The sequence below is a fragment of the Leptolyngbya sp. PCC 6406 genome (assembly GCF_000332095.2).
Taxonomy (GTDB): domain Bacteria; phylum Cyanobacteriota; class Cyanobacteriia; order Phormidesmidales; family Phormidesmidaceae; genus PCC-6406.
The window spans coordinates 1,372,854-1,421,000 of the sequence record NZ_KI913949.1 but is presented as its reverse complement, the minus strand read 5'-3'; the positions used below and the strand labels follow the sequence as shown (position 1 = coordinate 1,421,000).

Here is a 48,147-nt window from a genome sequence, read left to right as displayed (position 1 = left end):
TAATGGGGAATCCGGGATGGGAGGCTCAAAACCCGCCCTGCTGTCGCCGGGTGCCCCGGATTGGGGAGTGGGGGAGCGCGGTAGGGGCGAGCGGTGCTCGCCCTGCCAGGGAGTGGGGGTGGTGGAGTATTGCGACTATTTCCGTAGGGGCAATCCCTTGCCTTGCTGTGCTCAACAAATCTCCTCCTAACATCCCCTCTTGGGAGGGGTGCCCGAAGGGCGGGGTGGGTTCCTGGCTCTATGCCATGGCTTTTACGACCGCAGCCATGAGGTCATCGCGCAGGGCAGGGATGGGGATGGTGTGGATGATGTCCATGGCAAAGCCGTAGATCAGTAGCTTCTGGGCCTCCTCTGCGTTAATCCCCCGGCTCTGGAGGTAGAACAACTCGTCATCATCGAGTTGGCTGACGGTGGCTCCGTGGGCGCATTTGACATTGTCCGCCACGATGTCTAGCTCCGGCTTGGTATCTACCCGGGCTTTATCCGACAGCAGCAGATTGCGGTTGATCTGGCTGGCATTGGTGTGCTGGGCGGTGCGGGATACCTCTACCTTGCCGTTGAAGACAGCGTGGGCGCGGCCATCGATGATGCATTTGTGGCGTTGCTCTGCGGTGCCATGGGGATGGGTGAGGGCCAGCAGGCTGTGGGTGTCCGCCAGTTGGGTATCCGCGATCGCACTTAAGCCATGGAGTTCCGTATGGGTTTGTGGCCCCCGCTGGGTCACCTCCAGATTGTGGCGCGACAACCGGGCTCCAAGGCTAATGGCGGTCGTGACATAGCGACTGTCCCGCCCCTGGCTCACCGCTGTTTTACCGATGTGGAACGTCCCGGATCCCTCTCGCTGGAGACGGACATGGTTGACCTGGGCAGTGTCATCCACCCAGACTTCCGTCACGCTGGTATTGAGGTGATCCCCGGTGCCAGTGCCGTAGAAATCCTCGATCAGGGTCAGGGTACTGGCCGCCTCCGCCACCACCAGACAGCGGGGATAGCTGACGATCGGCTGATCCTGAGGGATGCTCAGATACAGGATCTGAATTGGGGCAGCCACAGTTTGAAATTGGGACACCCAGACCACAGCCCCATCCTGGAAGCCAGCGGTATTCAGCGCCGAAAACAGGTCTTGCTGTCCCCCAGCGTGACCCAAGCGAACGTCAATCTGGTCCCCCAGGGGGCTGTTGTGAAGTTGGGCTAAACTGCCCACCGCCACCCCATTCGGCAGGGTTTCAGTACTGGACAGGGCAGCGCTGAATTGACCATTGATAAATACCAGTCGCGCTGACACCTCCGGCAGTTGCACCGCTGCCAAGGCCGTTGCCTTAACGGTTGGCATCGTCGTAGGAGGCTGGAAAGGTACCGCTATCAGGGAACTGAGGTCGGTGAAGCGCCAGTCCTCATCACGGGTGGAGGGAAAGCCCTGCTCCTGCGCGATCGCGATCGCCTGAGTTCTCAACGCTGTCAGGGGCAAGCTCTCCGGTACCCCCGCCTGGGCCGTGGCCAGTAGCGCCTGAAGACAAGCTTCTCGCTGGGCCTGGGGGGTAAGCTGGGCCGCCTGGGAATTGGGGATCTGGGAATTGGAAACCTGGATTGCCATTACACCGCCACCTCCGTCTGATGGGCTGCCAGAATGTTCTCGTAGCCCTCTGCCTCCAAGCGTTTCGCCAATTCCTTGCCGCCCGTGGTGATAATGCGACCATCGGCCATGACATGAACATAGTCCGGCACGATGTAGTCCAGCAGCCGCTGGTAGTGGGTGATTAACACCACTGCATTGGTGGGGTTAGCCAACTGGGTCACGCCCCCCGCCACGGTTTTGAGGGCATCAATGTCCAGACCGGAATCCGTCTCGTCCAAGATGGCCAAGCCGGGTTCCAGTAGCGCCATTTGCAGGATCTCGTTGCGCTTCTTTTCTCCGCCGGAGAAGCCCTCATTCACACTGCGATCCAGGAAGGAGGCATCCATCTTCACCACCTCCAGCCTTTCCTCGATCAGGTCATCGAAGTCAAAAACATCGATTTCCTCTTCTCCCCGCGCTTTGCGGTGGGCGTTGTAGGCCACCCGCAGAAAGTCGCGGTTGCTAACGCCAGGAATCTCTAGGGGATATTGAAAGGCCAGAAAAATCCCGGCAGTGGCGCGATCGTGGGGCTCCAGATCGGCAATATCTTGCCCCTTGAAGATCATCGTTCCCCCGGTCACCTCGTAGTCGGGATGCCCTGCTAGGACTTTGGAAAAGGTACTTTTCCCGGAACCATTCAGGCCCATGATGGCGTGGATTTCCCCAGCTTTCACCTCCAGGTTGACCCCCTTGAGGATTTCTGTCCCCTCCACTGTGGCCCGTAGATCCCGCACTGATAAAATCACATTGCCCTGTTCGTTACCCATAACCCTCAACTGTCTCACCTGAACTGCGTCTGAATTCTGAACTCTGAATTCTGAACTTGATGCGGTGGGCAATGCCCACCCTACGACCTGAACATTTATGCGGTGGGCAATGCCCACCCTACGATCTACTTAAGCAGCATTCGAGCAGTATCTGGATTGCTAGGATTCACAATCAATTGCTCCCGTTTAGGATCTACCAAAACATCCATCCGTTGCATTGGAATTGCGCCCAACAGCACGTCAGTATCTGCGTTAACGACGATAGCTTCCACCAAAGCCTTACGATTCTGAAACCTGACTTCCAGTGGCCCAACCACTTCAGCTTCCATGATGGAACCATCTGCCAACTCAGCTTGAACCTGATCTAATTTCGATAAATTAAGTCGCTGGCTGAGGGACTTGGGTATGGTCAGCATCGATGCCCCACTATCGACTAATGCTAGGACGGTAATCCGACTGACTTGATCGGCAGAGAGATATCCGGCTCTTTCTAAAGCTAGATCGTCCCCTCGAATTAGTTCGATTTCAGCGTAGGTAATACCCATGGTGTCGCTGACCATTAACCCACGGAATTTTCCAGTTTCAGGGCCATGAGCTTGTCCGCCTCGGCGGCAAACTCCAGGGGCAACTCGTTGAACACCTGGCGACAAAAGCCGCTGATGATCATCGACACCGCATCTTCTGGGGAAATGCCCCGCTGGGCGAAGTAGAACAGTTGGTCTTCCCCAATCTTGGAAGTGGAAGCCTCGTGCTCCACCCGTGCCGTGGGGGTTTGCACCTGAATATAGGGGTAGGTGTTGGCGTTGCCAGTGTCGCCAATCAGCATGGAGTCGCACTGGGAATAGTTGCGGGCTCCGGTGGCTTTGGGGCCAATTTTCACTAAGCCCCGGTAGCTGTTTGTGGAGTGTCCGGCGGAAATGCCCTTGGAGACGATGGTGCTGCGGGTATTCTTGCCCACATGGATCATCTTGGTGCCGGTGTCGGCCTGTTGATAGTGATTGGTCAGGGCCACGGAGTAGAACTCGCCCACGGAGTTGTCCCCCACCAAGACGCAACTGGGGTACTTCCAGGTAATGGCGGAACCCGTTTCCACCTGGGTCCAGGAGATTTTGGAGTTCTTCCCGGCACAGAGGCCGCGCTTGGTGACGAAGTTGTAGATGCCCCCCTTGCCGTTTTCATCTCCGGCAAACCAGTTCTGTACGGTGGAATATTTGATGTTGGCATTGTCTAGGGCCACCAGTTCCACCACAGCAGCATGGAGTTGGTTGCTATCGTACATGGGGGCGGTGCAGCCCTCCAGGTAGGTGACGGAACTGCCCGCCTCCGCCACGATCAGGGTGCGTTCAAACTGGCCCGAATCGCTGGTATTGATGCGGAAGTAGGTGGACAGATCCATGGGACATTGGGTGTCCTTGGGGATATAGACGAAGGAGCCGTCACTGAACACCGCTGAGTTCAATGCGGCAAAGTAGTTGTCCCCCACGGGGACGACACTGCCCAGGTATTTCTCTACCAGTTCGGGGTGCTCGGCCAAGGCTTCGGAAATGGAGCAGAAGATCACGCCCTCTTCCGCCAGCTTTTCCTTAAAAGTGGTGCCGATGGAAACGCTGTCGAAGATGGCATCTACCGCCACATTGGCCAGACGTTTTTGCTCGGAGAGGGGGAGCCCCAGTTTCTCGAAGGTTTCTAACAGGGCTGGGTCGGCATCATCCAGGCTGGCCAGCTTTTTTTTGTCCCGCTTGGGGGCGGAGTAGTAAATGATGTCCTGGTAGTTGATGCGGGGATACTGGACGTTGGGCCAGGTGGGTTCCGCCATGGTCAGCCACTTGCGATAGGCTTTGAGGCGGAAGTTGAGCATGAACTCCGGCTCATTTTTCTTGGCGGAAATCAGGCGCACGGTGTCTTCGCTGAGGCCGCGAGGGATGGTATCCGCCTCAATGTCGGTCACGAACCCGTACTTGTAAGGCTGGCTCACCAGTGTCTGTACAGAAGATGTCATGGTGTGGGCGGTAGGGCTATGGTGAAGGGCAATGCTGGGGGGCGGGGGTGCGATCGCACCCCGGCGCTGGGAGCCTAATACTGGCTGGTTTCGGTGCGGATTTGATCAAAGGAAATGTCTTGATCCTTCCCGGCGAAGGCGTTGTCTTCAGTGAGGAACAACATGCAGTGACATTCCCGCCGCTCCTGCATGGGGACACAGGGACAGTTCCAGTAGGTGGACTTGACCTCCGCCTCCTTGTCTTCGTAGTGACGACAGGGACACAGGGGGGCACCGAGGTCGTCTTTGTGTTTCGCCAACCCCTCCAGCACGACCGCCGTCACGCCGAGGTCGGCGCAAAAATAGGTTCCGGTGCGCTTGGCGTAACTTTGGGCAAAGTTGCGCATCAGCTCCAGGTTTTTTTCGGTCGCTTGGGTAGTTTTGGTGTCGCTCATTAGACCTAGCTGGATAAAGTGGCGTGTCAGTCTGATAATTCTATAATTAAAGCAACATTCCTGTTGCTTAACTAGCTTAAGCTTACTTTAGCAACAGGAATGTTGTCAAAGTCGGTATCGGGTCTATCCTGATGGTGACACGTCGGTGTTAATCGAGTGACTCCCCATGACTTCCCTACAGCCCTCCGCTACACCTACGTCCACTAAGGACGATATTCTCCAATACCTGCTCAGGCAGGGGGAGGCGACAGCCTTGGCCCTAGCAGAACATTTGGACATGAGTCCCCAGGCGGTGCGCCGCCATCTCAAGGATCTGTCGGCGGAGGGCTTGATTGAGCACCGGACGGTGCAGGAGGGCATGGGACGGCCCAATTATTTCTATCAACTGAGTCGGAAGGGGCGCGATCGATTTCCGGCCCAGTACGACACCTTTGCCCTATCGCTGCTGGATACCCTGGCGGAAACCGTCAGCCAGGATCAGATGCAGGATATTTTGCAGAAGCAGTGGCACCGCAAGGCCCAGGACTACTACGCCCAAGTGGGCAATGGCTCCCTAGGGGAGCGGGTGGCGCGGCTAGTGGCGTTGCGCCAGGGAGAGGGCTACATGGCGGAAGGTCATGCGGTTGGCCCGGAGGAGGGGGGGCCGGGGTACATCATCACGGAGTACAACTGTGCCATCTCCCACATTGCGGAATCGTTTCCCAGTGTGTGTGGCCATGAGTTGGAGATGTTCCAGGTGGCGCTGCCGGATTGTCGGGTGGAGCGCACCCACTGGCTGGTGCAGGGGGAACACCGCTGCGGTTACTTGATCAAGCAATAACTTGATCAAGCAATAATTTAAGTCACTGGAGAATGGCCTTTCTGCGGTGCATTGCGGCCTACGTTCAATACCGATGGCCAGTAGGGTGCATAACGCTAAGGCGTGGCTTTGCCTTTTATGTCGCTTGCGAAACGCGAATCAATGCACCAACACGAAGCTGGGTTTTAAGAGCGGTGCATTGCGGCCAATAAGGTTGGTTGCTCATTTGCAAAGGATGTTGGTGCCGCTGGGTTTTAAGAGCGGTGCATTGCGGCCAATCAGCAATTCTGAATTCAAAATAGTTAGGATGTATTACCCGTGGCAGGTGTGGTCCCATCGTCGAGCATGAAGTCAATGAGATGCTGCCAGGAGTCAAAGAGCAGATCCTTAGTCAGGGTCTGAATGTCCTGAAAGAAGCCCTTGCGGGTACCACGTTGCTTTCGGATGCGCTGATAGGAGTCATCCACGAGGTGCAAGATGGTATGAAACAAGAAAGCCAGAGTGTTGAGGGTGAGTAGCGTCATGGCCAGATGCTGTTGGCCATGGCCAAAATTATGCTCTAGGTGATAGACCTTGGTTTTGAGGACATTGTGGTTCTCATTCTCACTCTTCCAGCGAGCCCGAGCCGCCGTCACAATCTCCGCTACCGTCGCGTCATTGATGTCATGTAAGGTCACAAAAGCATTGTGATAGCCCTGTTGTCCATCAGCCTCTCGCAGCACTGGCACCTCACACCAATTAACCCATAGGGCGGGTTGTGCGTCCCGCAGAGGAATGCCGTTGATATAGCGGTACTGCCGCAGTTCATAGTCCCGGCCTGGCCAAACCCGTTCTTGGTGATTGTGCACCTCATCGTTGCCCTCTAGATAGGTCAACCAGTCATACAAGGCTGGATCGGAAGTGGGCAGACAGGCAAAGATAAAATTCACCTGATGGTCGATGCAGTGCTGACAAGTCGGTTGACGACTATGGAGGTCGTCGCCGAGTACCGTCAGGCGACCCGCAGGAAAGAGGCCATGATCAGTATTGAGCCAACGTTTGGCAGCAGCGGTTTCGCTATCCTGCTTCTCTGCGCCATCTTGAGGCTGAAGGAATTCGGGCATCAGGGAAATGGCCTGCTCCTACCCTGGTGCGACGATGACGGGCAAAATCACACTGTGGTGATAGCTGACTTGGCCGCTCTTATGGGTGCGCTGGGAGCACTGGGGACAGTTAATCGTGGTGGTGGAAAAGTATTCTGTCTAAAACTCAGCCGTTGCTCTTCCATCCCATCACGTCTATCGGGGTGACTCTATCCTCGGGGGAGGATGAAAAACTGTCAAATTCTGAATTTATAATTGCTGCAAGGCGGTTAGTGGGCAAAGGTTCCTAATCCGGAGTTTCCTATCATGGAGGGATGCTCCCTTGGTGCTGTCATGGCTAACCCCTGTCCTGGCATGAACCCTTATCTAGACCAGCCCGATTACTGGTCCGACTTCCACAACCAGTTGGTCGCTGCGATCGCGCGCAGTTTGGTTCCCGTGCTGTTGCCCAAATACCGAGTCGTCGTTGCAGGATCTTTACGACCAACTGGGGTATGACTATTTTCTGGACTACAGCCTAGACCCGCCCTCACCGTGGTCAATGGCGGAGATCCGGTCAGCCCGAAACATTCCACCAGCCAAAGCCGGGACCAATGAAGCGGACTGTGAGCCATAGGACGACCATCAGGCCAATGCCAATCCAAGCGCCTTTGGTGGTTAGGGTGACGAATTTCTCTGCCTGCCCCTTATTGATGGGCAACCAGGGCAAGATGGGTTCTTCCTTGCCGTAATCATCGCCGAGTTGCTGCTGCCGTCGTTTTGCCTCTCCCATGGGGATGTCCTGTGGTGTGGGGACAGGGGCAATCGCCGTTGGAGACTGCCCAAATAGAGCGAAATACCCGTGGGATGTAGTAATCCAAGGCACACATTCAACTCGGGTTTCGCCGCCCCCATCATACCTTGGCAATCTACCCTCTTCACCGTAATGACGCCCTAGTGTTCCTTCAGGAAAATTTTGACGGGTCGAAGACCCTCAAAATTCAACCCCCACTAAATTCCAGGATTTCGGTCACCCCTCAATCATGAATTGACTGAGCACTAGGGGTGGGAACAGTCGGCGGGGCTGAGCCAGGTCGGATCAAGGTGGCGGACGCGGGCGGCGGGGCTGAGGGCTTCTAGAATCTGGGGGCCGTAGCTGCGATAGTTGACGCGGTTGTCGAGGAGGGCCACCATGCCTTGGCGATCGCGCACTGGGGCAATGGCCCGTTGCAATTCATTCAACGCTGTGGGCAGCAGATAGAGGCGAAACCAATCCTGGCGCTGGCGTTTGTAATAGGCTACTCGTCCCGCCACTAGGGGATCCTCTAGGGAGGGGAGGGGGAGGGTTGCGATCGCAAGTAGTTTTGGCGCAGGTAGGTGGGTCTGATGTTGCCGCCAAAACTCCCACCCCGTCACCAAAATATTGTGGGCAGATAGGGCTGGCACTTCCACTTGAACGCGGGAGCCAAACTGGGCCGCGAGGGCTGAGCCCACCTGGGTCTTGAGGGGCATATCCCCCACGAGTACCACCGTAAACCCGCCTTGCAGATCGGGTTGCACCAGTAACCGGGCCAGTTCCCCCAGGAGGGCGGGCTGGAATTGGGCCGTATTGGGCAGGGGGAGGCGGTCGGGAACGTAAAGCTGAATCACCTCGTTGTGGCGGTCGGGGGCGAACTTGAGACAGGTCATAGCCCCCACCCCCAGTCGTTGGCGATAGGTGGCGGCATCACTCTCCTGGTCGAGGGCTCCCCCGAGAAGCACAAGGGGCTGGCGATCCCACCGCTGGCGCACCGCTGGAGCCACATCCACCGGAGCACTATGGAGAGTCCACTGGCCGCGATCGCGATCGGGCTGGCCCCAGAGCAGTTGCTCCGGTTGATCCAGGTGAGCCCAGAGCTTGCGCCAAGCTGCGGGCATCGCCGTTGCGGTCAGGGCATTGAGATGCTGGCTCAGGTGACGGAGGTGCGATGGCCCTCTGGGCCGGTCTTTAGACCATTGCACCTCCGATTCCAGCAAATGGCAGCCATAGGGATTGGGCGGGTGTTGAAAGAGGCTGTGGGTGAGGTGGACCCGCACATCCCGAATCCCATCCTGCTCTTGGGGATAGGCCAACATCAGCGCCTCCCAATCCTCTGCCCCTAGGGTTAGGGTCAGGCATTGGCGAATCCACTGCTCTAGATCATCGACCCCATCAATAACCACCGGCAGATGGCGGGGAAAGCGATCATCATCTTGAAGCCAATGGTCAAGCCAAGCTTCTGGCGAAGTCAGTAATAGCCCCCGAAAGTCCGCTCCAGGCCAGGTTTCCCCCCAGAGAATGGGTTTGTGGGTCGGCAGCCACTGCTGAAGCCGAGGAATTTCTACCCGTTGCACCTGCTGCCGCAACGGCGCTGGCAGCACCAGCACCGCTGGCTCGGGCCACATCAACAGCGACATTAGATAGCTGAGACGATAGTGCCCCCGGTAGAATGCTGTGCCCCCCACCTGCATCAGGGCGCTGCGCCCCAGGCGCAGGGCTCGGGCCACCAGGCGAGCGACGGTTAGGTGGTGGGGCCATGCCGCTTCTCCCTGCTGGCGCAGAAATGCCCTCAGTTGCTCGTGAACCCTGGCCTCCAGCACGGAGTGTCATCCTCAGTCATTAGGTAAAGGGTGAATCTCATTGTGACATAGGATTCCCCAGCGGCTCAAACTAGTACACCTAGGCTGAAATAGGCTTGCTATTCTGTCGCGTCGCCCAACATTATTTTCCGGCCCCCTCTCCCAGCGGACTGCTGTGGACACATATTTCTGGAAGGGTGCTGATGACCCTTGCAACCCCCCCTTAATCCCCCCTTGTAAAGGGGGGAAACTCTAGTCCTCCCCCTTTACAAGGGGGAGTTAGAGGGGGTCAAGCCGGGATGCACATTGTTTCAAGACATAACCTTCCAAGTCGTGTTCAGTACAGACAAGGGGCTTAAGCCCCTTGTTCACCGAAGGGCGATTAAGTTGAGGTGTACCTAATCCACTAGGAAACGGCCATATGTGTACACCGTAGCCCAGCGGGAGAGGGCTACGGTGAGGGGCCGAGGTGTGCCACGATAGAACGATTAGAGTATTTCTGCCGCCCAGCACTAGTCCGCTGCGGTGAAAGCAAACTACCTATTTCCTAAGGCGGAAACCCTTGTGTGTCTTGAAATCCCCCTTCTGCCTTCATCCTTCTGCCTTCATCCTTCTGCCTTCATCCTTCTGCCTTCATCCTTCTGCCTTCATCCTTCTGCCTTCTGCCTTCTACCTTCATCCTGATGTCCCATCCCGAAACCCTGCCACAAAGGACTGATAATCTTCCAAATGGGGAAAGGGATCTTGCCGGGGTTGGACCGGAAACAACCCCTGGGCCAGGGGAAAATTGCGCACACCAAAACGAGGGTTGTGGTAAAGCTCTAGAGCCTGCCCCGTGGTGTTGGTGAGCTTCACTTGCAGGGGGGCGGCAAAAAAGGAAGATTGATCTAAGTCCTCCCGCAGGGGACACAGTTCCAAGGTATCCACTTCGGATACGGTAGCCTCCAGGCATTCGAGGATAGCCTGGTTGGGCAAATTGGGGACAGCAGCAGTCTTCTCCGCCGTGACAAAGCCCAAGAGAGCGGTCCGCACCGCCTTGCGATCCTTAAAGGGCCAAGTGGATAGAAATGCGATCGCCATTAGCGTCGTCTCGGTATCGGCCTTAAAGGTCAGCACGGTGCGACGATGGCTAATCTCGATATCCGGCGGCATGACAAACCAATCCAGCACCGCCGCGAGCTGATGGTACGCCTGGGCCAAGCTAGCGTGGGCTCCCTGGGTTAGAGCCACATCCACCACCACCTGCACCTGGGGCGGTCGGCGATTAAAGAAGGCATGGATAGCCCCGGCATCGGTGAAGCGCTGCACCTTAGAGCCATCCCCATTCACACTCAGATCCACCCAATCACAGGTGGTTTCAGCGGTCACGAGGTCGTAGCACACCGCCCCGGCCAAGAAAGCACCATTCAGGGTCGCCCCCGACAGATCGGAGTCTACGCAATAGACCCGCTGGAGTCTGGTCCGGCTCAAGTCCGTATGGACCAGGATGGTATTGACCAGGGTGGCTCCACTCAGGTCTGCCCCCACCAGAGTGGCCCCGCTGAGCTTGGCATCGGTCAGGTCTGCCTCCTGGAGATTGGCCCCACTCAGGTCGGCCCACCGCAGGTTAGCCCCCCGCAGGTTGGCCCCACTCAGATCCGCCCCCATCAGGGTGGCATGGCGCAGTTCTGCCCGCTGCAAGACCGCTCCACTCAGCACCGTGTCCTCCATCTGGGCGGCGTAGAGTTGTGCCCCCTCTAGGTTGGCCCCGAGAAAATTACTTTTACGCAGATCACTCTGGCTCAGGTTGGCCCCGCTCAGGCGCGCCCAGCGCAGACGGGCCTCCCGCAAATCTGCCTCGCTGAGGTTGGCTTGGTTGAGGGTGGCGTTACTGAGATCTGCCCGCAGCAGTTCTGCCCGAATCAAGGATGCCTCTGACAGGTCGGCCCCCACCAGCACCGCCCGAATCAGGTTGGCCACATTGAGTTGGGCCTGACGCAGACAGGCTTGGCTGAGGTTGGCCCCGCTGAAACGACTCACATTCAGAGACGCCTGCTGAAGGTCACTGAAGCTGAGGTTAGCGGTACTGAGGTTGACAATATTGAGGTTGGCTTGGCGCAGCACGATATGGGGAATCTGGGCTCCAGCCAAGTTGCATTCATTCAGAGAGACCTGGGAAAAGTCCCGTTCTCCTTGGGCATAGCGCTCTAGTAGCAACTCTGCGGTAGTGACATCAGTCGGGCTCATGGGGTAAAGCACTCTAGAACTCTATTCCCAGACTGCCCAGAATTGTGCCCCCCGCACGAGAAGCGATCAGGGAGCGATGACAGTGAGACTGGGAAAGTCAAGGTGACTCTAGGATAGGAGGATTTTGAGGGCGTGATAGCACCCTGGACGAAAGCTGGCTATTTCCGATGATGTCCGGTTAATGGGGCACAATTCTGGAAAGGGCGAAAAGCCTTAAAGCCTTCGGCATGGCTACGCTAACGCCCCTACCGATGGAATAGATTTGTGTGGTCATTTAATCGGACTGGATTTCCGAATAGTTTCTCAATTGGGCTGGTCTAAACTAAGACATTGCTTTGGGGACTGAATAATGGATGACACGACCCTAGCGCTGCGAATCTCCGTGACGGATCCCCAAGCAACGGATGAAGACTTGCACCAGATGTTGACCACCCTGGCGATGACCTTGGCCCGTCAAGGGGCTGAAGTTGTCCCCGTTGCAGGGCCGGGGCCGGAGCCTGACCCTCGACTGGTGGAAAAAGGCTGGACCCGACCCGACTGGTTTGATCTCAAGGTTGATTTGGCCCTGCTGAAGCTGCTGGTGGGGGGATTGCAGAACCTGGTAGCAGGCAGTACCAGTGAAATTAAGCTGGAACACGAAGGCACCAAGCTGGAATTCAAGGTGCGGGGCGATCGCGACCCCATGGCAGATTTCCAGACTTTTTTAGCTGCGGTCGAGGCGACGAAGCAAAAACGGGATGGGTGAGCGGCGGGCATTGCTGGTGGGGGTGAGTGACTACGGCGAGGGCTTCGAGCCCCTGCCGGGGAGCGTGCTGGACGTGCAGGCCATGACCCGTGTGCTGTCGGACCCAGAGGGGGGTGCCTTCGATGTCACCTCTCTGGAGAATTGCGACAGTGAGACCTTCCGCACCCACCTGGAGCAATTTTTTCAACGGGGACAGTCAGAGGATTTGCTGCTGTTGTATTTCTCTGGCCATGGCGACTTGGGCAGTGGGGGCATTTTGTCTCCCCAACTGCATTTCTGCACCCGCAGCAGCCAAAAGCCCCAAGGGCGCTTGGTGGAATCCAGCGCCGTTTCCGCTACCTTTCTCCAGCGGCGAATGGAGCTGAGTCGGAGCCAACGGATTGTGGTGATTTTGGACTGTTGCTACAGTGGCGCGATCGCAGATCTACTCAAAAAGGGAGACACCCCCATCGACTTTGGCGAACTAAAGGCCAAGGGGCGGGTGATTTTAGCCTCCTCCAGCGCCACCAACATCGCCCTGCAAGAAAAAGACGGCCTCTCCCTCTATACTCGCTACCTAGTTGAAGGGATGGAAGGAGCCGCCTACCCCGGCCATGGCGATTGGATCTTGGTGCGCGATCTCCACAACCACGCCGAGCGCCGCTTCGAAATCGAGCGCAAAGGCGGCTATCTCCCCAAAATCCTGGCTGAGGATACCGGATTTGATCTGCCCCTGGTGCGGGCACCCAAACTGGATGCCGAGCAGGAATATCGCAAGGCGGTGGATGACATCTTTCAGGAACTGGATGCAGAGCTAGACCTCGACTTCAATGGCACCATTGAGGACGATCTGGATCGCGGCATCTTAGAAACGCGACGCCAACGGCTAGGCTTAACCCGCGAAGCCGCCGCCGCCATCGAGGCCCAAGTGCAAGCCCCCTATCAAAAACGGGCCAGTCAGCGCCGTGAGTACGCCAAGTACTTTCAAATGGCAGCTAAAAATGGCTACCTACCCACAGAGCGTAACCAGCGGCGGCTGGCGGAAATCCGCCTCAACCTAGGTCTGGGGTCAGCCGATGCCACCAAAATCGAACAAGCCCTCACCCAACGCCTCAACCTCAAACCCACCCCCGCAGCGCCGCCCCCCGCCCCCGTAGGGTGGGCAGCATCGCCCCCCATCCCGGAGGGATCGTCCCCCAACACCAACGCTGCCCCCGTAGGGTGGGCACCGCCCACCATCCCCACAACACCCTCCACTGCCCCTGAGACCTTCCCTACATTTGAGTTCAGTGTGCTGAAGATCACGGGAGTTGAGCGGAAATTATTGGGGCTCGGATCGCCCAGAGTCCTAACGAGCCGAGAACAACATCGGGCTGAATATCGCCGAGAGACCCTGCCAGGGGAAGTGCCCCTAGATCTGGTCAAGATCCCTCCAGGGGAGTTCTGGATGGGTTCCCCAGATGGGGAGGGTTATGGCGATGAGAAGCCCCGCCATCGGGTTCAGGTTCCCGGCTTCTGGCTGGGGAAATATGCCATCACCCAAGCCCAGTGGCGAGCGGTAGCCGGATTGCCTAAGGTCAAGACCGATCTCAAGCCCGATCCTGCCCATGTCAAAGGGAACAATTGCCCGGTAGAGCGCGTGTCTTGGTATGACGCAGTGGAATTCTGCGATCGTCTCACCCGCCACAGCGGCCACGACTACCGCCTGCCCAGTGAAGCCGAATGGGAATACGCCTGTCGGGCTGGCACCGAAACCCCCTTTCACTGCGGCGACACCATCACCCCTGATTTAGCCAACTACGATGGCAACTACCCCTATGGCAATGGCCCCAAAGGCACCTATCGCCAAAAGACCCTAGACGTGGGTAGCTTTCCCCCCAACGCCTTTGGTCTCTATGACATGCACGGCAACGTGTGGGAATGGTGCCAAGACCCCTGGCACGGCAGCTACGAAGGTGCTCCCACCGATGGCAGTGCTTGGTTATCCTCTAACGAGAATGAAAATCGGCTGCTGCGGGGCGGTTCGTGGTACGACGATCCCAGGTACTGCCGCTCGGCCAATCGCAACTGGGGCACGCGCGATAACCAGAACTACATCATCGGTTTTCGGGTTGTCTGTGTCTCCTCGTGGCCTCTTCCGTAGCCCTCTGCCCTATAGTACTTTTGCACTATTATCTTTTTTCTTTACCCTTCCCCTTCGCGCAGAGCGCGAAGAAATTTTTTTGCATTTTGGGCTGTTTATGTTCGACTTCGCTCAAGGCAGACCTCTTCCGCGCTTCGCGCCCGAATTTTTTGCATTTTTTCGGGTATCCCCGTCTCCCCCTCAAGCCCTATCCCTGACCCCGGCCCCACCGCCACAAGATCCCGTAGGGGCGGGTTTAGCTCCCCTATATTCTGGTGCCGTGGCGCTGCCACGGCACCTCCCCGGAGGCTCCGCCTCCCCCGCAATAGCCCCCCAGTCCATCCTAAAAACGTTGTTTCTTCAGAGGTAAGAGGATTACCATACCGGATGCAGCCCTATTGATGACCGACCTCCTACCCCTATGACTACCCAGGACATTCAAGCCATTCATAGTGGTGCCCAGCGCCATCTGCCGGGGGCTGACCTAGAGGATGAAGATCTGTCCAATGCCGATCTCAGCGGTATTGTGCTGAATGGGGCCACCTTGGTGGGGGCTAATCTCGCCCAGAGCAATCTGGCGCGGGCCAAGTTAGAGGGGGCGAACCTGATGGGGGCACAGCTCCAGGGCACCGACCTGCGGGCGAACCTGTGGGGGGCTAACTTGATGCAGGCGGATCTCACCGGGGCCGATTTGCGGGGGGCGAACCTGCGGGGGGCCAACTTCATGGGGGCGACATTGACTGGGGTGAGTTTGGCGGGCGCTTTTTTGAACGGGGCCAACCTAATGGGGGTGAACCTCAAGGGGGTGGACCTGCGGGGGGCCGATTTGCGGGGAAGCAATCTGAGTGGAGCCAACTTACAGGGAGCGATTTTGGCCCACGCCGACCTCCAAGGGGCGGTGCTCAACGAGGCCAACCTGGAGGAGGCGGATTTACGAGAGGCGAATTTGGCGGGGGCTTCCCTGAGTGGGGCCAACTTGCTTTGTGCGGAGGTGGATGGAGCCAACGTGAAGGGCATCACCTTGGCAGGAGCCTGTTTGCTAGGAACGCGGCTCGCTCTGTAGGAGGGGTATCAACTCAAAGCGGGACAAATCTCGTGGGGAGGCGTTAGGCGTTAGGAGCCAGAATCTAGGAGAGTACTGACTCCTGAATTCCTGAATTCCTCGGAGCCCATATTGTCTGGGCTTACGTTGATGCCCAAAATATAGCGGTTCCCTAATGGATGAGGTACAGCTCAACTGGATGGCAATTCGGGGAACAAGGGGCTGAAGCCCCTTGCCTGTCCTTAACCCGAGTGAGAAGCGCTATATGTGTACCCAGTCGCCCCTTGGCAAGGGGCGACTCAGGGAGTGTGCTTTTGTTCGTTCACCCCCGCCATGGTCGTTGCTATCGAGTTAGAAGAGGGAATCTTCCTCTGTAATCTCCGGGGCATTAGGGCTGCTGGGGGGCGCTCCGTTGTCGCCACCGCCCCGAATGAGTTGGCTCACCTGCCCGAGGACGCTCCCAAGTTTGCCATCTTCGAGCAGGCTATTGATCAGGGCAAGGCCGCTGGTGGAAAGCATGAGCTTGTTGATGTCCCCGGCTCCATGGCCATTCTCTCCAGCACCAGGAAAGGCGTAGATCCGGGCATCGCCGATGACCCCCGGTTGGGGAGCGAGGGCGCGCAGTACCTCCGGCAGTCGATCCGCTAGCTCGGGCCAGATTTGGGCAATGACATCGGCGGTGAGGTTGGCGTTGCTGATGACATTACGGGCTTGAATTTTGGCCTCAGTACCTTGGGCTTCGGCGAGGGCGCGATCGAGTTCTGCCTGGGCCAGGGTACGGATGGCCTCTGCCTCTAGTTCTGAGGTCTGGCGGGCAATTTCTGCCTGTCGCCGCTTGCGGAATACGTCGATCTCTACTACGTTTTGGTCGGCAATGCGGCGCTCTTGGGCGTCCTGTTCTGCGGCGATGATGGCAAGGCGTTGTTGCCGTTCTGCCTCTTCTACGGCGGTGGCGGTCTGGACCTTGGCTTGGGCCTGGGCGCGTTCTGCCTCGGTCTGGAATCGGTTCCGTTCTCGCTCCGCGATCGCGATCGCCGCATCCTGCTGGGCCACCTTCGACTCCCGCTCTGCCTCCGCTAGTTCTACCAGTGCCTTGTATTGGGAGGCATCGACGGATTTTTGGCGCTGGACTTCCGCGACTTCCGCCTCTTCTTGCTGGCGGGCCTGGGCTACCTTCAAGACTTTTTGCTGTTCCTCTAGTTCAATATCCGCCTGGATTTGGGCCTGTTGGACACTCAGCTTGCGCTGAATTTCTTCCTCCTCCACCGACTTCTCTTGCAAAATCTTGGTGCGTTGGGCGGTGGCTGCTTCGCGATCGCGCTTTTCCTGAATAGCCCGTTCGCGCTCTGCCTTCAAAGACTCAATTTCCAGAACCTGGGCCAGTTTGGCATCCTCCTGATCGCGGGTAATTTCCAGCGATCGCTTCTCCGCATCCAATTCCTTTTGCTCAATAGCGACCCGCGTCGTCAGCTCCACCTCCCGCTTTTGCTGGATTGAGCGCTGAATCGTTTCCGTCCGTAGCCGCACCCCCTGGGCGTCAAAAAAGTTGTTGGTGTCGTAGGTATCGCTTTCCTCAATCTCCGAAATCGCCAGATTATTCAGAGTCAGCCCCACCTTCTTCAGATCCGGCTCGATCAGGTTCAGCACCTCCTGAGCAAATCCCAGCTTGTCCGAATCAATTTCCGCCAGAGTCTTGGTCTTCGCCGCCGCCCGCAAGCCATCATCCGCCCGCTTTTCCAGGGCATTCTTAATGTCTTCCGGCGTAATTTTGCCATCCCGTGAAAGGCGGGCCGCAGAGGTCAGGACATCATCTTCCGAGGCATTGATGCAGACATAGAACGTTGCCCGCATATCCGCCCGCAGATAATCCTGGGTCCGTACCGCCAGCTTTCCCGTGCGTTCCACATCAATGGACATTTCCCGCAGAGGCACCCGCGTCAACTCATGGAACCCCGGCAGCACCACACAGCCGCCGTTGAGAATCACCTTCTTGCGCTTGCGGATGACCCCGCCCGTTTTCACAAATGCCTCGTTCGTGGGCGTGATCACATAGACCCGCGTGTAGGCCCACACCGCCGCCAACAGCAGCACCACAAAGGTAACCACCCCGCTGGAAGCCAGCACCCCCAGCCCGCCCAACTGCCCCACCGTCGGCGCAATTCCCCCCGGCACCGTCTCCACCAGCGCCACCCTCTCCGCCTGAGATTCCGCCTGAGATTCCGGCTGAGATTCCGCGCCCTGATTTTGCCAAGACACCGACGCAGGCAGAGTAGGCAAGGATTGAATAAAGGTCAACCAGTACAACATAAACACCTCCACAGGAGAAAAATAACGATTTCGCCACAGTCCCTACAGAGGGCGCTAATCCCCGCGCCCCTACAGCGGCATCCTACATCGGGCGCGGAAACCGCGCCCCTACGGGAAATTCAACTCAAAATTCAAAGTTCAAAACTCAAAATTCCTATCACCCCATCACCCCCACACCCCATCACCCCATCACCCCATCACCCCCACACACCCATCACCCCTCCTCCAACCATCGCGCCTGATCCACAGTGTCTTGACCGATGACCAAGTAATAGCCACCCTGGCGCTCGATCACGATGACTCTGGCTCCACGCCGCAGGGTAATGGTGGCCCAGGTGGGAAGTTTGGCGCTGATGGTGACTAGATTGCACGCTGCGTCCTTCACATCTACCTGGCCAATTTTGCCAGACTCCTCTAAGGGAATAAAGGCGGAGGTGACGGTGCCTAGGCAGCCCACGAGGCGATCGCTGCTGGCGTCTTCACCAAAGGCGGCGAAGATGCGACCGATGGGTTGCGACAATAGGCTGCCCACCATCAGCGCAAAGATCAGAGATCCCCCAAACACCCCTAGGGCCAATAGCCCCACTGGGGGCTGGTTGAGGACATCTCCAAGGGCCACATTCAGCACCCAGCCCATGAAACCCCACAGGGTCAGGTCCATCGCCAGCAGCAACAACAGCGGTGTTCTGCCTACCCCAAACCAGGCCAGTATTTGCAGAGGGCTTAAGCCCTCTCCGTCACCATCAATTCCCCAGAAGCTGTCGCCCCCTACGTCGGCGTCTACATCCACATCTACATCAGCATCTACATCGAAGTCGAGATCGGCATCCACATCGGCATCTACGTCGGCATCAAGGTCATCGTCGCTGCCGCCAGAGACAATGACAAATAAAAACAGGGTGATTCCTGCGCCTAGGAAGATCCAGTAGGGTAGATTAATGCTGCTAAAGAGCATAGGGGCAGTGAAGAACGAAGGACTGGGACTAGAGCCTGTTTAAGAGTATTCCATCTAAAAATCATCTCTGGGATCGATTCAGCCTACGGCCCTAGGAATAGCATCCCTGGATCGTTGATGAAGATTCTGGATAAGTCTGGATAAGTATTTCGCTAGAAAACGCTAAACCTTTGGCGGCTTACCGCCCTACCCATCCTGCCCCAAGATAGCTGCATTACAATGAAAAGTAAGATTGTGATAGCTTTATTTAACCCATGAAACCTAAGCGCCTCGGACACGTGGCTATCTGTGTACAAGACATTGGCAAGGCCGTTGAGTTCTATAAAAATCTCGGCATGGACGTGGCTTGGCATGATGCGGATTGGGCCTATGTCAAGGCGGGAGAGGACGGGCTGGCGCTCCTGAGCCCAAGCTACAAGCAAGCGGGTCCGCATTTTGGGTTTGTGTTTCGCGATCGCGCTGAAGTCACCGCAGCCTATGATCGCCTCAAGGCTGACGGGGTCTACATCACGGAAATCCATGAACATCGGGATGGTACCGCCTCCTTCTATGGCAAGGATCCCGACGGCAACTGGTTTGAGTATCTCTACGAGCCTGAGCCCGAAGCGGTCACAGTGTAGGGCAGGATTTTGGCAATTAGGGAGCAGGGTAATCGCATCTAATGCTCACCGATTCAGACCTGCCAGTTGAGGCGGTGGCGAGACGGGTGGGCTACTGCGATCGCAGTTCTTTGGCAACGACATTTCGCAAGTCGTATGGCATTCACCCCAAAACCTATAGCAATCCCATTTGATTTCTGATGCAAACCACTACGCTCTACGACCAAGACTTTTACGCTTGGACTCAGCAGCAAACAAAGCTACTGCGCTCTGGTCGATTCGGGGAACTCGATATCGAGAATCTGGTCGAGGAGATTGAATCGTTGGGCAAACAACAACGGCAAGAGTTACGCAACCGATTAGGGGTGTTGCTGGGGCACCTCCTCAAGTGGTATTACCAGCCAGAGGCGAGATCGAAGAGTTGGGTCTATACCATTAGAGAGCAGCGGGAGCGGATACAAGACCACTTGGCAGAAAACCCTAGCTTGAAACCCTATCTGAGCGAAGCGATTGGTAAAAGCTATCGATATGGTCTAAGAGGGTGTCTGAAAAGCTGGAATGTAGGTATGAATTAGCACGTTAGTCGCCTTAACATGACTCGAATATTGGCCACATAAATCCATGCCTCAGCGGTCTCTGGTAGGCGCTCATAGTCTTTACTCAAGCGGCGGCAAAAAGTAAACCAGCCAAATGTGCGCTCCACCACCCACCGCTTGGGTAACAGCACAAATCCCTGCGCACAGTCGGGGCGCTTGATCACCTCAATCACCCATCGAAAGCGGTCCATGATCTCTTTCATGAAATCGTTACCGCTATATCCCCCATCAACCCAAATGACACACAGGCGAGTGAACCACTGACTAACCTGATGCATTTTTTCTAGCACCTTTCGTGCGCCATCCCGCTCAGGGAGACTCGCTGCGGTAACCACAACCATCAGCACTAAACCCATTGTGTCGACCACCACGTTTCGCTTCCGACCTTTGACCTTTTTGTTTGCATCGAAGCCGACCGACTCCGAAATGTAGACATCGCTGTTCACCGACTGACTATCCATCACCGCTGCACTGGGAGACGCTTCGCGCCCCTCCGTTAACCGCACCAACTCCCGCAATCGGTGATTGATGTGTTCCCACACCCCATCATTGCGCCATTGGCGAAAATAATGGTAGACCGTTTTGGCCTTCGGGAAATCATGGGGTAAGCACCGCCACTTGGTGCTATTGTCCAGAACGTACAGAATCGCATTGACCACTTCTCGCATATCCGTGCTCCGAGGTCGTCCACCAGGCTTCGCCGGAGGAATCAAGAGAGAGAGAATATCCCATTGTTCATCAGTCAAATCGGTGGGGTAGGATAATCGCATTGCCCTCAAAAACCCTATCAAGTGTACTTACTGACTGATAGAGTAGCGTTTTTGAGGGCCTTTCTACTTCTCAGACACCCTCTAAACCTTGTAGGTCAAGAAACGCCCCTCGATCCCAAACAACTTCCTCAATCTTGCCCTTTCTCTGAGGCAGACATCTTTGAGGAGCCCGTAGACTGGCAACCGTAACTCCAGAGCAGAGGTTCTCTGCTCTAGTACTGCTTGGCGGAAATAGCCTTACGATCTGCCGCACCAGCCCAACATTTTCCGGTCCCCTCTCCCCGTGGGAGAGGGCTAGGGTGAGGGGCCGAGGTGTACCCCGATAGAACGGCTGGGGTATTTACACCGCAGAGTACTAGGCACTGGCCTCTTAAAGGGTGATAAATCGCTGAAACGCCTGTGTAACACACGACTTGGAAGGTTACGGAGAATCGAGCCCGTTGACCGCTGGCTGAGCGGAGTCGAAGCCAGCCACACCACCGGGTTCTGGCCGTTCCCTTCGACTCCGCTCAGGGAACTGGATGTTTGTATGGAGACAACGACGTAGCAAGCTTTTCAGCTTGTTTCAAGACATAACCTTCCAAGTCGTGTGTAACAAGTGCTTTAAGTAGGGTGGGCACTGCCCACCAACCTGATCGAAGGATCGGGAGTGCTCTGATCGCGAGCCCTCTTAAAGAGGACGGTTGGGATGGGCGGCGGAATACCATTCCGGCGCGGGGGGGCAGCGGTGGGACACACGGCTTTTGCTAAGAGATGCTGATCAACGGTGGGCATTGCCCACCCTACGCTGACTGGGCAACCTTTTGCCGCACAAAATCAAGATTTGCCCGCATGGTCTGAGTGTTGGGATGGTCCGGCCCCAGCAGCCGTTCAATTAACACCAGCGCCCGCTCCAAATACGTTGCCGCCTCGCTGTAGCGCCCTTGGCTAAACCGCAACATGCCCAGATTATTGAAACTGGCGGCCACATCGGGATGCTCGTCACCGAGCAATTTTTGCCTCAAGGCCAGGGCTTGTTGATATAGGGGTTCCGCCTCGGTGTAGCGCCCCTGAGATTCGTAAAGGTACGCCAGATTATTGAAACTGGAGGCCACATCGGGATGCTCGTCGCCGAGCAATTTTTGCCTCAAGGCCAGGGCTTGTTGCAAGAGCGGTTCCGCTTCGCTGTAGCGCCCCTGAGAGTCGTAAAGTGCCGCCAGATTATTGAAACTGGAGGCGACATCGGGATGCTCGTCGCCGAGCAATTTTTGCATCAAGGCCAGGGCTTGTTGCAAGAGCGGTTCCGCTTCGCTGTAGCGCCCCTGAGATTCGTAAAGGTACGCCAGATTATTGAAACTGGTGGCCACATCGGGATGCTCGTCGCCGAGCAATTTTTGCCTCAAGGCCAGGGCTTGTTGATAGAGCGGTTCCGCCTCGCTGTAGCGCCCCTGAGAGTCGTAAAGTGCCGCCAGATTATTGAAACTGGAGGCGACATCGGGATGCTCGTCGCCGAGCAATTTTTGCCTCAAGGCCAGGGCTTGTTGATACAGCGGTTCCGCTTCGCTGTAGCGCCCCTGAGAGTCGTAAAGGTACGCCAGATTATTGAAACTGGAGGCCACATCGGGATGCTCGTCGCCGAGCAATTTTTGCCTCAAGGCCAGGGCTTGTTGATACAGGGGTTCCGCTTCGCTGTAGCGCCCCTGAGAACGGTAAAGGTACGCCAGATTATTGAAACTGGTGGCCACATCGGGATGCTCGTCGCCGAGCAATTTTTGCATCAAGGCCAGGGCTTGTTGATAGAGCGGTTCCGCTTCGCTGTAGCGCCCCTGAGAGTCGTAAAGTGCCGCCAGATTATTGAAACTGGAGGCCACATCGGGATGCTCGTCGCCGAGCAATTTTTGCCTCAAGGCCAGGGCTTGTTGATACAGGGGTTCCGCCTCGCTGTAGCGCCCCTGAGAACGGTAAAGTCCCGCCAGATTATTGAAACTGGAGGCCACATCGGGATGCTCGTCGCCGAATTTTTCTCTGGCGAAAGACAAACAGCGGGTACGCCAGGGTTCCGCTGCGCTGTAGAGTCCTTGGCCCTGATAGAAGCGGCCTAGACCCACAAACGGCCAGATGGCATCTTCGTCAGTCAGCCAACCTTGCCATGTTGTTGCCGCCTCAGCAATATGGGGCACCGCCGCCGCCACCGCCGCAATCTGCCCACGGGTCGGGGTATCGGGGATCTGCTGCGCCACCGCCACCATCCCCTCGCAGTAGCGCCGCTTCAGCTCCTCCACCTGCGCCGCCGCCAGCGTCTCCGGCCCCCACAGCCGCACAAACTCCCGAATCAGCGGGTGCATTTGATACAGCCCCGCTTCCACCCGCTTCAGCAGGCTGCGGTTCACCAGGGCACTGCGCCCCGCTTCCATCGCCTCCTCATCCGCCTCCGGCAGGCAGGGCGACACCAGTTCCCACGGCATCGCCCCATTGCCAAACAAACTCAGGCCATAGGCCAGTTCCCCCTGGGCCGCCGTCAGTTCCGCCACACTCAACTCAAAGGCCGCCGCCACCCCCAGTTGGGCGGTCATGTCGCCGTAGCTGTCGTCCTCCTCTGGCTTCAGCAGCGATCTTGCCCGCACCGTCTGCGCCTCCAGGCGGCGTTGCAGCGTCGGCAGGTCCAGGTCTGGCTGGTTGGCCAGGTAGCGCCCCACCAGTTCCAGCGCCAGGGGTAGCCGCCCCAGCCACTCCACCAGTGCCTCTGCCTCAGTCCGCACCGCCTCGATGCGCTCCTGCCCCGCCAGCGACCCCAGCAGGGCCAGGGCGGGCTCCAGATCCAGTACATCCAGTTCCAGGGTCGTCACCGAGGGGCCAAACCGCCGCCGCGAGGTCAGCACCACCCGGTAGCGATCCTCCGTGGGGGGCAGGTAGGGGCGCAGGGCGGCGTAGTCCGTCACATCGTCAAACACCACCAGCACCCGCCCTGGTGCGTCCTGCTGCGGGGGCCAGTGTCGCCAGCAATAGGCCACCTGCCCCGCCAGGTCTAGGTTGTCCGGTGGGGTCAGCCCCAGTTGGGCCTGGGCAAAGGTCACAATTTGGGTACCCAGGTCCACCCCCCGCCCCTCAATCCAGAGAATGCCATCCGGGTAGGTGCCCGCCGCCAGGTTGGCCAGGGCATAGCGCAGGGCCAATTCCGATTTACCAATGCCCCCCATCCCCTTCAGCGCCGTAATCAGCAGCGGCCCGCTGCCCTGGAGTTGAGCCGCCAGGTTGGCCAGGGCATCTTCTCGCCCCACAAAGGCCAGGGCACCGCTGGGCTTGAGGGTGTTGGGCGTGCCCTGGGGGGAGGGCATGGGTTGTCCGTGGTAATGGGTACCGCCGAAGTAATTGGTGTTGTGGGGGCCGGTGGTGACTTGGTAGTTTTCACCGCCCTGGTTGGTTTGGGTGCTCATGCTCCCCCATGACGATGCTCGCCGCCAAAGAAATTGGTGTTATTGGGGCCGGTTTTGGTCTGGTAATTGGTGCCGCCGTAGTTGACCTGGGTCATGGTGCTGTCGTCATCAATTTGCAGCAGGGTAATCTCCTGGGCCAATTGCTGCACCGAAGCGGCAAACTGGGGATCCTCCACCATCGCCACCTGCAAATAGCTTTCCACCTTCTGCAAGTCCGCTTCGCTGCCCCGCTGCTCCGCTAGGGCTTTGATCGAGGTCTCCGCTGAGGGATTGCCCCGGAGCTTTTGCCAAATGGTTTTCCGCAGGGCATTCAGCTTTTCTGCCGCCGCCTTGGTGGCCGCCCCGGTGAGGGCTTTAGCCGCTTCGCCTGCCCCCGCTTCTAAAAAAGCCTTAAAGGCAATAGAGGCAATCACACTGGCGGTTAAGGGGTCGCTCATGGCTAGGGGATGGCTCAGCATGGGGCAAAATCCCCTCTAAAGTAGCCTTTTACTCACTCTCCCGGCCATAGGGCTCCTCAGTGCGTATTCGCCTAACTTCGGCACCCATCTCGATTGCTGCCTCCAAATGCTGTATCGCCCCCCTTAGTCCCCCCAATTCTGGGGGGAGACCAGCGTTCGATGTTGCTGAGCGCAATGCAAATGGGTAATCTAGCCTTGAGGAAATCGCAGAAAAATAAGGTGCCCGTTGATCGGGCTTTCTCCCTTCGGGAGACGCTGGCTTTCTCCTTTCGGGAGACGCTGGCTTTCTCCCTTCGGGAGACGCTAAAGCGAACGACTCCGCTCAGCCAGCGGAAGAGAACGACTTCGCTCAGCCCTCGATCACTGAAGGTTGAGCGGAGTCGCAACCGGGCTACTTGGTACGCTATTAAGCCGCAGATCCCTAATCCCTGTTTGTCTTGACCATTGTTGTTTGCTAAATCGCTAATGTTGCCAGATCACCCTTGGGGTAACCAACTGATCAGCTCAGAATTAACACAACGGTTTCTGTGCTATGCCCCTGTGGCGATCGCCATGTTAGACAGTAACCTTAATTACTTGTTTGTCAGTCAGCGGTGGCTCGACGATTGCGATTGCAGTGATGACCTCACCGGGCAAAACCACCTAGACAGGGCTGGCCATCAAGTGGGGGAATGGCCGCTCATCTACCAGCGCTGCCTACGGGAAGATCGAGAGATCTGCCGAGAAGAATTTACCGAGGTCGGTCCCAAAACCACGGGCTGGCTCAAGTGGCGACTTGCCCCATGGCGCGATCAAGATGACGCGGTGGGCGGACTTTGCGTGATTCGGGAAGATATTACGGCACAAAAACGGGCCGAGGCGGTTCGTAGTGGCAATACCAGTTCCAGTAGTCTTGAAACTGCTCTGGCTCAGAGCGAAGCTAAGTTTCAGCGGATGATCGAATCGGCCAATGACCTGATTTATATGATTGGCCTTGATGGTGCCTTTACCTATCTATCACCCCAATTCAAAGCCATGTGGGGCTATGAGCTGGAAGAATTTGCCGACAAGTCTTTTGCTGAAATCGTTCATCCCGAGGATCTTCAGCAGGTGATGACCTCTGCCCAACATGTGATGCAAACGGGGCAGAAAGATAATGGGCTCGAGTTTCGCACTCAGCGCAAGGATGGCTCTTGGTGCTGGATTATCTGTAATAGCTCCCCCATGTTTGATGCTGAGGGGCACCCTATTGGCCTACAGGGGATCGCTCGGGATGTCAGCGATCGCAAAAAAGCAGAAGAAGCCCTGCGGGCCTCAGAAATTGCCCTGCGGCAAAAAGCTCAGGATCTAGAGGTCACTTTGCAAAAACTACAGCAGACCCAATCCAAGCTGCTTCAGAGCGAGAAGATGTCATCTCTGGGGCAATTAGTGGCGGGTGTTGCCCACGAAATCAATAACCCCGTTAATTTCATCAACGGCAACCTCAACCATTCCAAAAACTATATTCAGGACTTGTTAGGTTTACTCAGTCTGTATCAAACCCATTACCCCACCCCAGCCCCAGAGATTCAAGCGGAAATTGAGGAGATCGAGCTCGACTTCATGGTGGAGGATTTAAACAAATTACTCACCTCCATGAAAATCGGGGTGGATCGCATTAGCCAAATCGTCCTGTCCCTAAGGAATTTCTCCCGCATGGATGAGGCCGACCTCAAAACCGTCAATCTCCAAGAGGGAATCGAAAGTACCCTGATGATTTTGGCTCATCGCCTCAAAGCCAACCCCAAGCGGCTTGCCATTCAAGTCCATAAAGACTATGGTGACCTCCCTTTGGTTGAATGTTTTCCAGGACAGCTCAATCAAGTCTTCATGAATATTTTGGCGAATGCCATTGATGCCCTAGAAGAGCAGGAGAGTAAACGCACCGATCCCAAAGCGTCCATCCCCAGTCAAATTCAGATTCGTACTGAGGTTACTCCAGACCAACAGGCCCGCATCACCTTTATTGACAATGGCCCCGGTATACCAGAAGCGGTGCGCGAGCGCCTGTTTGATCCCTTCTTTACGACTAAACCCGTTGGCAAAGGGACTGGTATGGGCCTTTCCATCAGCTACCAAATTGTTGTCGAACAACACAATGGCACCCTGACCTGTAACTCCCACCCAACGGGTGGCACAGAATTTGTCGTTACGATTCCGCTGAAACAGACGGAAGCCCGCACCTAAGGCTTAACCCCCGTCACGAGACTCCAGTACCCGCTGCTAGGAATAATCTCAACCTCAATAAACCCCTGTTGCTTTAGGAGCTGCACTAGCTCTATATCGCTATATTGCTGGCCTTCGGTCCAGAGCAACATCGCCGTATTGTAATTGGCCACCGAGATCGGGCCGGTTTTATTCGCGTTGAGCAACATCTCATGGATGATAATGCGACCACCGGAGGGCAATTGCTCAAAGCTCTTAGCGGTCAAAAATGCGCCCTTTTCTGGTGGCCAATCGTGGTAGATATCGGCATAGAAATGGACATCAGCATCGGGGAATGGGGTTTCCCACATATCCGTCGGCTGGGTGGTAATTCGCTGCTGTAGCTGATGGCGTGCAATCACCCCATCCGCCACTTCACACACGGGGGGCAAGTCGGCCACCACCGCTCGGAGTTGCTTCCATTTGAGGACCGCTGCGATCGCATGGGCACCAGAACCCCCGCCCACATCCAGCAGCATCTGATGACCGGAGAGATCCAATAGCTCAACCCACTCCAAGGCAGCGGCCATGCTGTGGCCATGCATCGCCAGGGTAAATGCCTTTGCTAGCTCCGCCTGTTGCTGATGGGAGGCAAACAAATCCCCATCGGTATAAACCTGAGCCGCGTTATCTGTAATCGCTTTTTGCAAGCTGTCATAGGTATTGACCGCATGGTTAGCCGTGACCATGTCCAAAAAACCCCCAAAATAAGTAGGGCTGCCCTCCAGCAGGTACTCCTCTGCAAAGGTAGTGAGGCTGTAATGGGCTTGATCGACCTTGATGAAGCCCATAGAGGCGACCGCTGTCAGCATGGCCTGGGTGGGTCGTAGGGCAATACCGAGTTGGCTGGCAACTTCCTCAAGGGTTTGAGGTTGTTGTGCCAGTAGTGGAAACAGCTTGCGATTGTGGGCCACTAGCAGCATGTGGTTGCTGAAATGCCCCAGCACAATATCCCAAAGGTCGCTGTCATCGGTGGTAGATCGCTTTAACATCGGTTTCCGGAAAATCGAACGACGAGGACTAACCTTAGTTCTGTTTATGGCAGCCTGAGAGAATGTCTGAGAAGTCGAGTATGGGTGCTGAAACCCTTATTCTTTCGTCATACCCCAGTGCTGAAATCCTTACTCTTTTGTAGGCAACCATCCTTTTCAGACACCCTCTGAACCATATCTGCAATCTCTTCAATAATCTAAATGTCTGACATTAGTAGGTAGGTGCGACCCATGGCTGTGCCAAAGAGCTGAGGTTCAAAGTCACTTGATTTTGCCTCCTCAACTCTTTGGACATAGCAACGGTATGACGATCAAATAACCGTACTAAACGTTGGATCAAGCACTGACTGCAGAGACCAGCTCAGGTTGTTCTTGAGCTTGCCAAGGCTGCTGATCAAGCTCAAGCAGCATGTAGTCAAACATGGCTACTAGCTGCTTAAAGATCAACTCAAAGTTGTACTTAACAATGTCAATGTCAGCTTCGGATTGTGTATTTCTGCCAATCACCTCTAACAAATCAGACTGATGTTTCGGATCAAGCTCACTATGGATGTAGAAATACTCGATCGCTTCATCGGAGATGGCCGGGAAGGTCTTTTTAAGACCCTTGATATACTGTGGGAACAAATCAGGTAAGACTGTTTCAATGGCCAGGAACCGGGCTAGGACTCCGGCAAAGGGTTCATCGCGATTAACCAAAAACCGCTTAAAGGCGAGGGCTGAAACTCTGTCACTGCCGTCATCTTCGTGAACAGAGATATTTTTGCAACCAATGGCTTTCATGAAGTTCATATACAGCTCAACATGGGTTGTTCCAGGCTTCAAATAACCATGTTCACTGTAAACATTGTCTAGCAGAATAACCCGATCCTGCACATCGGTAGCCATTGATACAGCTAGGATAAACGATGTATTAAACCGATTTGAACCGGGCAGCATTTTCTTGGCCCACCACTGAATTTGACCAGCAGTGAATCCCCCTTTTGCAAACCGCACCATAAAAGGATGGGCGCAAAGGTTGTAGGATTTAGCGATCGGATTCAGGTGTTCCAACAAGATATCAGGGGTCATCATTTGGTGAATTCTCCACATAAGACAAAAACCCCGGCTATGCAACCCTTCAGAAAGATGCAACCCTTCAAAAAGTACTCAGCCGTTAGGACTATGCAAGCAAAAATGGTACTTCATTGCCATCCGTACTGCAAAATAACAATTGGTAACAATTGACAGTGTTTTTCCCGTGCTTTTATCTAATTTGGGTGAGTTTATAGGGATGACACAGTTATTTAAGAATGTAGCAGGATAATCGCATCTGAAATGTATAAAGCGAACTTGACAAGAGCGCGATTCTCCAGTCTTGCATAAAGTCTATAGTTCAGAGGGTGTCTGAGAAGTAGAGTATGGGTGCTGAAACCCTTCTTCTTTCGTCATGCGCCAGTACTCATATTCCTGAAAGCCTTCGTAGCGTGGGTAGAGCGAAGCGTAACCCACGGAGCAAGAGGCTGACTCAAAGCCCATGCAGGATTGCTATACCCTTTTCAGACACCTTCTCAGCGGGATGGCACCTATATCTCCGACCCGGCTATGAGCCAAGCACTTACCCACACACATAAAGACGAGGCAGAGCCTCGTGCAGAGTTCCCAGGCAGAGCCTGGGAACCAGGAACAGAGTCGTTATTTCCACAGGGGACTTTCACCACTCCTCCCCACAAAATTTGTCCCGCTTTGAGTTAATACCCTGCGATTACCCTGAATTAGGGCGGATATTTTCCAGAAATCACCCTATGCGATCGCAACTGCCGTAGGAGCCGCCGCCAGTGTTTGGGGTAGCCAGAGAATGAAGGTGGCCCCCGACCCTGGCGTACTCTCGACGGTAAATCGGCCCCGGTGTTGCTCCACCACCACTTGATAGCTGATGGAGAGTCCCAACCCCGTGCCCTTGCCAATGGGCTTGGTGGTAAAGAAGGGGTCGCAGAGGCGATCGCGCAATTCGGTGGGGATGCCCAAGCCATTGTCACCAATGCGAATTTCCACTCCCGCCTCCCCGTTGTGGGGGGTAGCGGTGGCGGCAATGGTGATCTGAGGCTCTAGGGTGGGATCCTGGTGCATCGCTTCCTCTAGGGCATCAATGGCATTGACCAAGAGATTCATAAACACCTGGTTTAGAGCGGAGGGGTAGCACTCCACCAAGGGCACATTATTGAACTGCTGCTGAAGTGCGATCGCAGGACGATGGCCCTGGGCCTTGAGGCGGTTCTGCAAAATCATGATGGTGCTGTCGATGCCCTCTTGCAGCTTGATGCCTGGGGTCGGCAGGTTGTCCTGGCGGGAGAAGGTGCTGAGGCTACGGACAATCCGATTAATACGTTCCGCCCCCTCCTGCATCGAGGCCAGAAGTCGGGGGAAATCAGCCTGGAGAAAGTCCACATCCACCGCCGCCATTTTTTCCACCAAGTCGGGGGGGGGATTGGGATAGGCTTGGCGAAAGGCAGCCATTAAAGCCAACAGTTCCTTGGCATAGTCCTGGGCAAAGGTCACATTACCGGAGATAAAGCTGACTGGGTTATTAATTTCATGGGCCACCCCCGCCATCAACTGTCCCAGGCTGGACAGTTTCTCCGCCTGCACCAGTTGACTCTGGGTGCGGGTGAGTTCATCCAGAAGTTGCTTTAGTTCCTGGGCTTGGATCCGCAGGGCATCCTCCGCTGCTCGCCGCAGCGTGATATCCCGCAACACCGCTACGTAACTGCCTTCGGTCTCAACTGCCGCCCGCATCTGGACCGAGGGACGGGAGAGGGTCACCTCCACCATCCGCTCCCCCAAGGCCGCTGTGAGGGCTTCTTTCCCCGACTGGGTTTGGGGGGTGAGCGCAATTGGGAGGTCTGGTAACAGAGCCTCCAGGGTCATTCCCCGCAGATCCGTCGCCGTCTGGGCAAACAGGCGTTCACTGGCCTGGTTGGCCTGCTGAATTCGCCCCCCCTCGTCGAGGACCATAATGCCGTCCGCTGCCAGGTTGAAAAACTGCTCTGCTTGCTCTCGGGCGGTGGCTACCGCCGCTACCTGGGGCAACATTGTCCAACCCGCGATCGCAACCCCCACTGAAGCCCCGATCAGCAACACCACTATCAATATATTGCTCTGGGCTTGGGTGGGCAGGGCGTCAACAGCATCATGAATGAGCCAGCTTAGGACAATGGCCCCCGTGATGAGGGCAATGAGCCCACCAATCTGACCCATGATGAAATCGTCACTGCGCTGCACGGCAGTTCCCAAGGGCAACTCGGGGGCTGATGGGGGCAGGGGAATTCGGCCCAGGGTTTGCCCTAAGAGCCATGCGCCTCCCGGCAATGCCAGCCCCAAAACCAGATCCGTCGCCCCCCAAGACCAGCCTCCCGCCCCGATCGCCACGACTTCTAACCCAGCAAATCCCAAGGACCACCAAGGCCAGAGGACATAGTCCTGCTGCCGCTGTCGCCATAACCCCCAATGGAAGATCACAAAGGAGCTCATCCAACCAATACCCGTCACCAGCACAATCTGGGCGATGTCTCCCCACAGTAGACAGGCAATACTCAGGATCAAGGTCAACAGCAGTCCCGGCCCCAACACCCCCTGCCGAGACAATTGGGCAAAGGACGCGGGTAAGTGGCCGTCTAGGGCTAGTTGATAGAGAATTCTGGGACTATTGGACACCGCCGTCGCACAGATCAGCAAACTCCCCACCGCCAGCAAAAAAGTGACAATGAGCGGCGCACTTTGTCCCCAAAAGGGGGATGCCCCCAGCAGTTGTTCATAGGGGGTATTAGCCCCCAAGGCGGGATCCGCCAGCCCCAGCAAAACCCCACTCCCCCCGAGGTACACCAGGGGGATTAGGACCGCCGCCACAGGTAAGACTTGCAGCGTGCGGTGGGGATTGCGGCTATCCGCGACAAAGGCAGCAGCGGTTTCGCAGGCATAGACTGCGTAGGAGGAAATGATGTACCACTTGGCCCAATTGCCCAGATGGAACTGCCCCCAGTCCCTCGGGAGTTCCACGGAATCTACCCACACCAGCCACCCCAATCCCTGAAGGCAAAACAGCAGCATTAGGGCGATCGCGGGGACCACAAAAAAGAGATGCAGGACGCCCAAGGCCCGAGTACCTGTCAGGGCTACGACAAATGCGATCGCAGTAAAGCCTACCTCCAGAACCACCGTAGGACAAGCCAGCCCAAAGGGTTCCAAATTAGCCCGGACTAAATCCGCTAGCACAATGGCACTCACGGGCAGCGCCGACACCCAACTCAGGTAGTAACCCAGGGCTGCATAGGTAGCCAGCCCTGGGCGATCGGGAAGGAGCCGACGAATGTAGCTGGGCGTTCCCCCCGAGAGATCTGCCCAGGTTTCCCCCAGTCGCCGCACTTGGAGATTGATTAATACGCCAATCACCGTTCCCGGTAGCCACACCCACAGAACTTGCGGGCCAAGATCAAGCTGCATCGCCGGAGCCACCCCCAGCCAAAGCAAGAGCCCGGTGAGGCCAAATCCCCAGGTTTCTAATGAACTCAAGCTACGGGGTAGACGGTCAGAAAAAGCCATGAACTAAGCTTGAAGGGCAAAGACTTTGGAGATGCAACCCAGAGACCAGCGGCATTGAGATTAAGTCTCTTCAGATCGCTGTAAACCTTGTTATACCTTAGGTAGGGCAAGATCCTGGGTCTCCTGTAGATTAGGCAATGCCCACCTTAAGCATTCTGTAGGGTAAGCAATGCTCGCCAAATCTTAAGTACCACTGAACCCAGAAAATCCTAAGACCCTACGATATAAATCCCAATATCATTCCGTTACGCAGGCTTCCCTCGGTTGAGTTTAGTACTGCAAGGCAGAACTGATGTAGGGCTGTGCCCGTGCATACCAGGCAGAAGGATGAAACGGGATTCCAGGAAACACAAGAGTGCTTGCTTTAGCAGATGGGTAGGATTTCTGCCAGCCAGTACTAGTACTTGAGATGGCAGAAATCCTGTGTCCATTTCCCCTAGGTGTGGCCTTTCTGCGGTGCCTTGCTTCGCGTTTCACAAGCGACATAAAAGGCAAAGCCACGCTTCAGCGTTATGCACCCTATGAAACCCTGAGAATCAAACTTGTGCTGTACTAGGCCAAGATTTTTCGGTCCCCTCGCCCCCTGGGAGAGGGCTAGGGCTTCGGCGTGAGACTTCGGCATGAGCTCAGCCGAACGGTGAGGGGCCGAGGCGTGCCACGATGGAACGGTTAGAGTATTTCTGTCATTGAGCACTAGGACTCAATGACAGAAATACCTCACCTCATTTGATGCAGCAGGAACCCTCGTGAGACAAGAAACTCCTTTTCATCCTTCTGCCTTCATCCTTCTGCCTTTCTGTACTAGCCTGCGGCAAGGGAAATCAGAACTACGGGGGCTAACCACTACGGGGGACTCATAGGGCCAAATCTGTCCCCTTTCTACAACCCTAGACCTCACTTGTCAGTACAGTCTAAAAGCCTGCTGACAGGGGAATGTCAGCGAATCCGTACTTGCTAGGGGGTAAGATTCTTGGCTGAGGCTGCCACAGAATTTTTATCACCCACCAGAGAACGTTACTTTCCTCTATTCTGCTTTGAGAAGACTAGTCAAATTGTTATATTCATCACACCTATGTCGATTCGCTGCGCCTGGGTCCACGATGATCCTCTAGAAATTGCCTACCACGATCAGGAATGGGGCGTCCCCCTCCACGAAGATCAAGCCCTATTTGAGTTCCTCATCCTCGAAGGCTTCCAAGCCGGACTAAGCTGGCTCACGATTCTACGCAAGCGAGAGAACTTCCGCCGCGCCTTTGATCAATTTGACCCCGCAGTGGTCGCCCGCTACGAGCCCCCGAAACACCAATCCCTTCTGGCGGATGCTGGCATCGTCCGGAATCGACTCAAGGTGACCGCCGCAACCCTCAATGCCCAAGCCTTTCTCCAGGTACAGGAGGAATTTGGCAGCTTTGACGCCTACCTATGGCGATTTGTAGAGGGCAAACCTCAGCAAAATCACTGGGCCACCTTGGCAGACATCCCTGCCCGCACGCCTATATCTGATGCCCTGAGCAAAGATCTCAAACAGCGGGGATTCAAGTTCGTCGGCTCAACAATTTGCTATGCCCTAATGCAAGCCATCGGCATGGTCAATGACCACACCCTGGATTGCTTTCGCCATGGGGAGCTAAAAACTGAATAGCCCCACCAACGCTGAACACAATTTTGTTCAGCATCTCTGCGGTGCATTGCTTCGCGTTTCGCAAGCGACATAATAAGGCGAAGCCGCGCCTTAGCGCTATGCACCCTACAGAACTGCATGGTCCCTTAGGATGAGCAAAATTTTGTTCACCCAAAGGAGGAAAACCTAATGATCCCTTCCGGGAGGCTAGTGATATCTTAGGGGCTGAACTTTCTGTCCATGTGGTCCGTCTAGCCCTTGACGGATGATGTTTGTTCTCCCTTGGGATTCTAAACAATGGTAAGTGCTCTCACTCGCGCCCGTGCCTGGGCTCAAAAGGTTCGTCCCCAGAGCCCGCGCCCTGTGCTCGGTAAAGGACTGACTCTGCTCCTATGGCTGGTTCTCTGTCTGCCCGCCAGTGCCCTGGAATTGCGCGTAGCTATTCGCGAAGGGGCCAGCCAGATTACCGTGGGCACCTCCACCAATGGTACGTTGCGAGACCTCAACGGCAATGCGGTAGGGACCACGCCTGCTGGACGATCCCTCATCGTGCAGGCCCAGGGAAGTCAAGTTAGGGCAGGGGACTGGCAAAGCACCGCCTTTTGGGTTGAACCTGGGAGTGATGGCCATGTCTTTATTGGCGATCGGTGGTATCGGGGTCGGGTGCTGGTGCGCCCTAACGGTAATGGCCTCGCCGCCATTAACTACGTGGACCTAGAGCATTACCTCTACAGCGTTGTGGGGGGGGAAATGCCCACAAGCTGGCCCAGCGAAGCCCTTAAGGCCCAGGCTGTAGCCGCTCGCTCCTACGTGATGTATCACCGCCAGCGGGGCCGCAACCCCCACTACGACATCGGCAATACCACCGCTTGGCAGGTTTACCGGGGTCTGAACGATGAAGCCCTCAGTACCCAGACGGCAGTGGAAAATACCCGTGCTCAAGTTCTGACCCATAATGGTCAGGTGATTGAGGCGGTGTTTCATTCGGCCTCCGGGGGCCATACGGAAAATGTCGAGGATATCTGGAGTCAGCCCCTGCCCTACCTGCGGGGCGTCCAGGATTTTGATGCGGGCAGCCCGGTATACCAATGGACCGCCACATTTTCCCTAGATGAATTTAGCAATCGGGTGCCGGGAGTGGGCAGGCTACAGACCGCAGCCCCCCAGCGCTTGACGCCCCGAGGCCGCGTTGTGAATATGCGTCTAGAGGGTAATGGTGGCTCGCGTGTGGTCAGTGGTAATGATCTGCGCCGTGCCTTGAATCTCCGCAGCACCTTATTTTCCATTGCGGTGAATGGCAGCACGGTGCAGGTATCGGGTCGAGGATTTGGTCACGGGATTGGTCTAAGCCAGTGGGGAGCTCATAATCTCGCCCAGCAGGGCAATTCCTATCAGCAAATTCTGGGTCACTATTACCGAGGGGTCCAACTGTCTCAACTTCAGCCCCAGTAGTCCTCCTATCCAGGGATCACCATCGGTGGGGAGTGTATGGGGATGTTTTCCAGACATTCCCTAGGATTCTCAGGAAATTCTCAGGTCACCTTCAGCGGTTAGGGCGGAGGTGTCGTGTTGACTGGAATGGGGCAATGTTTTGCCGTAGCCAGTTCAGTAAGAACTCCCTTAATGTTGGTGGGGATTGTCAGATTTTCCTCGTTCTCAACCGGAGGCCGGGAACCGCCAACAAGAGGCGCTGCCACTGGTGATTGCTCTAGCTGCCTCTTGCCCACCTTGGTGCCGGAGTGATGGTCCTGTCGATCTTGCGCAAAAAGAGCTTTTGGTTGCTGGTGGGCTGTGGGATTGTACTGGCCCTGGGCGGACGCTATATTACCATCCTCTTTAATCCCCCCGCGTTACTGGATTGGCTGGATACCCTCGGCCCCTGGCAGGTGCCTGTATTTCTGGGAATTCATATTATTACCAATGTTCTGGGAATCCCCGCCAGCCTGTTGGTCGTTGTAGGGGGGATTCGCTTTGGGCTGTGGTGGGGGTCGCTCTGGTCGTTGCTGGGGGCAACGGCGGGCGCGATTGCGGCTTTTTGGCTGGCTCGCTATCTGTTGCAAGACTGGTTCCGTCACCGTTTTCAGCGCCATTCTCTACTGAGTCAGATTGATCGGCTGATGGATACCCATGCCATCAATTGTGTTCTAGCGGTGCGGTTTTCGCCCCTTTCTCCCTTCAATTTAGTCAACTTTTTGTTTGGCCTGACCTCGGTGCCTGTAACGACCTATGCCCTGGGCACCTTCATCGGCATCACGCCGGGGACCATCGCTTACACCTGGTTGGGGATGGCGGGGCTAGATGCGATCGCGGGCAGAGGACTCTGGCAGCTCGGTCTGGCCTTGGGTTTTCTGACCCTCCTCTCCCTGCTACCCCTGTGGCTACAACGGCAGCACCGAATACCGTGAACTAGGGGCTGTCAGCCTTCAATTTGTGAGCCTGCGTAGGTTGGTGAAGCGAAGTGGAACCCAACCTACGCAAACTCACCAAGGTAAAGTTGACTGAGCACTAGGAATACAGGCACAGTAGCCTATAGGCTATCCCCTAGCACAGCAGTGGATAGCCTGGAAGCAATGAATCTCCCCGACGAACCTGAGACCCGGACCCAGATCAACATCGTACCGATGGTTGATGTGATCTTTGCGGTGCTGATTTTCTTCATGGTATCGAGTCTGTATCTAACGCGATCGCAGCAGTCCCTACCCGTAAATCTGCCCACGGGCACCACCGGAGAAGAGAGCGGCCCCACCCAAAACACCTTGACAGTGGTGATGCAGCGGGAGGGGGGCCTGTTCCTTGGGACTCAACCCACCACCCTCGATGCTCTACCGGAGGCGATTCAGGTGCGTCGGGTGGGCACCCAAACGGTGGTGGTGGTGATTCGAGCTGATACCCAAGTGCCCCATGGTCAGGTCGTGGCAGTGATGGATCGGCTGCGCTCCATCCCTGGGGTGCAGATCGGCATCGCCATTCAGCCCCCCAGCCTGGAACCAAGTTTGTAGGCTACCAGGATTACGGCCCTGTCCAGCAGCTTTGTAACGGACTGTTGTGGAGTGGCTTTTCGGACCTCGATCCCCTACCCCTGGAGCCTTGAGGCCCATTGAAGCTTCCTGTACCCCCAGGAACAGTCAGGAAGTATTCCCAATAAGCCGACATTCTTGCAAATACCCCAGAGAAATCGCTATTATTGTCAATAGCCAAGCGCTATTGATAAGGAGGAGCTGGTGGCTTACACTGCATCTGCATTACGAGCAGAACTCAACGAGCGCGGCTGGCGCATGACCCCTCAACGGGAGACAATCCTGGAGACGTTTCAAAACCTGACCCGAGGGGAACACCTGAGTGCTGAAGATTTACGAGATCTCTTGGCGGATCAGGGGGAGCAGGTCAGTCTCTCTACGATTTACCGAAATCTCAAACTCATGTCCCGTATGGGTATTTTGCGGGAATTAGAGTTGGCGGAAGGTCAAAAACGCTACGAAATCAATCAACCTTCCCCCCACCATCACCATCATTTAATTTGTGTGCGCTGCAACAAAACCATTGAGTTCAAAAATGATTCGGTGCTTAAGGTGGGAGCCCGCACGGCAAAGAAGTCGGGCTACCACCTCCTGGATTGCCAACTCACCATCCATGCGGTGTGTCCCACCTGTCAGCGATCTCTATTGCCCGTTTAGAGTTTTTCGCTAACCCCCTGAGCCCGTTTGCGACTACAGGCGGGCTTCGCCATAGGTGAGAAAGCGGTCGATGGTGACCAGTCGCAGTCGCCATGCCTCTAGGCGATAGTCGCGGTTGGCGGTTTGCAGATCCATGCCTGCACCCAAGCCTTGGCGGAGATTTGTGAGGCGCGATCGCACCGCTGCAATGTCCCGTGGAGAGGGGTTAGAACCCAAATCATCTAGCGCTTCCCCAATGGCGTTGACCTCTGCAACCCAGTAGTCCAGCAGGTCGGGGCGCAGCCAGAGCTGACCATTACTCATCAACCAGTTCCATTCCCGTTGTAGGGTTCGGTAGCGGGCGGCAGCGGTGGCAAAGGGAGCCTTTTGGGGAATCGGCTGGGCTGTAGATCCTTGGGTACGACTCAGGATGGTTTGAAAACTGGTGTTCAGATTTGCGGTGGCAAAGAGGGCATAGCCAGGGCTGGGCAAATCTCGCAACGCCTGCATTTGATCCAACACTGCCGATTCCGACAGATTTAGGAGGCGAATGCTGGGAATGATCAGCGTCGAACCGTAATCTGCCCCTGCCGTTACCCAAGGTCGAATCAGCGATCGAAAGCCATTGGTGTCTTGGGCATAGCTCATCAACACAATCCAATCCACCAGCCCTTGCTTGGCCCAGGTGCCCCAGTCTTGCTGAATTTTTTGTAGACGCTCGTGGTCGGGCTGGGCAAAGACCGCCGTGGAGAGCACAATATCGGGGCGCAGTTGGCGCACCAGCCGTGAGGTCTCTCCCACAAAGGAGGTGATGCGCTGAATGCGAAACTCAGTCCAGCGATCCCACAGGAGACGCTGCCGCTCTTGCACGGCGGCGGGTTGGGAGAAGTCGATGCGGGGGGTTAGGGTCAGGGGATCAACCCCTGAGAGGGCTTCAAATTGCTGGCGGGCAGCGATGCCATAACCATAGGTACGGTTGGCGGAGGGATCCTGAAAGGGATAGCGAATATAATCGAGCTGGATGCCGTCCACATCATAGCGGGTGATAATTTCCTCCACTAGGCTCAGCAGGTAGGCTCGGGCCTCGGGGTTGGCAGGATCTAGGAAGGGCTTGGTTTGGCCTCGGGGGATGGGGTTGCCACTATTGTCATAGGCGGCCCAAGTGGGGTTGGCGCTGAGCACAGGGCCGGGATAGTCCTGGGGCTGGTTCAGCAAGACGTTGTGGAGTTGGTTGCCTGCGGCAAACACCCACACCCAGGCATGGAGTTCCATATCCCGCTCGTGGGCCAGTTCCACAGCAGCCTGGAGGGGATCCCAGCGTTGGGTGAAGGGGTTTTGCTGGGGGGCGATACGGCTGGGGTAGATCGGGTAGCTGGCGTTGACGGTTTCTAAAAAGACGGTGTTGATACCAGCGGCATCGAGGCGGTCAAAGAGGGTGGCAAGGCGATCTCGGGATCCGGCTTGTACAATCGTGCCTCGGTCCAGCCATATGGCTCGAATTTCTGGCTGGGCAAAGGGGCGATCTACCGGGAAGTTTTGCCAGAGGGTTTGCCGTGCCGCCAACCAGCGATCGCGGGCTTCTCCATAGGCTTGACGTTCATTTAAATCTGCCCAGTTGGCCAACAGTTCACGGGTTTCGACCAGAGCTGGGTGGAGGTCTGGGGGAAGAATGCCCACATTGCCATCTGTAGAAGCGGTCAGGATCGTATCGGGGTTGATGGCCCTAAGTGTGGTGGGTTGTTCAGCAGCATTGGCGGAGATTAGGGCGCTTTCAAAGCGTCCCATCAGGCTTTCTAGCTCCTGGCGCATGGAGATGGCTAGGTAGGGGCTGATGGGGGTATTGCCTGGTTCTACCCGTAGACCCGGTGGCGCTACTTGATCCGCTGGGTCGTCAAAGTTGCCCAGGGAACCGGCTGGGTCACTGCGGGGGACGACGCGCTGGGCCAGATGATCGTCAGTAGCTGGGGCCAGCAGTGCTGCTGGCGTGGTGGTCGCTGAGGGGCTGGCGGTTGCCGTCGCTGAGGGGCTGGTGAAGAGGGTTCCCAGGGCTATTGCCCCAACTGTAAGGCTCCATCGGTGCCCAGAAATCCTAATCGGGTTGTGGTCAGACATAGTGCGCTGTAGGAGTCCAATGCGGCCAGGAGGCAACTGGCCCTCTGACAATGGGGCAACTGGCCCTCTGACTATACATCCCCTCTCTGGGATTTCCCTGAACATTCTCCCTAGGGCTGGGACACCGAGATGGGGCTGGTGAGGGGGAGACTGTGCCAAGGCTTTTCCCATGGGCCAAAGGGGGTTTCAAGAGCTTAACATTTTGGAACATAATCCTTGTCCCGGTAGCATCGGCAGGGGGGCGAGACTGTGCCCTATTTTTCCCAGGGGCATTATCCTGGGGAGCAACTCTCGTCCTCATCTGGGGCATTGTGCCTCGGTCTAGCCGCGCCCATGCCTAGCCGCCGCAAGCTGTTAATGTTTCGACCACCGCTGCCCCGCTCACCCCGGCGGTCTCGCTTCCATGGCGTGGGACGCTTCTTGCGCTATCTGGACGGGGCTGCCTGTCGCGAAATTGCCCAAAAGGCCCATCGCCAACGCCTCCCTGGCCGGTCGGCGGAGATAGCCTATGGAACGCTGCTGGTCCTGGGGGCGGGAATCGTGGCGGTGTTGACAGCAATGGGCTGGGGGGAGAATCTGCGATGGTCAGAGACCGGCCCACAGGGGCCATCGCAGATCCTTGTCTTGTTGGCCCACTGGAGCGCTACGGTCCTGCCGGGGGAGATGGTTCCGGGGACTGACGAGATCTCTGGTCTAGGCCAAACCCAACAGCGGTGGTTATTTTTCGGGAGTCTATTCTTGGCTCTCTGGGCTGCTGTGGGGGTGATGGGCACCGTGCGGGAGACGCTGGATCTGATCCATGGCTTGCCGCGATCGCGATCCCAACTGGGATCCCAACTGCGATGGCTAAGGGCCGGCCCTTGGCCATCGCGGCTACTAACCCTGGGGCTGGCCCTGAGTACCCTGAGCTTGTTGATCCTGGCCTGGGGGCTCGTTTTTGCCAGCGATGCCCTACTGCGGGCTGGGTCTTTCCCGGAAAATTCCCCCTGGTCTGGATGGTGGTTACTTGGGTGGCAGATGGTGAGTTGGCCCCTAGCGGTGGGGGTGGTCACCCTGGCGCTGGGATTGCTGTATCGGTTTGGTCCCCGTCGTCACCGTCGCCGCCGCCCGGTGCTGCCGGGAGCAATCTTGGCTGCAATGAGCTGGGTGGGGTTAGCTGCTGTGGTGCGACTGGGGAGTCCTGCCCTCTCTAGTCTCTGGCAGATTCATCCCTGGATCTACGGTGGGGTAATCCTGGTGGTGTTGCTGCTGTGGCTGCACTTGGGTTGGTTGCTACTGCTGCTGGGGAGCCAAGTCAATATAACGGTGGGCCATCGCCGTGATCTCGCCCTGGGTCCCCCTCCCGGCAGTACTCCCCGCGTGCCCCCTCCGGCCTTTGAGACCTTCACTATCCATCGACCCGCTCGATCTACGCCCCCTTGGTATGACGGCGATCGGGATGTGTAGGCGAGATTGAGAAGCTAACCCTAATACGGGCATCAACCTAAGCTGAGACAATATGGGCTCCGAGGAATTCAGGAGTCAGAATCCAGTACTCTCCTAGATTCTGGCTCCTAACTCCTCCCCACGAGATTTGTCCCGCTTTGAGTTGATACCCCAACCTGAGTTCGACTTAAGCTTCGCTGCCCATCCGCCAGGGAATAAATTGCCCTGGCTCATAGCAGAAGTCCGTTAAACAGGAGCAAAGCCCTTCATGGGCAGCCGCTGGGATCAGCGTCAACGGTGAACTCTAGCGTATACAGCTTGTTATTTGGCTTCCCGTCTTGGACTGCATCTGCGGGTGGAGTAGGTGATGGCCAATCTAATTGCCTAATTTCTTCCTGGGCTTGGTCTATCGCTTGCTCATCCAAGAGAGGATATTTCGATGAATAGATAACTTCAAACCCTTCCAGAATAGTGCCGTTTGGATCTAAGACAACCGCTAAAAGCCCTTTTGCAGGGGGAGGATTCAGGGGATGCTCACATTTGAGCTGATAGGAGATGCTGAATGTATGGGGTATCAACAAAATATCCTTGATGGCAAAGTCAAGATTATCTCCCCAATTACTGGCATCAGTGATGGCAGGTAGTCCTTGCGGATCTCCAGCCTTTGCGTTTGCATCAATGGCGTAATTCTGGGCATTGAGTAGACGCTCTTCTAGAGTGGGCTCTCCCGCCGCAGAATCATCCTCAACTAAAGGGGGGCCATCGATATTGACATCTAGATCAGCCTGAGTGGAAGGCTGGGGCTGAGATGTTTCCGAAGACTGGGTTGGGGCAGGACGTGGGGCTGGGGAGGGACTCTGGGATTGGGCCGGAGGAGATTTAGGGACTTCCTTGACCGGAGTGGGGGGCCTTTCCGCCTCAGCGAATTCCGGCAGAGCCACAACTTCCATGGCTGGAGCCTGGGTAATTTCGATTTCTTGTGGCTCTAGCTCCTCCAGGGTTTCGGCTTCCGGTAGGGGCAATGCCAACAGTAACCCGTGGGCCAAGGTGGAAACAGCGATCAAGGCTACTCCCCGCCAGTGACTGCGCAGCGACCTTACCGCCAAGAAGGACGAAGCCTGTGGGATTTCAGTGGAATTTTGGCGCGATCGCGCTATTCGGGGCGATGAATTTTCAGGCGATGTTGGCCCAGTCACGGTCTGATCCTCTTGGGGCGCAATGGATACAAGCGGGACTAACGTCATAGGGGTTGCAACCCTACACCATCGATACAGCCAGGGTCTGCAAGGGTTTGCCAGATATTTTCAAGCCTAGGAGCCTTTGCTGATCGCGATCGCACCAAACAGGACAGTTTTTCTAGCGGCTCTCTACTCCTAGGGAATCTAGAGGTAGCCAAGGTGTAGCGAGCATTCTGGGGAGTATGTTTCTGTAGAATTCCCCGTTTTTCTGAGATCTGAGAAGGGAAATAAGGGCTTCATGTTTCCCATGCAAGTTTGTTTTTTCTGTAAAGCGTCTCCGTATTTTCATCAGCCTACCGAAAACCTGTGTCAGTATGAACCTAAATCTTTTGCCAGGGATGAGTGATGGGCCTAACCCCTTAGCCTTGGCCTGTTGAGGACTCTGCCACTGCTGTCCAGCCCACCCTAGATAACTCGAATTAACCACTATGGTTCAGTCTCCCTCAGTACCTCAATTTGCCACGTTGGTAAATCTGCTACAGCACCGCGCCGAGTACCAGCCGCAGCAGCTTGCCTATCAATTCCTAGAGGATGGCAAAACTGAGGCAGCCTCCTATACCTATAGCGAGCTAGATTGGCAGGCCCGTGCGATCGCAGTTCAACTCCAGGAGACTAAGGCCAAGGGGGAACGGGCGCTCCTTCTCTATCCTCAAGGCATAGAAGTGATGGCGGCCTTTTGCGGTTGTCTCTACGCTGGCGTAATCGCCATCCCCGTGCCCCCGCCAGATGCGGGCCGAATGAAGCGGGCTTTGCCCCGCCTGCGGGAAATTGTCAAAGACGCCGCCGCCACCTTGGTTCTCAGTACTCAGCGCATCATTGATCTGTTTCGCGATGCCGAGGTGGATTTCCCCGAGTTCGACACGATGCGGTGGATTGATACCGAACAGGTGGATCTCACCCTCGCCGATCAGTGGCAAAATCCCCAAGTTGATAAGGACGTTTTGGCCTACCTTCAATACACCTCTGGCTCAACCTCGGTTCCCAAGGGCGTGATGCTCAGCCATTACAACCTGATGCACCACTCCGCCTATCTTCAGCGGGCCTGTGGTTACACCCCCGACGGAGCCACGGTCACCTGGATGCCCTACTTCCACGACTACGGCCTCGTTGAGGGATTAATCCAACCTCTGTATACGGGAGCGCCCTGCTACATCATGTCGCCCCTAGCCTTTGTAAAACGACCCCAGCGCTGGCTAGAAGCCATTTCCAAATATCGGGCTACCCATAGTCAGGCTCCCAACTTCGCCTACGACCAATGTGTGCGTCGGATCAAGCCTGCCAAGCGAGAAGGTCTGGATCTGAGCCATTGGAAAGCGGCGGGTAATGCGGCGGAACCCATCAATCCTCGGGTAATGCGGGAATTTACCGAAGCCTATGCCCCCCATGGCTTCCAATGGACTACCTTTGCTCCGGCCTACGGACTAGCGGAGGCCACTCTGCTGGTGTCGAGCAAGCCCGTGGCAACTGAGCCTGTGATTTTGCCCTTGAATGCCGATGCCCTAGAGCAAGGTCGGGTGGCTTTGGCCCAAGCCGATCAGTCCTGCCGGGACACGGTGAGCTGTGGCCAATTGGTCTGTGAAACCGAGGTGGTGATTGCCCACCCGGATACCCTGACTCGCTGTGGAGCAGATGAGGTGGGGGAAATTTGGGTGGCTGATCCGGGTGTGGCCTCTGGTTATTGGCAGCGACCTGAGGTGAGCGCGGAAACCTTTGGTGCCCGTCTAAAGGGAGAAAGCGGCGGACCTTACCTACGCACTGGGGATCTAGGCTTCCTCCGGGCAGGGGAGCTCTACATCACTGGACGGATTAAGGATCTGATCATCATTCGCGGCACCAACCACTATCCCCAGGATATTGAGTGGACGGTACAACAGTTGACCCCAGCGCTGCGGCCTGACTATGGGGCAGCCTTTTCCATCATTGATGAGGGGGAAGAGAAACTCGTGGTAGTGCAGGAGGTGGAGCGACAGCATCAGCTCACGCTGCCAACGGAAGAGGTGCTGGCGGATATTCGACAGGCTATCTCCGAGGTCCATGAGCTACAGGTCTGTGCGATCTCGTTGGTGAAATCTGGCAATGTCCTCAAAACCTCCAGCGGCAAGATTCAGCGTCGCGCCTGTCGCGCCAGTTTCTTGACGGGCACCCTGGAGGTGATTGCTGACTGGAGCGAGAATCCCCGCTTCACCGCCAAGGTCCGCGACTTCAGCGATGATATTGAGTCCCTTGCCCGTCAAATTCAGACAGCTCGAACTTAATGGCACTACTGGATTGCACTACTGATCAAAACCAAACAATCCGACCTGTTTCCCCCTAGCCGCGTCACTTTAATGGACAGCCCCATGCCTCCACTCAAGCAGTACTGGATTGCCGCAGCCCTAGAGCGTGACTTGGGTCACCCTGCCGACCCCAATAGCCCATTGTCCTTTCAGCGCACCGCTGAGTTAGATGAGCAGGAGACCTTCCCCACTGCTGAAGTGGAGTGGCTCTATAACTGGAAGCTGCAACGCTACTACATTCCGACCGATTGCGGAGGCGAGTTTACCTCCTTTGAGGAATTTGTCGCCTTTGTCCGGGTGCTTTCCCGCCGTGATCTGAATATTGCGATCGCATTCACCACCATGTTTTGGTCCTTCCTCACTTGGATGGCCGGAACCGAGGCCCAAAAACGGAAGCTGGCCCAATTCATGATCGAAGACCATGGCACGATGTGTCTGGCCTACTCCGAGCGCGACCACGGCAGCGATTTGGTGGGTGGCAGCGTCGTGGCCAAGAAGGTTCCCGGCGGCTATCGTCTCACCGGAGAGAAATGGCCCATTAACCGCGCTACCCGATCCGGTATCACTTACGTGCTGGCCCGTACTGATGAGGAAGGGGGCAATCGGGGGCTTTCCCTCTTCATGGTAGACAAGCGGGAACTGGATCCGGCCCACTATGGCAACTCCCCCAAAATCAAAACCCACGGCATTCGTGGGGCCGACATGAGCGGCATTTATTTCGAGGACTGCTTTGTTCCTGACGAAATGCTTCTGGGTCCAGAGGGCCATGGACTAGAACTCGCCCTCAAGGGTTTCCAGATTACCCGCGCCCTCTGCGCTGCGTTCTCCCAGGGCTCCGCCGATACCTGTCTGCGTACCACCCTCAACTTTGCCCTGAACCGTCGTCTCTACGGCAAAACCGTGTGGGATATGCCCCACCCTCGCCGCACTCTGATCAATGGCTTCTTAGATATCCTCACCTGTGACTGCGTTAATATCGCCGCTGCCCGAGGTTTTCATGTGGTCCCTCGTCAGTTTAGCGTCTGGTCAGCAGTGGACAAATACTTTGTCCCCGTCACCCTGGAGAAGATGCAGCAGGAGATCTCCGTAGTGTTGGGAGCGCGGTTCTACATGCGCGATGAACACGATAACGGCGTGTTTCAAAAGATGCTGCGGGACAGTTCTATCATCAGCGTCTTTGACGGCAGTTCCGTCGTGAATCTCCACGCCCTGATTCTCCAGCGACGGCAGTTGGCTAAGGCCCGAGACCGCCGGAAACCCAAGGATTTGGAAGCACTACAGGCCCGTCTGCACAATAGCTTTGACCTGAGTACCGATCTACCGCCCTTTGCCCCTCAGCAGTTAGAGCTGATGAGTCGTGGGGCCGATGATGTCCTCCAGGGTCTAGAAACAGCATTGGCCACCCTTCAAGACCAGGGGCTCATACAGGCACAGGTCGAAGAGCAGGTGTTGAGTCTTCTTCAGCAACAAGGCGAATTACTGTTGAAGGTATTGGATGAGCAGGACACTGCGATCGCAAATAGTGCCTTCGAACATGGCCACGACCAGTCCTTTGAGTCTTTTGAGATGGCAAAACAGTACTGCCGTCTTCATGCCGCCACTGCCTGTCTGCACATGTGGTTATACAACCATCAGCAGTTGGGCGACTTCTTTGCCCAGGGCCAATGGCTAGTGCTGTGCGTGGATCGCCTCCTCGCTCACCTCAGCCCTGAGCGGCCAGCGGTACCCACCAGCTACTACGAAACTGTAGCGGTGGAGCTGCTGCGGCTACATCAGGAGGACAAAATGTTCTCCATTGTGCCATTCCAACTGGCTCAGGCATCTGTGCCGGAGTCTAACGTGGGTGCTGCTGAATCAGCGATGCCTGCCCTTCAGTTGCAAGCCTAGGCTGCCAAACCGAAGCCAACTGAGTCCTCTACCTGCCCATTTTCCTAACCCATACCTACGAGCACCTATGAACTCCACTGTCACTCAATCCCAAGTTGCAACCTCCCCCGTTGAAGCAATTCAGGTCTGGCTGGTCAATCAGCTTGCTGATGTGCTGTCCCTAGATCCCAACACCGTAGATGTGACCCAGCCCCTGACCCGCTATGGCTTGGATTCCATTGACGCCGTCACCCTAGTCGGAGATTTGGAAGATTGGCTAGACCTAGAACTACCCTCCACGCTCCTGTGGGATTACCCCACCATTGCAAAAGCCGCCACCTATCTCGTGGACGAGTTCGAGGTTTCCGTAAATGTGAGCGACCTGTAACTTTTCCCTAGTTACTGCGTGATCTGGGGATTGGGAAAACTTGTATCCTAGTCCCTCCTAGAACCAAGGCGATCGCCCTGCTGTCTTACCAGGGACTGATGCCCAAGTTTTATCTGCCTATGTCCAGCCCCGTTCCGGTCTATGGGATCAGTAAGGAGACACCACTTTGAATTTTTCCGAGTTTTCCTTTTGGTGGATTTTACTGCTGTTTTCCGTACCCTTCTTTACGGTGCGAGCGGTAGCAAGATCTTTCAATCTATGGCGCGACGTATTTGACACGGTGGGCCTAGCCGCCATGTCATTATTCCTATTTTCTAATGCTAGCCGTACGAGCTTTTTAGTATTTTCAATTGAAATTATTGTCAACTATTTAATGGTGAAGTGGATGTTGACTCGCGAGGGCAAACAGGCTCGTGCGATCGCCACTGCTATTATCGTATTTGATGTGGCTGTATTGGCCTATTTCAAATACCTCACCTTTTTCATAGAAGATTTTATGGGTATTGCAATAACAGTCCCGAATAACTGGCAGGCAGGTTTTCCATTGCCAGTATTTAGCCAAATCCCACCTGGGGTATCTTTCTATACCTTCCAAATGGTGGCTTTTGTTGTGGACTCCCTCCAAGCCCGTCGCAAAAAGCCCATTGCCTTCCTGGATTATCTCAATTTCGTATCCTTTTTTCCCCAAATTGTGGCAGGACCCATTGAGCGTCGAGCTAGCCTACTACCTCAAATTGAAAAGTTTCGCTTCAAATTCACCGTTGAAAATTTTGACCTAGGGTTGCGATGGCTCACCTTGGGTCTTTTCATGAAGTTTGTCTTAGCAGACAATATCGCTCCGTTTATTCAGCTTGAAGAGGCTAGTAATGCTTGGTTGGTATGGTTCTATGCTTTTCTCTTCACCCTGCGGATTTACTTTGACTTTGCCGGGTACAGTTTTATGGCTTTGGGCATTGCCCGGATGCTAGGCATACGGCTAACGGTGAATTTTCTCGCTCCCTATACCTCCCAGAGCATTAATGAGTTTTGGCGACGCTGGCATGTGTCCCTAAGTACTTGGTTTCGCGATTACGTTTTTTTACCTCTGATGGGATCTCGAAAGTCCTGGGCACCAGCCTTCTTGTTTATCACCTTTGTACTCTCAGGATTTTGGCATGGAGCGGCCTGGAACTTCATTTTCTGGGGAGCTTACCATGGGGCGTTGTTATTGCTACTACGCTATGCAGGGCGACCTTTTCAGCGGATGGTGGGCAAGTATGTGAAGCGGCCTCAAGTTCTGTCTTGGGCACT

The 48,147-nt window shown here is 56.0% G+C and carries 38 protein-coding genes (1 of these 38 cut by a window edge); 19 read left to right on the top strand and 19 right to left on the bottom strand.

The genetic code is table 11. The features are described 5' to 3' along the window. Positions 1 to 238: 238 nt before the first annotated feature. The 5 genes from sufD to LEP6406_RS0206500 all read right to left on the bottom strand — a co-directional run bounded on the left by sufD (position 239) and on the right by LEP6406_RS0206500 (position 4,815). Positions 239 to 1,594 (bottom strand): Fe-S cluster assembly protein SufD, encoded by a 1,356-nt coding sequence (sufD, locus tag LEP6406_RS0206520; protein ID WP_008316684.1) that lies wholly within the window; start codon positions 1,592 to 1,594, stop codon positions 239 to 241. Further along, positions 1,594 to 2,382, bottom strand: coding sequence for a Fe-S cluster assembly ATPase SufC (sufC, locus tag LEP6406_RS0206515; RefSeq protein WP_008316687.1), 789 nt, complete (start codon positions 2,380 to 2,382; stop codon positions 1,594 to 1,596). Before sufC ends, sufD begins: the two co-directional genes overlap by 1 nt. 125 nt (positions 2,383 to 2,507) lie before the next feature. Next, the gene (locus LEP6406_RS26840; protein ID WP_008316688.1) at positions 2,508 to 2,942 is read right to left on the bottom strand and encodes a retroviral-like aspartic protease family protein; all 435 of its coding nucleotides are present in this window, start codon (positions 2,940 to 2,942) and stop codon (positions 2,508 to 2,510) included. Beyond that, positions 2,942 to 4,381 (bottom strand): Fe-S cluster assembly protein SufB, encoded by a 1,440-nt coding sequence (gene sufB, locus LEP6406_RS0206505; protein WP_008316689.1) that lies wholly within the window; start codon positions 4,379 to 4,381, stop codon positions 2,942 to 2,944. The genes LEP6406_RS26840 and sufB overlap by 1 nt, the downstream gene beginning before the upstream one ends. 74 nt (positions 4,382 to 4,455) lie before the next feature. Next, on the bottom strand, positions 4,456 to 4,815 hold the full coding sequence (locus LEP6406_RS0206500) for a ferredoxin-thioredoxin reductase catalytic domain-containing protein (protein ID WP_008316690.1): 360 nt from the start codon (positions 4,813 to 4,815) through the stop codon (positions 4,456 to 4,458). A gap of 166 nt (positions 4,816 to 4,981) precedes the next feature. On the opposite strand from LEP6406_RS0206500, the gene sufR reads away from it, so the two are divergent. After that, the gene (gene sufR / locus LEP6406_RS0206495) at positions 4,982 to 5,635 is read left to right on the top strand and encodes an iron-sulfur cluster biosynthesis transcriptional regulator SufR (RefSeq protein WP_008316691.1); all 654 of its coding nucleotides are present in this window, start codon (positions 4,982 to 4,984) and stop codon (positions 5,633 to 5,635) included. A gap of 281 nt (positions 5,636 to 5,916) precedes the next feature. Here the strand turns inward: sufR and LEP6406_RS26835 are convergent, their stop codons facing one another. Further along, positions 5,917 to 6,717 carry a hypothetical protein gene (locus LEP6406_RS26835; RefSeq protein WP_051463630.1) on the bottom strand — a complete coding sequence of 267 codons (801 nt, stop codon included), beginning with the start codon at positions 6,715 to 6,717 and terminating at the stop codon, positions 5,917 to 5,919. 312 nt (positions 6,718 to 7,029) lie between these two features. Between LEP6406_RS26835 and LEP6406_RS30960 the strand changes: the two genes are divergently transcribed. Further along, the gene (locus LEP6406_RS30960) at positions 7,030 to 7,194 is read left to right on the top strand and encodes a DUF4058 family protein (RefSeq protein WP_081748034.1); all 165 of its coding nucleotides are present in this window, start codon (positions 7,030 to 7,032) and stop codon (positions 7,192 to 7,194) included. Between the two features lie 58 nt (positions 7,195 to 7,252). Here LEP6406_RS30960 and LEP6406_RS0206485 read toward each other — a convergent pair whose 3' ends face one another. The 3 genes from LEP6406_RS0206485 to LEP6406_RS0206475 all read right to left on the bottom strand — a co-directional run bounded on the left by LEP6406_RS0206485 (position 7,253) and on the right by LEP6406_RS0206475 (position 11,499). Further along, the gene (locus LEP6406_RS0206485; RefSeq protein ID WP_008315902.1) at positions 7,253 to 7,468 is read right to left on the bottom strand and encodes a DUF2839 domain-containing protein; all 216 of its coding nucleotides are present in this window, start codon (positions 7,466 to 7,468) and stop codon (positions 7,253 to 7,255) included. Positions 7,469 to 7,734: 266 nt separating this feature from the next. Continuing rightward, positions 7,735 to 9,294, bottom strand: coding sequence for a helicase C-terminal domain-containing protein (locus LEP6406_RS0206480; RefSeq protein WP_008315904.1), 1,560 nt, complete (start codon positions 9,292 to 9,294; stop codon positions 7,735 to 7,737). A gap of 654 nt (positions 9,295 to 9,948) precedes the next feature. Beyond that, positions 9,949 to 11,499: a pentapeptide repeat-containing protein gene (locus tag LEP6406_RS0206475; protein WP_008308335.1), complete on the bottom strand. Its 1,551-nt coding sequence runs from the start codon at positions 11,497 to 11,499 to the stop codon at positions 9,949 to 9,951. A gap of 349 nt (positions 11,500 to 11,848) precedes the next feature. Here LEP6406_RS0206475 and LEP6406_RS0206470 point away from each other — a divergent pair, with 349 nt between their 5' ends. The 3 genes from LEP6406_RS0206470 to LEP6406_RS0206460 all read left to right on the top strand — a co-directional run bounded on the left by LEP6406_RS0206470 (position 11,849) and on the right by LEP6406_RS0206460 (position 15,408). Further along, positions 11,849 to 12,244 (top strand): hypothetical protein, encoded by a 396-nt coding sequence (locus LEP6406_RS0206470; RefSeq protein WP_008308337.1) that lies wholly within the window; start codon positions 11,849 to 11,851, stop codon positions 12,242 to 12,244. Further along, entirely contained in the window at positions 12,237 to 14,366 is a 2,130-nt protein-coding gene (locus LEP6406_RS26830) for an SUMF1/EgtB/PvdO family nonheme iron enzyme (RefSeq protein WP_008308339.1), read from the top strand. The genes LEP6406_RS0206470 and LEP6406_RS26830 overlap by 8 nt, the downstream gene beginning before the upstream one ends. Before the next feature lie 400 nt (positions 14,367 to 14,766). After that, positions 14,767 to 15,408 (top strand): pentapeptide repeat-containing protein, encoded by a 642-nt coding sequence (locus tag LEP6406_RS0206460; RefSeq protein WP_008308341.1) that lies wholly within the window; start codon positions 14,767 to 14,769, stop codon positions 15,406 to 15,408. Between the two features lie 330 nt (positions 15,409 to 15,738). Here the strand turns inward: LEP6406_RS0206460 and LEP6406_RS0206455 are convergent, their stop codons facing one another. Both LEP6406_RS0206455 and LEP6406_RS0206450 read right to left on the bottom strand, forming a co-directional pair. Next, positions 15,739 to 17,694, bottom strand: a complete 1,956-nt coding sequence (locus LEP6406_RS0206455) for a flotillin family protein (RefSeq protein WP_008308343.1) — start codon at positions 17,692 to 17,694, stop codon at positions 15,739 to 15,741. Positions 17,695 to 17,908: 214 nt separating this feature from the next. Then, complete coding sequence (locus tag LEP6406_RS0206450; protein WP_008308345.1) at positions 17,909 to 18,649, bottom strand: OB-fold-containig protein; 741 nt, start codon at positions 18,647 to 18,649, stop codon at positions 17,909 to 17,911. A 278-nt stretch (positions 18,650 to 18,927) separates the two neighbouring features. On the opposite strand from LEP6406_RS0206450, the gene LEP6406_RS0206445 reads away from it, so the two are divergent. From LEP6406_RS0206445 to LEP6406_RS0206435, 3 genes are read left to right on the top strand one after another with little or no spacing between them, the layout of a single operon-like run. Beyond that, entirely contained in the window at positions 18,928 to 19,269 is a 342-nt protein-coding gene (locus LEP6406_RS0206445; protein WP_263971141.1) for a VOC family protein, read from the top strand. Positions 19,270 to 19,310: 41 nt separating this feature from the next. Continuing rightward, a complete protein-coding gene (locus LEP6406_RS32705) occupies positions 19,311 to 19,442 on the top strand; it encodes a helix-turn-helix domain-containing protein (protein ID WP_155834645.1) in 132 nt (43 codons plus the stop codon). Positions 19,443 to 19,448: 6 nt separating this feature from the next. After that, on the top strand, positions 19,449 to 19,823 hold the full coding sequence (locus LEP6406_RS0206435) for a DUF29 domain-containing protein (protein WP_008308348.1): 375 nt from the start codon (positions 19,449 to 19,451) through the stop codon (positions 19,821 to 19,823). Here the strand turns inward: LEP6406_RS0206435 and LEP6406_RS0206430 are convergent. From LEP6406_RS0206430 to LEP6406_RS26825, 3 genes are all read right to left on the bottom strand, one after another. Continuing rightward, positions 19,820 to 20,614, bottom strand: coding sequence for an IS5 family transposase (locus LEP6406_RS0206430; RefSeq protein ID WP_027268711.1), 795 nt, complete (start codon positions 20,612 to 20,614; stop codon positions 19,820 to 19,822). The two genes, LEP6406_RS0206435 and LEP6406_RS0206430, sit on opposite strands and share 4 nt — an antisense overlap. A gap of 782 nt (positions 20,615 to 21,396) precedes the next feature. Then, positions 21,397 to 24,027 carry a tetratricopeptide repeat protein gene (locus tag LEP6406_RS0206425; protein WP_225886441.1) on the bottom strand — a complete coding sequence of 877 codons (2,631 nt, stop codon included), beginning with the start codon at positions 24,025 to 24,027 and terminating at the stop codon, positions 21,397 to 21,399. After that, positions 24,024 to 24,485: a hypothetical protein gene (locus LEP6406_RS26825; RefSeq protein WP_008314040.1), complete on the bottom strand. Its 462-nt coding sequence runs from the start codon at positions 24,483 to 24,485 to the stop codon at positions 24,024 to 24,026. Before LEP6406_RS26825 ends, LEP6406_RS0206425 begins: the two co-directional genes overlap by 4 nt. 465 nt (positions 24,486 to 24,950) lie before the next feature. On the opposite strand from LEP6406_RS26825, the gene LEP6406_RS26820 reads away from it, so the two are divergent. Further along, positions 24,951 to 26,690: a PAS domain-containing sensor histidine kinase gene (locus tag LEP6406_RS26820; protein ID WP_008314036.1), complete on the top strand. Its 1,740-nt coding sequence runs from the start codon at positions 24,951 to 24,953 to the stop codon at positions 26,688 to 26,690. On the opposite strand, the gene LEP6406_RS0206405 is transcribed toward LEP6406_RS26820, so the two are convergent. From LEP6406_RS0206405 to LEP6406_RS26815, 3 genes are all read right to left on the bottom strand, one after another. Beyond that, positions 26,687 to 27,700 (bottom strand): methyltransferase, encoded by a 1,014-nt coding sequence (locus tag LEP6406_RS0206405; protein WP_008314034.1) that lies wholly within the window; start codon positions 27,698 to 27,700, stop codon positions 26,687 to 26,689. The genes LEP6406_RS26820 and LEP6406_RS0206405 overlap by 4 nt on opposite strands. Positions 27,701 to 28,036: 336 nt before the next feature. Further along, a complete protein-coding gene (locus tag LEP6406_RS0206400; protein WP_008314032.1) occupies positions 28,037 to 28,774 on the bottom strand; it encodes an iron-containing redox enzyme family protein in 738 nt (245 codons plus the stop codon). Positions 28,775 to 29,482: 708 nt separating this feature from the next. Further along, complete coding sequence (locus LEP6406_RS26815; protein ID WP_008314030.1) at positions 29,483 to 32,278, bottom strand: ATP-binding protein; 2,796 nt, start codon at positions 32,276 to 32,278, stop codon at positions 29,483 to 29,485. A 1,072-nt stretch (positions 32,279 to 33,350) separates the two neighbouring features. On the opposite strand from LEP6406_RS26815, the gene LEP6406_RS0206390 reads away from it, so the two are divergent. From LEP6406_RS0206390 to LEP6406_RS0206370, 5 genes are all read left to right on the top strand, one after another. Further along, on the top strand, positions 33,351 to 33,920 hold the full coding sequence (locus LEP6406_RS0206390) for a DNA-3-methyladenine glycosylase I (RefSeq protein WP_008314028.1): 570 nt from the start codon (positions 33,351 to 33,353) through the stop codon (positions 33,918 to 33,920). 276 nt (positions 33,921 to 34,196) lie between these two features. Further along, positions 34,197 to 35,351, top strand: a complete 1,155-nt coding sequence (locus LEP6406_RS0206385; protein ID WP_008314027.1) for a SpoIID/LytB domain-containing protein — start codon at positions 34,197 to 34,199, stop codon at positions 35,349 to 35,351. 290 nt (positions 35,352 to 35,641) lie between these two features. Next, the gene (locus LEP6406_RS0206380; RefSeq protein ID WP_008314026.1) at positions 35,642 to 36,304 is read left to right on the top strand and encodes a TVP38/TMEM64 family protein; all 663 of its coding nucleotides are present in this window, start codon (positions 35,642 to 35,644) and stop codon (positions 36,302 to 36,304) included. 165 nt (positions 36,305 to 36,469) lie between these two features. Further along, on the top strand, positions 36,470 to 36,898 hold the full coding sequence (locus LEP6406_RS0206375; protein WP_008314025.1) for an ExbD/TolR family protein: 429 nt from the start codon (positions 36,470 to 36,472) through the stop codon (positions 36,896 to 36,898). A 219-nt stretch (positions 36,899 to 37,117) separates the two neighbouring features. Next, entirely contained in the window at positions 37,118 to 37,573 is a 456-nt protein-coding gene (locus LEP6406_RS0206370; RefSeq protein WP_027268901.1) for a Fur family transcriptional regulator, read from the top strand. A gap of 33 nt (positions 37,574 to 37,606) precedes the next feature. On the opposite strand, the gene LEP6406_RS0206365 is transcribed toward LEP6406_RS0206370, so the two are convergent. After that, entirely contained in the window at positions 37,607 to 39,664 is a 2,058-nt protein-coding gene (locus LEP6406_RS0206365; RefSeq protein WP_162160849.1) for a glycoside hydrolase family 10-like protein, read from the bottom strand. A 249-nt stretch (positions 39,665 to 39,913) separates the two neighbouring features. Here LEP6406_RS0206365 and LEP6406_RS0206360 point away from each other — a divergent pair, with 249 nt between their 5' ends. Continuing rightward, the gene (locus LEP6406_RS0206360) at positions 39,914 to 41,110 is read left to right on the top strand and encodes a YihY/virulence factor BrkB family protein (RefSeq protein WP_155834644.1); all 1,197 of its coding nucleotides are present in this window, start codon (positions 39,914 to 39,916) and stop codon (positions 41,108 to 41,110) included. A gap of 245 nt (positions 41,111 to 41,355) precedes the next feature. Here LEP6406_RS0206360 and LEP6406_RS0206355 read toward each other — a convergent pair whose 3' ends face one another. Further along, positions 41,356 to 42,333 (bottom strand): hypothetical protein, encoded by a 978-nt coding sequence (locus LEP6406_RS0206355; RefSeq protein WP_008314021.1) that lies wholly within the window; start codon positions 42,331 to 42,333, stop codon positions 41,356 to 41,358. Positions 42,334 to 42,755: 422 nt separating this feature from the next. Here LEP6406_RS0206355 and LEP6406_RS0206350 point away from each other — a divergent pair, with 422 nt between their 5' ends. The 4 genes from LEP6406_RS0206350 to LEP6406_RS0206335 form a co-directional block, all read left to right on the top strand. Then, positions 42,756 to 44,582, top strand: coding sequence for a fatty acyl-AMP ligase (locus LEP6406_RS0206350; RefSeq protein ID WP_008314020.1), 1,827 nt, complete (start codon positions 42,756 to 42,758; stop codon positions 44,580 to 44,582). An 84-nt stretch (positions 44,583 to 44,666) separates the two neighbouring features. Beyond that, a complete protein-coding gene (locus LEP6406_RS0206345) occupies positions 44,667 to 46,490 on the top strand; it encodes an acyl-CoA dehydrogenase family protein (protein ID WP_008314019.1) in 1,824 nt (607 codons plus the stop codon). Positions 46,491 to 46,557: 67 nt separating this feature from the next. Continuing rightward, the gene (locus tag LEP6406_RS0206340; protein ID WP_008314018.1) at positions 46,558 to 46,857 is read left to right on the top strand and encodes an acyl carrier protein; all 300 of its coding nucleotides are present in this window, start codon (positions 46,558 to 46,560) and stop codon (positions 46,855 to 46,857) included. Positions 46,858 to 47,023: 166 nt separating this feature from the next. Then, on the top strand, positions 47,024 to 48,147 hold the 5' portion of the coding sequence (locus LEP6406_RS0206335; RefSeq protein WP_008314017.1) for an MBOAT family O-acyltransferase. 337 nt of this gene lie beyond the right edge of the window; the window shows 1,124 of its 1,461 coding nt (coding positions 1–1,124); the start codon lies at positions 47,024 to 47,026; the stop codon falls past the right edge of the window.

Coding starts and splice junctions, on each gene's coding strand:
- sufD (WP_008316684.1), bottom strand. CDS start 1,594: ATGGCAATCCAGGTTTCCAATTCCCAGATCCCCAATTCCCAGGCGGCC.
- sufC (WP_008316687.1), bottom strand. CDS start 2,382: ATGGGTAACGAACAGGGCAATGTGATTTTATCAGTGCGGGATCTACGG.
- LEP6406_RS26840 (WP_008316688.1), bottom strand. CDS start 2,942: ATGGTCAGCGACACCATGGGTATTACCTACGCTGAAATCGAACTAATT.
- sufB (WP_008316689.1), bottom strand. CDS start 4,381: ATGACATCTTCTGTACAGACACTGGTGAGCCAGCCTTACAAGTACGGG.
- LEP6406_RS0206500 (WP_008316690.1), bottom strand. CDS start 4,815: ATGAGCGACACCAAAACTACCCAAGCGACCGAAAAAAACCTGGAGCTG.
- sufR (WP_008316691.1), top strand. CDS start 4,982: ATGACTTCCCTACAGCCCTCCGCTACACCTACGTCCACTAAGGACGAT.
- LEP6406_RS26835 (WP_051463630.1), bottom strand. CDS start 6,717: ATGCCCGAATTCCTTCAGCCTCAAGATGGCGCAGAGAAGCAGGATAGC.
- LEP6406_RS30960 (WP_081748034.1), top strand. CDS start 7,030: ATGGCTAACCCCTGTCCTGGCATGAACCCTTATCTAGACCAGCCCGAT.
- LEP6406_RS0206485 (WP_008315902.1), bottom strand. CDS start 7,468: ATGGGAGAGGCAAAACGACGGCAGCAGCAACTCGGCGATGATTACGGC.
- LEP6406_RS0206475 (WP_008308335.1), bottom strand. CDS start 11,499: ATGAGCCCGACTGATGTCACTACCGCAGAGTTGCTACTAGAGCGCTAT.
- LEP6406_RS0206470 (WP_008308337.1), top strand. CDS start 11,849: ATGGATGACACGACCCTAGCGCTGCGAATCTCCGTGACGGATCCCCAA.
- LEP6406_RS26830 (WP_008308339.1), top strand. CDS start 12,237: ATGGGTGAGCGGCGGGCATTGCTGGTGGGGGTGAGTGACTACGGCGAG.
- LEP6406_RS0206460 (WP_008308341.1), top strand. CDS start 14,767: ATGACTACCCAGGACATTCAAGCCATTCATAGTGGTGCCCAGCGCCAT.
- LEP6406_RS0206455 (WP_008308343.1), bottom strand. CDS start 17,694: ATGTTGTACTGGTTGACCTTTATTCAATCCTTGCCTACTCTGCCTGCG.
- LEP6406_RS0206450 (WP_008308345.1), bottom strand. CDS start 18,649: ATGCTCTTTAGCAGCATTAATCTACCCTACTGGATCTTCCTAGGCGCA.
- LEP6406_RS32705 (WP_155834645.1), top strand. CDS start 19,311: ATGCTCACCGATTCAGACCTGCCAGTTGAGGCGGTGGCGAGACGGGTG.
- LEP6406_RS0206435 (WP_008308348.1), top strand. CDS start 19,449: ATGCAAACCACTACGCTCTACGACCAAGACTTTTACGCTTGGACTCAG.
- LEP6406_RS0206430 (WP_027268711.1), bottom strand. CDS start 20,614: ATGCGATTATCCTACCCCACCGATTTGACTGATGAACAATGGGATATT.
- LEP6406_RS0206425 (WP_225886441.1), bottom strand. CDS start 24,027: ATGAGCACCCAAACCAACCAGGGCGGTGAAAACTACCAAGTCACCACC.
- LEP6406_RS26825 (WP_008314040.1), bottom strand. CDS start 24,485: ATGCTGAGCCATCCCCTAGCCATGAGCGACCCCTTAACCGCCAGTGTG.
- LEP6406_RS26820 (WP_008314036.1), top strand. CDS start 24,951: ATGTTGCCAGATCACCCTTGGGGTAACCAACTGATCAGCTCAGAATTA.
- LEP6406_RS0206405 (WP_008314034.1), bottom strand. CDS start 27,700: ATGTTAAAGCGATCTACCACCGATGACAGCGACCTTTGGGATATTGTG.
- LEP6406_RS0206400 (WP_008314032.1), bottom strand. CDS start 28,774: ATGATGACCCCTGATATCTTGTTGGAACACCTGAATCCGATCGCTAAA.
- LEP6406_RS26815 (WP_008314030.1), bottom strand. CDS start 32,278: ATGGCTTTTTCTGACCGTCTACCCCGTAGCTTGAGTTCATTAGAAACC.
- LEP6406_RS0206390 (WP_008314028.1), top strand. CDS start 33,351: ATGTCGATTCGCTGCGCCTGGGTCCACGATGATCCTCTAGAAATTGCC.
- LEP6406_RS0206385 (WP_008314027.1), top strand. CDS start 34,197: ATGGTAAGTGCTCTCACTCGCGCCCGTGCCTGGGCTCAAAAGGTTCGT.
- LEP6406_RS0206380 (WP_008314026.1), top strand. CDS start 35,642: ATGGTCCTGTCGATCTTGCGCAAAAAGAGCTTTTGGTTGCTGGTGGGC.
- LEP6406_RS0206375 (WP_008314025.1), top strand. CDS start 36,470: ATGAATCTCCCCGACGAACCTGAGACCCGGACCCAGATCAACATCGTA.
- LEP6406_RS0206365 (WP_162160849.1), bottom strand. CDS start 39,664: ATGTCTGACCACAACCCGATTAGGATTTCTGGGCACCGATGGAGCCTT.
- LEP6406_RS0206355 (WP_008314021.1), bottom strand. CDS start 42,333: ATGACGTTAGTCCCGCTTGTATCCATTGCGCCCCAAGAGGATCAGACC.
- LEP6406_RS0206350 (WP_008314020.1), top strand. CDS start 42,756: ATGGTTCAGTCTCCCTCAGTACCTCAATTTGCCACGTTGGTAAATCTG.
- LEP6406_RS0206345 (WP_008314019.1), top strand. CDS start 44,667: ATGCCTCCACTCAAGCAGTACTGGATTGCCGCAGCCCTAGAGCGTGAC.
- LEP6406_RS0206340 (WP_008314018.1), top strand. CDS start 46,558: ATGAACTCCACTGTCACTCAATCCCAAGTTGCAACCTCCCCCGTTGAA.